This is a genomic window from Flavobacterium sp. IMCC34852 (assembly GCF_030643905.1).
GTDB classification, from domain to species: domain Bacteria; phylum Bacteroidota; class Bacteroidia; order Flavobacteriales; family Flavobacteriaceae; genus Flavobacterium; species Flavobacterium rivulicola.
The window spans coordinates 1,326,442-1,384,112 of sequence record NZ_CP121446.1 but is presented as its reverse complement, the minus strand read 5'-3'; the positions used below and the strand labels follow the sequence as shown (position 1 = coordinate 1,384,112).

General features: G+C 36.9%; 40 protein-coding genes (1 of these 40 running past the window's edge). 1 reads left to right on the top strand and 39 read right to left on the bottom strand.

The genetic code is table 11. From position 1 onward, the window contains the following. The 8 genes in view from P7V56_RS05895 to P7V56_RS05860 are tightly spaced (at most 30 nt apart) and all read right to left on the bottom strand, a layout consistent with a single transcriptional unit that may run on beyond the window. Positions 1–461, bottom strand: partial view of an acylneuraminate cytidylyltransferase family protein gene (locus tag P7V56_RS05895; RefSeq protein ID WP_171222746.1) — the 5' portion only. The gene continues 238 nt to the left of window position 1, outside the view; 461 of the gene's 699 nt are visible here — the first part of the coding sequence; the start codon lies at positions 459–461; its stop codon lies beyond the left edge, outside the window. After that, positions 461–1,621: a UDP-N-acetylglucosamine 2-epimerase gene (neuC, locus tag P7V56_RS05890; protein ID WP_171222745.1), complete on the bottom strand. Its 1,161-nt coding sequence runs from the start codon at positions 1,619–1,621 to the stop codon at positions 461–463. The genes P7V56_RS05895 and neuC overlap by 1 nt, the downstream gene beginning before the upstream one ends. After that, positions 1,618–2,625, bottom strand: a complete 1,008-nt coding sequence (locus P7V56_RS05885) for an N-acetylneuraminate synthase family protein (RefSeq protein ID WP_171222744.1) — start codon at positions 2,623–2,625, stop codon at positions 1,618–1,620. Before P7V56_RS05885 ends, neuC begins: the two co-directional genes overlap by 4 nt. A gap of 30 nt (positions 2,626–2,655) precedes the next feature. Further along, positions 2,656–3,564, bottom strand: a complete 909-nt coding sequence (locus P7V56_RS05880; protein WP_171222743.1) for a glycosyltransferase family 2 protein — start codon at positions 3,562–3,564, stop codon at positions 2,656–2,658. 7 nt (positions 3,565–3,571) lie between these two features. Continuing rightward, positions 3,572–4,588 (bottom strand): glycosyltransferase family 2 protein, encoded by a 1,017-nt coding sequence (locus tag P7V56_RS05875; protein ID WP_171222742.1) that lies wholly within the window; start codon positions 4,586–4,588, stop codon positions 3,572–3,574. Positions 4,589–4,597: 9 nt separating this feature from the next. After that, positions 4,598–5,437, bottom strand: a complete 840-nt coding sequence (locus P7V56_RS05870) for an FkbM family methyltransferase (protein ID WP_171222741.1) — start codon at positions 5,435–5,437, stop codon at positions 4,598–4,600. A gap of 12 nt (positions 5,438–5,449) precedes the next feature. Beyond that, positions 5,450–6,715: an ABC transporter ATP-binding protein gene (locus P7V56_RS05865; RefSeq protein WP_171222740.1), complete on the bottom strand. Its 1,266-nt coding sequence runs from the start codon at positions 6,713–6,715 to the stop codon at positions 5,450–5,452. Continuing rightward, the gene (locus tag P7V56_RS05860) at positions 6,715–7,584 is read right to left on the bottom strand and encodes an ABC transporter permease (RefSeq protein ID WP_171222739.1); all 870 of its coding nucleotides are present in this window, start codon (positions 7,582–7,584) and stop codon (positions 6,715–6,717) included. Before P7V56_RS05860 ends, P7V56_RS05865 begins: the two co-directional genes overlap by 1 nt. A gap of 163 nt (positions 7,585–7,747) precedes the next feature. Here P7V56_RS05860 and P7V56_RS05855 point away from each other — a divergent pair, with 163 nt between their 5' ends. After that, on the top strand, positions 7,748–8,488 hold the full coding sequence (locus P7V56_RS05855) for a tyrosine-protein phosphatase (protein WP_171222738.1): 741 nt from the start codon (positions 7,748–7,750) through the stop codon (positions 8,486–8,488). A 5-nt stretch (positions 8,489–8,493) separates the two neighbouring features. Here the strand turns inward: P7V56_RS05855 and P7V56_RS05850 are convergent, their stop codons facing one another. The 31 genes from P7V56_RS05850 to P7V56_RS05700 form a co-directional block, all read right to left on the bottom strand. Continuing rightward, complete coding sequence (locus tag P7V56_RS05850) at positions 8,494–10,896, bottom strand: GumC family protein (RefSeq protein WP_171222737.1); 2,403 nt, start codon at positions 10,894–10,896, stop codon at positions 8,494–8,496. 4 nt (positions 10,897–10,900) lie between these two features. Then, positions 10,901–11,638, bottom strand: a complete 738-nt coding sequence (locus tag P7V56_RS05845; RefSeq protein ID WP_240976660.1) for a polysaccharide biosynthesis/export family protein — start codon at positions 11,636–11,638, stop codon at positions 10,901–10,903. A gap of 138 nt (positions 11,639–11,776) precedes the next feature. Beyond that, on the bottom strand, positions 11,777–13,648 hold the full coding sequence (locus P7V56_RS05840) for a polysaccharide biosynthesis protein (protein ID WP_171222853.1): 1,872 nt from the start codon (positions 13,646–13,648) through the stop codon (positions 11,777–11,779). Positions 13,649–13,809: 161 nt separating this feature from the next. Next, positions 13,810–14,952 (bottom strand): aminotransferase class I/II-fold pyridoxal phosphate-dependent enzyme, encoded by a 1,143-nt coding sequence (locus P7V56_RS05835; protein ID WP_171222735.1) that lies wholly within the window; start codon positions 14,950–14,952, stop codon positions 13,810–13,812. Then, positions 14,945–15,565 carry an acetyltransferase gene (locus tag P7V56_RS05830; RefSeq protein ID WP_171222734.1) on the bottom strand — a complete coding sequence of 207 codons (621 nt, stop codon included), beginning with the start codon at positions 15,563–15,565 and terminating at the stop codon, positions 14,945–14,947. Before P7V56_RS05830 ends, P7V56_RS05835 begins: the two co-directional genes overlap by 8 nt. After that, complete coding sequence (locus tag P7V56_RS05825) at positions 15,555–16,157, bottom strand: sugar transferase (protein ID WP_171222733.1); 603 nt, start codon at positions 16,155–16,157, stop codon at positions 15,555–15,557. Before P7V56_RS05825 ends, P7V56_RS05830 begins: the two co-directional genes overlap by 11 nt. Before the next feature lie 60 nt (positions 16,158–16,217). Continuing rightward, a complete protein-coding gene (locus P7V56_RS05820; RefSeq protein WP_171222732.1) occupies positions 16,218–17,369 on the bottom strand; it encodes a glycosyltransferase family 4 protein in 1,152 nt (383 codons plus the stop codon). Then, positions 17,356–18,468, bottom strand: coding sequence for a hypothetical protein (locus P7V56_RS05815; RefSeq protein WP_171222731.1), 1,113 nt, complete (start codon positions 18,466–18,468; stop codon positions 17,356–17,358). Before P7V56_RS05815 ends, P7V56_RS05820 begins: the two co-directional genes overlap by 14 nt. 8 nt (positions 18,469–18,476) lie before the next feature. Further along, positions 18,477–19,433 carry a polysaccharide deacetylase family protein gene (locus tag P7V56_RS05810; protein ID WP_171222730.1) on the bottom strand — a complete coding sequence of 319 codons (957 nt, stop codon included), beginning with the start codon at positions 19,431–19,433 and terminating at the stop codon, positions 18,477–18,479. A 2-nt stretch (positions 19,434–19,435) separates the two neighbouring features. Continuing rightward, positions 19,436–20,638 (bottom strand): hypothetical protein, encoded by a 1,203-nt coding sequence (locus tag P7V56_RS05805; RefSeq protein WP_304986255.1) that lies wholly within the window; start codon positions 20,636–20,638, stop codon positions 19,436–19,438. Between the two features lie 27 nt (positions 20,639–20,665). Beyond that, complete coding sequence (gene asnB, locus P7V56_RS05800; RefSeq protein ID WP_171222728.1) at positions 20,666–22,486, bottom strand: asparagine synthase (glutamine-hydrolyzing); 1,821 nt, start codon at positions 22,484–22,486, stop codon at positions 20,666–20,668. Between the two features lie 2 nt (positions 22,487–22,488). Beyond that, positions 22,489–23,403 (bottom strand): GNAT family N-acetyltransferase, encoded by a 915-nt coding sequence (locus tag P7V56_RS05795; RefSeq protein ID WP_171222727.1) that lies wholly within the window; start codon positions 23,401–23,403, stop codon positions 22,489–22,491. Beyond that, positions 23,396–24,508 (bottom strand): glycosyltransferase, encoded by a 1,113-nt coding sequence (locus P7V56_RS05790; RefSeq protein ID WP_205959385.1) that lies wholly within the window; start codon positions 24,506–24,508, stop codon positions 23,396–23,398. The genes P7V56_RS05795 and P7V56_RS05790 overlap by 8 nt, the downstream gene beginning before the upstream one ends. A gap of 11 nt (positions 24,509–24,519) precedes the next feature. After that, positions 24,520–25,605, bottom strand: coding sequence for a glycosyltransferase (locus P7V56_RS05785; RefSeq protein ID WP_171222726.1), 1,086 nt, complete (start codon positions 25,603–25,605; stop codon positions 24,520–24,522). A 19-nt stretch (positions 25,606–25,624) separates the two neighbouring features. Then, positions 25,625–26,158 (bottom strand): serine O-acetyltransferase, encoded by a 534-nt coding sequence (locus P7V56_RS05780; RefSeq protein ID WP_171222725.1) that lies wholly within the window; start codon positions 26,156–26,158, stop codon positions 25,625–25,627. 11 nt (positions 26,159–26,169) lie between these two features. Beyond that, positions 26,170–27,327: a glycosyltransferase family 4 protein gene (locus tag P7V56_RS05775; protein WP_171222724.1), complete on the bottom strand. Its 1,158-nt coding sequence runs from the start codon at positions 27,325–27,327 to the stop codon at positions 26,170–26,172. Next, positions 27,327–28,193, bottom strand: a complete 867-nt coding sequence (locus P7V56_RS05770) for a sulfotransferase family protein (RefSeq protein WP_171222723.1) — start codon at positions 28,191–28,193, stop codon at positions 27,327–27,329. The genes P7V56_RS05775 and P7V56_RS05770 overlap by 1 nt, the downstream gene beginning before the upstream one ends. Next, positions 28,190–28,966 (bottom strand): polysaccharide deacetylase family protein, encoded by a 777-nt coding sequence (locus tag P7V56_RS05765; RefSeq protein ID WP_171222722.1) that lies wholly within the window; start codon positions 28,964–28,966, stop codon positions 28,190–28,192. The genes P7V56_RS05770 and P7V56_RS05765 overlap by 4 nt, the downstream gene beginning before the upstream one ends. A 3-nt stretch (positions 28,967–28,969) precedes the next feature. Next, on the bottom strand, positions 28,970–29,839 hold the full coding sequence (locus P7V56_RS05760; protein ID WP_171222721.1) for a sulfotransferase domain-containing protein: 870 nt from the start codon (positions 29,837–29,839) through the stop codon (positions 28,970–28,972). Between the two features lie 2 nt (positions 29,840–29,841). Then, positions 29,842–30,657 carry a sulfotransferase domain-containing protein gene (locus P7V56_RS05755; RefSeq protein ID WP_171222720.1) on the bottom strand — a complete coding sequence of 272 codons (816 nt, stop codon included), beginning with the start codon at positions 30,655–30,657 and terminating at the stop codon, positions 29,842–29,844. Further along, on the bottom strand, positions 30,657–31,175 hold the full coding sequence (locus P7V56_RS05750; RefSeq protein ID WP_171222719.1) for an acyltransferase: 519 nt from the start codon (positions 31,173–31,175) through the stop codon (positions 30,657–30,659). The genes P7V56_RS05755 and P7V56_RS05750 overlap by 1 nt, the downstream gene beginning before the upstream one ends. A gap of 13 nt (positions 31,176–31,188) precedes the next feature. Then, complete coding sequence (locus P7V56_RS05745; RefSeq protein WP_171222718.1) at positions 31,189–32,598, bottom strand: oligosaccharide flippase family protein; 1,410 nt, start codon at positions 32,596–32,598, stop codon at positions 31,189–31,191. Between the two features lie 39 nt (positions 32,599–32,637). Further along, positions 32,638–33,894 (bottom strand): sulfate adenylyltransferase subunit 1, encoded by a 1,257-nt coding sequence (locus tag P7V56_RS05740; RefSeq protein ID WP_171222717.1) that lies wholly within the window; start codon positions 33,892–33,894, stop codon positions 32,638–32,640. A 42-nt stretch (positions 33,895–33,936) separates the two neighbouring features. After that, positions 33,937–34,842 carry a sulfate adenylyltransferase subunit CysD gene (gene cysD, locus P7V56_RS05735; protein ID WP_171222716.1) on the bottom strand — a complete coding sequence of 302 codons (906 nt, stop codon included), beginning with the start codon at positions 34,840–34,842 and terminating at the stop codon, positions 33,937–33,939. Then, positions 34,835–35,440, bottom strand: a complete 606-nt coding sequence (gene cysC, locus P7V56_RS05730) for an adenylyl-sulfate kinase (RefSeq protein ID WP_171222715.1) — start codon at positions 35,438–35,440, stop codon at positions 34,835–34,837. Before cysC ends, cysD begins: the two co-directional genes overlap by 8 nt. Beyond that, positions 35,430–35,891 carry a DUF2061 domain-containing protein gene (locus P7V56_RS05725; protein WP_171222714.1) on the bottom strand — a complete coding sequence of 154 codons (462 nt, stop codon included), beginning with the start codon at positions 35,889–35,891 and terminating at the stop codon, positions 35,430–35,432. The genes cysC and P7V56_RS05725 overlap by 11 nt, the downstream gene beginning before the upstream one ends. Then, entirely contained in the window at positions 35,884–36,708 is an 825-nt protein-coding gene (gene cysQ / locus P7V56_RS05720) for a 3'(2'),5'-bisphosphate nucleotidase CysQ (protein WP_240976659.1), read from the bottom strand. The genes P7V56_RS05725 and cysQ overlap by 8 nt, the downstream gene beginning before the upstream one ends. 159 nt (positions 36,709–36,867) lie before the next feature. After that, a complete protein-coding gene (locus tag P7V56_RS05715; RefSeq protein ID WP_304986254.1) occupies positions 36,868–41,757 on the bottom strand; it encodes a lamin tail domain-containing protein in 4,890 nt (1,629 codons plus the stop codon). A gap of 276 nt (positions 41,758–42,033) precedes the next feature. Continuing rightward, the gene (locus P7V56_RS05710) at positions 42,034–47,442 is read right to left on the bottom strand and encodes an InlB B-repeat-containing protein (RefSeq protein WP_304986253.1); all 5,409 of its coding nucleotides are present in this window, start codon (positions 47,440–47,442) and stop codon (positions 42,034–42,036) included. Positions 47,443–47,870: 428 nt separating this feature from the next. Continuing rightward, positions 47,871–53,282: an InlB B-repeat-containing protein gene (locus P7V56_RS05705; protein ID WP_304986252.1), complete on the bottom strand. Its 5,412-nt coding sequence runs from the start codon at positions 53,280–53,282 to the stop codon at positions 47,871–47,873. A 428-nt stretch (positions 53,283–53,710) separates the two neighbouring features. Beyond that, the gene (locus P7V56_RS05700; protein WP_304986251.1) at positions 53,711–57,349 is read right to left on the bottom strand and encodes a T9SS type A sorting domain-containing protein; all 3,639 of its coding nucleotides are present in this window, start codon (positions 57,347–57,349) and stop codon (positions 53,711–53,713) included. Between the last annotated feature and the right edge of the window lie 322 nt (positions 57,350–57,671).

Here is a 57,671-nt window from a genome sequence, read left to right as displayed (position 1 = left end):
GGAACCAACGCATTGTTGGAACCTAAATTATACATTCGCGCTGGATGCATATCGTCCATCGGAACGACACTGATTACGCCATCGGTATTTGTATCGTTTTCAAATATTGCAATGATGTTGTCTAAATCTTCCGCAGTTCTCAACGGCGAAGTCGGTTGCAGCAAGACTATAATCTCAAAATCTTCGTTTACTTCTTGGTAAACATGTTCAACGGCAGTCACCACATTACTGGTATCGGTGGCCAAATCGCTCGGCCTGAAAATCACTTCGGAACCAAATTGTTTTGACACTTCGGCGATTTCCTCTGAATCAGTAGAGACGATAAATCTTGTGGTTTTTTTGGAGGCTTTGGCACAATCAATGGCGTGTGCAATCAACGGTTTGTCACCAAGCATTTTGATGTTTTTCTTGGGAACGCCTTTCGAACCGCCACGCGCCGGTATGATGACCAAAACTTTCATTAATAAGTGATGGTTTTGTGAAACTGAAGTGGTAATTCTTTAAGCAATTGGGCAATTTTAGTTCCGGCATCACCACCGCCGTAGACATTCGATTTTGGTCTTTCTTGTTTTTTTAGTATAGCATCAACTGCCGCTATAATTTCCTTTTCGTCATAAGTTACATCCACAACATTTTGTCCACGGTCACGACGATTTTGACGCGAACCGATGTTGATTGTAGGCACACCAAGATAAGCACATTCCCGAATTCCAACACTGGAATTGCCAATCAGGCAAAGCGAGGAATGCAATAAGTTGAGGAAATCATCGCCTTCCATGTTTTTGAAGAAATGCACGTTTTCCATTTTATATTTCTCACGAAACGAACGAATTCCGGTGGAAGTGCCATCGGCTCCGGCATCGACATTAGGCCAAAACCAAAGTGTGGGTTTGTTGATTTTTTGAATCGCTCTCAAAGTCGCTTCTATATGTTTTCGGGAATCTTGGTATTCATTGGTTACCGGATGTTGCATCACGACGATATAACCATTGCTCAAATCGGGTTGCGAACCTACGCCACCGTATTTTTCGTATGGATTGAAAGTCAATGCATCATTTTTAGCCACTTCCTGCGCAATATCAATAGAAGGACAACCGGTATTGAAAACCATGTTGGCATTTTCACCGAGCTGAATCACTCTTTGCTTGGCATTTTCTGAGGCAACAAAATGGTAATCGGCCAATTTGGTAATGGCGTGTCTGACTTTTTCATCAATGTTGCCGGTCACTTCGCCACCTTGAATGTGTGCCAAAGGAATATTCATATACGAAGCTGAAATAGCAGTGGCCATCGTTTCAAATCTATCGGCAACCGTAACCACAATATCCGGTCGAAGATTGTCAAAAACTGTGGACAATTCGAGTATTCCGATGCCGGTTGTTTTGGCTGCAGCCGTTAAATTCTCCCCTTCCAACACATTAAAAACTTTAGCAGCTATTTCGAAACCGTCTTTTTCTATGTAATTCACCGCACTACCGTATCGGTCAAGCAAAGCCGAAGCCGCTACGATGAGTTGCAACTCCAATTCGGGATGCTTTTTGATGGCGGTTAAAACGGTTTTAACTCGGCTATAGGAAGGTCGGGCTGTGATAACGACAGCTATTTTTCGGGTGTGGCTCATGCTAAATCTGCTTCATTCAAGAAATCCCATTGGGACTTATTTGTGTTCAATTGTCTTCCGATTACTTTTTCAAAATCGGCTGCGGATATGCCGTAACCTTTGGGTTTTTTGCTTTCCAAATCGGCAAACGTCAGGACATGTCCTTGCGGTAAATTTTTATTAATGGCCAATGATTTTTCAAAGATGCTTTTCAGTTCAGTGAAATTATCATTGCTGTTTTTATTGATAGGGTTATTTTGTGCCAAATGTATTTCGCTAACCGATTCCACCAATTGCTTGGTTTCATCTAAAGTCAACGACGCTATAGCATCCGGTCCAAACATCGAACGGTCAAAAACCACGTGAAACTCTAAGATTTCAGCACCGAGTGCTACTGCGGCAATTCCGGTAGCGATTTTGGCCGAATGGTCTGAAAAACCAATGGACACATCGTATCTTGCTTTCAATTCTGATATCACATTCAAACCGTATTGCTCAGGTTTTGTCGGATAAGCAGTCGTGCATTGCAAGATGGAAAAATGGGCTTTTTTGCTTTTCAGAAAAGCTACTGTTTTGTCTAATTCGGCAAAACTGCTCATGCCTGAGGAAATGATGATTGGTTTTCCGGTTTGGGTAATTTTTTCCAACAAAAGAAAATTATTGACTTCACCTGAACCTATTTTGTAGGTGTGAACGCCTACATCTTCCAAACAATCTACCGCCAAATTACTAAACGGCGAACAGATGAAATCCAATCCGACTTCGTCGCAGTGTTGTTTGATGCCTTTCCATTGTTCAAGCGTGAATTCCATGCGCTTCCAATAGTCGTAACGCGTGGCATCTTCTTTGGAAAATTTCACCCGAAAAGGTTCGTGAATACTGCTTTCAGCTTCGGCTATGTGCATTTGGAATTTAATCGCCTGCACACCGGTTTTAGCCACGGCATCGATATAGGAATGCAAAATTCCCAAACTGCCTTCGTGCGCTTGAGCAATTTCGGCTATTAGATAAGGTTTTTGGTTCATCAATTTGGATTGTAACGGAAGTAAAAATAACTATTTTTCCGGTTTCCAAAATATTTTTGCCTCGTTTAATTTGGCATAAGCCTCATATTCTTGAGAAGTCAGCGCATTTCTGTGTTGAATCAATTTGGGCACCGCCAAAAACAAATCGCAAATCGCCAAAAACAAAGGTGTAATTACTTTAAACTGTCCTTTTAAAATTTTGCCTTTCCCTTGCATCCAAAGCGAATACGCCATCTTTCTCGGGATTTTTGACCAAGGCAAGAATAGAAAATAAGTGTACCAATCAGCGCGAATGGCTCTGCGATAACGGAAGGCAAAAGCTTTGGTGTCTTTGGCTCTTTCTTTTAAATCGACACGGTGTTGCACCAATATTTCGGGCACGTAATGTACTTCCCATTGGGTTTTGAATAATTGGAACGAGGCAAAATTCTCTTCGCCGTAAAAGTCAAACCATTCGGGATAATTGGGAATTTCGCGCCACGCTTTCATATTCCATACATGTCCACAGCCTACAAAACTTTTTACTTTTTGAGATATTTCCTCTGTTTGCAAAGTTTCCGGAGTGGTTTTGCCCCAAAATATTCTGGTTGCTATAAGTCCGCAACTTGGGTTATTGTCAAAATAATTTTGGATGGAATCAATGGGGTTATCACTCAGAAAATGGGCATCATCATCCAAAGAAATAGCGTAATCGGCATCGGTTTCGTTGAGCATTTTGTTCCGACAATAGATGTAGCCTTTGGAGACTTCATTTCGATGCAACTGTACTTGAGGGAATTGTGTTTTGACTTTTTCAAACGTGTCATCTGTAGAACCATCGTCAAAAACTACGCATGTCAGCTGCTCATCAATTAAATATCTGATTTTTTCCAAGGTGAAAAGCAAGTCAGCACAACGATTCTTGGTGGAAATTAATATGGTTGTTTTGACTACTGACATAGCTCGACTAATATTTTTGAATCATGGTTTTGGGCAAACCAATAAATTTATAAAAAAGGCGGCGGTATTTTCTTTTGTTGAAAAACTTGATAAACAGCTTGTTCTTGAGATAGTAGCTAAAAGCACTCACTTTTTTAAAAGAGGCTAATGCATGCAATTCAGGAATGGAGTTCTCTTTGTTTTGGAAAGATTGAATCTCTTGGGTCATCCATTCTTCATACACATTCCCGAGGTGATAAGCATAATTGTCATTGGTGGTCAAACGCCACAAACCGTAGGGTAAAGTCGCTTCATCCAAATACCTTTCTGAAGTGCCGCCTAATTTGAACCCTAAATACGTCGGGATTTCGGTAAACAATTCTTTGCGGTAGGTTGCCACAAAATGTCCCGAACCCACAACCGCACTGTGATTCCCGTTCTCGATGGTCAAAATCTGTTTCAGATAATCGGGATTGTAATCATCGCCCCAGCCTATGCTGTAGTAGAATTTTTTGAGGGCTTCAACGTTTTGGACCGGTTTGAATTTTAATTTTTTGGTCAACAAATTGTCAAAAATCATATTGCCGCAACAATGTCCGAAAGTGCGGAACTGTGGTACGATTCCAACCACACCGGCTTTGGGAAACTGATTAAAAACGGCTACGGTTTCTTGTTGCCAATTCTCTAAAAACAATACATCGGCATCGGAAATGGTAACCAATTCAATGTTGTTTCCGGCCAAACCTTTGAGAATAGCATTAAGTTTACCAATGTTCTCAGAATGAATTAGCTCGTTGATTTTTTGGGTCTCGAACAAGTCGTTTAAATATGCTTTGACTTCGGTACAACTGCCGTTATTGACAATGGTGATGAATGTTTTGTTGTGACAAGTTAGGAACAAGGATTCGAGACACAACTGAAAATTTTTGAAACTGTCTTTAAAATAGCCTTCCTGATTAGGGATATACACCGGAATAACCACCTGATGTTTGAACTCGGTTGGGTCTTGTGGTACATCTTTATGGGGGTTGAATCCTAGGCGCATTTTTAAAAATTAGAATAAGAGTTTAGTCGCTTCCGTTCCTTTTAGAAAAACATAATCGGCACTGCCTTCATAAGCATGAACGGTGGCCAATTGGTTTTCAGCATTGATTTTATAAATTTGGTCGAAACTGTATTCTTTGAGCAAATTCACTATCTGATTACAAGTTTCCAGGCTGTTGATTTCGGTTACCAATTCGATAATAATCACCGCATTTTCAACTTGACTTACCACCGCTTTGGCGCCTTCTAGGACTTCTTTTTCGAAACCTTCGACATCAATTTTAAGCAACAACTGATTTCCGGTGACATATTCCTTGAAACTGTCTAATTGGTTTACGGGAATCGTGATTTTTTTATCGTTTTCCTGAAAGTTCACTTTTAAAGAGTGTTTTCCTTTGTTCCAACCTTCATTGATATTCATAAAGGTATTGCCTTTGAAATTGCCCAATCCCATTTTGAACGGACGGATATTGTCAAATTGGTTTAACCCAATATTTTGGATAAAGTTGGTGAAATTATTGGATTCGGGCTCGAAAGAAAAAATCTCAATATTGGAATTGGCCTTAGCGGCAGTGAGGGAATGGATTCCGATATTGGTTCCGATGTCTATAAAATGATAGCCTTTGGAAGCCAATTTTGAAATTAATTCTAAGACTTTTATTTCGTTATAACTGTTAAAAACAACATTAGATTCGATGGCCGAAGTCACGCCGGCATACATTTTAAACCCATTAAAATCAAGGACAATTTTACCCGAACCGATTAATTGTTTAATCCATTTTCGCAACAAATGACTGCGCTTGACCTTGTGGTAAAGAAAAAGTAAAAAAGTTATAATTGTATTTTTCATTTTTAAAAAATCTTAGGTAAAACGCATTCCGAAATCCATTAAAATCTTACTTTGACGATTGGGTACTTGCATTCCATTGCCGAAAAAGTCGCCTTCTTCAACAATGATTTGGAAAGCATTGTCAATCCAATCGGCTACTTCGTTATCGACGGTCATGTAAATCGTGGCAAAATAAACTCCGTTATTGAACGTATTTCTTGGGAAAGTGATGTTGATGTTTTGGGGAACGATTTGTGGGTCGATGTCAACCAAACTCGAGCTGACCCAACACAAACGCTGACCGAAATCATCTTCGATGCGCACATCCAATCGGATTCTGTCGCTAGAGATTTTCTCTCGGTTTTGGAGTTTTAAATTGAGGTGCAAATCTTTCCCCGAAATGATACTTTCTGAAGCATTTTCACCGTAGATATCTATGCGTTCAAACTTGACTTTACCGTTGCCTTTTCGGCCTCTGACATTTAATAAATCGTTCGAAAACGCGTTGCCTTGCAAATAAGTCGTAATGGTTTCGTTGATATTCCCTTGGAACATCATTTGCCCGTTTTCTATCAACAAGCCTTTGCTACATAAATTTTGAACCGCAGCCATATTGTGTGATACGAAAAGTACTGTTCGCCCTTGACCTTTGCTGATGTCACCCATTTTGCCCAAACATTTCTTTTGGAATTCGGCATCACCTACGGCCAATACTTCGTCAACGATTAGGATTTCACTTTCGAGATGCGCGGCTACGGCAAACGCCAAACGCACGTACATTCCGGAAGAATACCTTTTTACGGGAGTATCGATGTATCGTTCTACACCTGAAAAGTCGATGATTTCTTCTAGTTTTCGGGTGATTTCTTTTTTGCGCATTCCGAGAATGGCACCGTTAAGGTAAATGTTTTCTTTACCGGATAATTCGGGATGAAAACCGGTTCCCACTTCCAGTAAACTGGCAATTCTGCCTTTTATTTTGATTTCGCCGGTGGTTGGTCCGGTTACTCTGGACAATAATTTTAATAAGGTACTTTTTCCGGCGCCGTTTTTACCTATAATGCCAACCGCTTCCCCTTGATTGATTTCGAAATTGACATCTTTTAAAGACCATACGATATCGCTGTCGCCTTTGGTACTTCGGTCGTTGGTTTGTCCGATTTTTAGAAACGGATCTTCTTTACCGCGCACTTTGGTTAGCCAAAAACGCTCAATATCTCTTGAAATCGTTCCGGTTCCAATTTGCCCAATTTGATAGGCTTTTGAAAGGTTTTCTACTTTTATGATTGGACTACTCATTAGATGGTATCAACGAAGTTTTTTTCGGTTTTATTAAAAATGATAATGCCTAGAAAAAGAATCACTAAAGTTACTGCGGTAGAATAGCCTATACTCCACAAGGTAAATTCGCCTTTGCCTAAAAAAGCATAGCGGAAAGCTTCAATAATACCGGTCATGGGATTCAATTCGACAATATGTCCATAACCTTTTTCGCGGGCGTAACTCAACGGGTAGATTACCGTTGTAGCATACATTAACAATTGTACTCCAAAAGTAACCAAGAAAGTTAAGTCCTTATATTTTGTAGTTACTGCGGTAATAATCAGTCCTAATCCTAATCCTAAAAAAGCCATCAGCAAGACTAAAAAAGGGAAGAGAAATATGCCATTGCTGACTTGAAAACTTGTTCCTTCAATAGGATTAAGGTAAAAATAAAGCATCAACAAGAATAGTAAAATCAACTGTACTCCGAAGCGCACTAAATTACTCACTACTATACTCAACGGCATAATTAATCTGGGGAAATAGACTTTCCCGAAAATATTGGCGTTGTCTTTAAAAACGGTACTGGTTTTGGTTAAGCAATCGGAGAAGTAATTCCAAGCGGTGATTCCGGCCAAATAAAATAATTGGTTCGGCAATCCGTCTGTACTGATTCCGGCTAAGTTTCCGAAGACAAAAGTAAAGACTAAAGTGGTGAATATCGGCTGGATAAAAAACCAAAGCGGTCCTAAAATGGTTTGCTTGTAAAAACTAACAAAATCGCGTTTTACAAACATCAACAACAAATCTCTGTAATTCCAAAGATCCTTGAATTTAAGGTCAAAAAGCGAGGTATGCCCTTTGATGATTAAATCCCAATCTTGAGACTGACTATTGTTTTCCATTTAGGTTTTTTGGGTTAAAGAAACGTTCAAAGTTAACTATTAATTGCAAATATATAAATTAGGAAACCCTATAGAAAGAATTGACTTGTTTTATTTACTAATTCATTTAAATTGGTAAAACCGATAATAAATTGTTTAATTTTGTGCCGATAAAAACCTCATTTTGATTCATTTTTTTAAACCAAAGCCTTATTTGTGTGATTTAATTCCAAGCAATCACATCGACATACATTCTCATTTACTTCCGGGTATTGATGACGGTGCCGCTACCTTAGAAGACACTACTGTTTTGATAGAGGGTTTGCAAAAATTAGGTTTCACAAAATTCATCACCACACCGCATGTTATGGGTGAAGTTTGGAATAACAAAAGAGACCAAATTGAGGAAAAATTACAAACCACTACGACAGCATTAAAACTTCCAAACCTTGAAAACAATTTCAAAGCAGCCGCGGAATATATGATTGACGCAGAGTTTGTTGATCTTTTCAAGACTGAAAAACTCTTAACCTTAAAAGAGAATCATGTTTTGGTGGAGATTTCCTATTTGAATCCGCCGATTCAACTTTACGACATATTGTTTGAATTGCAAATTGCCGGCTACCAACCGGTTTTGGCGCATCCTGAAAGGTATAATTTTTACCATCATCCTTCCTTAGTTGATTACAAAAAACTTAAGAAAGCCGGATGTCTTTTTCAGTTAAACATGCTCTCCACTGTTGGATATTATGGCGAGAGAGTAGCAAAGATTAGTGATGCTTTACTCAAAGCCGGTTTAATCGATTTTATTGGTTCGGATGTACACCACACCAGGCATTTGGAGTTTATACAAAAGAAAATTGTTTTGAAAAACCATGGTAGTTTACCGCTAGTCTTCCAAAACAATGCTTTCTTTAATTTCTAATGGGTTTATCTTTTAAAAACCGATAGAATCTTTCTCATAATTGAGTTGTCTTTTCGATCTTCATCGTCATAGCCGTAGCCGTAGCCGTAGGCATAACTGTATTTGTAGTTATAGCTGTATCCTTTGTAATTAGATCCTACATTGTTAATGACATACGCCATATTTTTCAATTTACCTCTGTTGCTTAAATCCAAGGAGAATTCTAAAATATTTTTAGGGGTAAAATCAGCTCTAACCACATACAGTGTAGTATCTACCAAATGAGAGATAACCAGTGTATCGGTTACTAATAAGGTTGGCGGCGTATCTACTATAATAAAGTCATACTCTTCTTTAGCTTCTTTTATAAGGGTTTCCAATCTTCCGTTTGAAAGTAATTCGGCAGGATTTGGCGGAATAGCACCCGAAAGGATAACGTCTAAATTTTCCACCCCGTTAACATTTTTCTTTAGGGTAGAATGCCAGTCGACGCTTAAATCATGCAAGTAATTTTGCAATCCTTTTTCTGATTTTTTAACATTTAAATAATTATGCAACTGCGGATTACGCATGTCCGCTCCTATCAACAATACCTTCTTATTCATGATAGAAAAAGAAATAGATAAATTGAGGGCGGTAAATGTTTTTCCTTCTCCTTTAATGGTTGAAGTTACCATTAGCGTTTGTCCTTTTTTCTCGGTTTGAAGTGGAAAAATATAGGTAAGGTTTGTTCTTAAGATTCTGAATGATTCACCCAGTAAAGTTCGGTCATTTATACTGGTTAATTTAGTTTCCGAATTAATATGCGGCACTTCGGATAAGATGATTTTACTTTTGGTCAGTTTCAGTATATCTTCTTTCGTATGCAATTTATCATCTAATAAGAATCCGACATAGATAATTAAGAATGGAATTAGTAAACCTATGACAATGGCTACTAAGTAAAAAGTACCTCTCTTAGGCGCAATGGGTTTGGTATTGGTAATCGCATAATCAACCACTTTTATGGAAGAAGAAGTTATAGCTAAATTTACAGCGGCTTCTTCTCTTTTTTGCAGCAACAAAATGTATAAAGACTCTTTAATGCTTTTATTACGCTCTATACTTCCTAAGATTTTTTCATCATAAGGAATATCACTCACTTTGTCTGAGTAGGTTTTCTTAACGTAGTTATTCTTGGAGAGCGAAACTTCTAATTCTTGTTGGTAATCTTTTATAGTTTGCAGGATATTCACTTGTAAATCAGCGAGCTTACCATTTAGATATTTTATCTTAGGATTGTTTTCAAGACCACTCATGGCAATTCTGTCTCGCTCCAAAACAACCGTATTAAAATTGTTAATCGACTGATTAATATCAGTATTGACCACACCAATATTGGTTGGTAACAATTCTAGTTTTTTATCGGCTCTTACGGATTGCTCTAAAAGTTTGGATAAGGCAATTTGTGTTTCTGTTTGAAAAACATCGTTTTTGGCTGAAACTTTACTGGCAGAAGTGGATGCAGCATCCGCTTCTAAAAAAGTCAATTCTTTATTGCTTTTATAATTGGCTTTGCGGGTTTCAATAGAATCTAACTCTCTTTCCAAGGATTTAAAACGATCGTTAACAAATTCAATCGTTTTTTGAGAAACAATTCTTCTGTCATTCAATCCATCAACATCAAACTGCTTGATGATTTCATTGACTATGGCTTCCGATTTGTCTTTGTTAGTTCCCGAAATTGAAATATTAAGGATATCTGAGTTTTCATTAGAATTCGCAATTTTTAAGTTATTTGCCAAATTCATAACCGTAGTTTTGGTAGGAAGATGTTTTATCAGAAATCTTTTATCTTGTAGTTTCTTTAAATCTGTCCCAACCTGCAACGATAATTTATAAGGTATGCCTTTGATATTTTGAACAGAGTTAAACGAAAAAACTTTCTCATTTTCTTCCTCTCCGTTAATACTTACTACTTTATATCCGTTACCAACAATTTCAATCTCAAAACCGATATTTTTTTCTTCCATATTAACCGGCGACTCAAGCCATTCAATACTAAAAGGTCTTTTTTTCCAAATCTCAATATTATTGAAATAACCCATTGAATAATATTGGGTATCCAAATTGAGTTCTTTTGAAACTTGCTCTAAAATTCGGTAAGATTTGATAATTTCTATTTGATTATCTAAATTAACTTTAGTTCTTCCTAAAGAAGTGAGACCCGCTACAGGCAACACAAAATTATTCTTAGAATCATCTATAATTTTGATATTGGCTTTGGTTTCATATACCGAAAGCGTGTGATTTAAATAGTAATTGACTATTAAAAAAGACAATACCGCCGACAATAAAAACCAATACCAAAAACGTAAATATTTAAATAATTCGTTAATAATATTTAAGGGATTCTCGTTTTCCTGAGATTCAAAATGACTATGCTCCATTACATTAATTTTTTAACAATAAATAAATGGTCAACCCAAAAGAAATTATTCCTAAAGTAGTTCCAATACTATTCAAATATCCGGAAGACATAACCTTTGGACCATTAGGATTTACAATAATAATATCATTTTGTTTCACATAATAGTATGGACTGTTAAACCAGTTGGAAGAAGTTAGGTCAAGATGAATGTAAGTTCTGACACCATTCACCTCTCTAATCAGCAATACATCTTTTCTGACACCATTAATGGTTAAATCTCCGGCAAAACCAATAGCTTGATTTAAGGAAATATTTTGCTCATCGAATGAATATGTACCCGGTGCTCTCACTTCCCCTAAAACAGTTACCTTGCTGTTGATGATTCGTACACTAACGGTTGGGTCTTTGATATAGCCATAATCGGTAAGCATTTTTGCCAAAAGTTCTTGAACTTCTTCAGTGCTTTTACCTACTACATTAATTTTTCCCAATAAGGGAAACATAATATTCCCTTCTTGTGAGACCAAATATCCTTGAATTTTATAGGTTTCAATATTCACATTACCCATGCTGGTGATTTGAATATTAAATGGATCTGCAGATTCCTGAACGACCGCCGAAACTTTAATGTACAAAATATCATTAATTTGTACATTACTAGATAAATAGCTTATTGGAGATTGACTGTTATTTTGAATATCTTGATAGTATAAAATATCTTTTTTACTGGCACAAGACACTGCAAAAAAGGATACGATCATAAAGAGCAATAACTTTTTAATCATCATCGGTTGGTTTGTGAGTTATTATTATAAGATTGCAAATCTACGATTTGATTTTCTAAAACAGAATGTATCTTTGTTATTAATTGGAGAAATTTGTAAAGAAATATTTTAAACTCAGTGCTTAACCTCTATATTGTCTAAAGCAGTATAAACAGAATTTAAACTCTTGTATTCAGGAACAATTTTCTTCATCTTGGTAACGATAACCGAGTTGGGCTTTACTTTAGCAATTTCAACCAACAAATCAATAGAGCGATTGAGCTCTTGGTGGTGGTGAAACTCGTCTTGCGAAATCATAATTTTGGAATGGTGGGTCGGCAATGTTTTAGAGGTGTCGTTCAACAATTCTTCATAAAGTTTTTCTCCCGGTCTGAGACCAATAATTTTAATTTTAATTTCATTATCCGGCGTGAAACCTGCTAAACGAATCATTTTTTTAGCCAAATCAATAATCTTCACGGGTTTACCCATATCAAAAATATAAATTTCACCGCCTTTTCCCATAGCACCCGCTTCTAAAACCAATTGACAAGCTTCAGGTATCGTCATAAAATAACGAATAATCTCCGGATGGGTTATGGTAATAGGACCACCTTCTTGAATTTGTTTGGTAAACAACGGAACTACTGAACCATTGGAACCCAAAACATTACCAAATCTGGTGGTAATAAACTTGGTGCTACTTTTACTGTTTTCGGTTTTGAGCTTATAGTCTAAAGATTGAACGTACTTTTCGGCTATACGCTTGCTGGCGCCCATTACATTACTGGGGTTAACCGCTTTATCTGTTGAAACCATTACAAAACTGTCTACGTGATATTTGGCGGACAAATCTGCTAAATTTCTCGTACCCATTACATTATTCAATATGGCTTGAGCAGGATTCTCTTCCATCAAAGGCACATGCTTGTAAGCTGCGGCGTGATAAACTACTTCGGGCTTGTGTTTTATAAATACTTGTTCAATCTCATCCACATTTTTGATATCTGAGATTACATTAATGGTTTCCACTTCGGGATCCAAACTAGAAATCTCCAGACTCAAATTGTGCAAAGGCGTTTCGGCTTGGTCTAAAACGATAATTTTTTTAGGTTTAAACAAAATCACTTGACGAACAATTTCGCTACCAATAGAACCTGCAGCTCCGGTAACCAATATGGTTTTTTGGTGCAACTGTTTAGAAATAGAATTATTGTCCAAAACAATGGGTTCTCGTTCCAATAAATCAAGAATTTGAAAACTCTTGATTTTTTTAGAGATTTCTTTTTGATCATCAACATCACTTAAAAGCGGTATGGTGTAAACTTTAAAGTTGTACTCCAAACAGTCTTCTATAATTTGAGAACGTTCCTCTTTTGATATAGATTTATCGGCAAAAATCAAAACCTCAGCATCTACCGTTCTGAGCACTGTGATTACGTTACCGTTAAAAATGGGTAAATTATTAATTCGCTTTGTGGTGTTTTGATCAGACTTATCCATGAAACCAACCACCTTGAATCGCTTTGGAGATTCAGCCTGAAGTGAATTGGCTAAAGCAATGGCATTGGCATCAGAACCGTAAATTAAAGCATTGATCAGATTTGCTGCGTTTTTGTTATTAAAATACCTTTCAAAAGTATGTTTAACCACCACGCGGTAAAAGAATAAAAAACTAAAAGAGATTACCCCATTGATAACCAATCCGGTGGTTAGAAAAAATTTGCTGTTCCAATAAATCAAACTCGAATAATTAACTAAGATTAGAAAACCTGTAGAAAAAAACTGAGCAAAAAACAATTTCAATGCATCAACTTGGGAAGAGTGTCGAATAACACCCGAGTAGGTTCTGAAAATCCAAAAGAAAAAAATATTAACTACAAAATAAAACGGTGCTGCAATTAAAACAGAGTCGTTTTTAATGTAATCGAGCTTTATTCCCTGAAAAATAAAATAAGTAATAAATCCACCTAAGAAAATCATGGTAATGTCCAAAAGCAAAACCATCCACCTAGGCAGATAACTCAAATTCTCTAATTTAAAACCAAACTGAAGTTCTGAAAAATAACTTCTTAAATCTGATAAATAATTTTTTTTAGTATTGTTACGCAATTTTTTATGCTGGTATTTGATATAAAAAGTAAAAGTATTAAAAAAATTAACAAATCCTATACCCTAAAAACGCTCTGTATGGCATTAGAGATACTATTCCTGTCATTTTCCGACAAATTTGAACCTGAAGGCAAGCAAAGCCCATTGGTAAATAAGTTTTCAGCTACAGTGTGGCCAAAATATAAACAGTCACTAAAAACCGGTTGTAAATGCATAGGTTTCCAAAGCGGTCGGCATTCAATATTAACTTTTTCTAAAGCCAACCTCATCATTTCGCTGGTTACACCATTAGCTTTGGTTGTATCAATTACGACACAAGATAGCCAGTGGTTAGAAAAATAATCGCTGTTAGGTTCAGAGAATACAGTAACTCCCGGAATATTTTTAAATAAATCTACGTAGAACCTGTGCATCGCTCTTCTCAAGGCAATGTGTTGGTCCAAAACTTCCATTTGTCCTCTACCAATACCGGCACAAATATTACTCATTCGGTAGTTATACCCTATTTCACTGTGCTGGTAATGTGGTGCATTGTCTCTGGCTTGGGTAGAAAGAAAAACAGCTTTGTTTTTTTGTTCTAAAGTCTTGGTGACTATAGCACCGCCGCCGGAAGTAGTGATGATTTTATTACCGTTAAAAGACAAAATTGAAAGATTGCCAAAAGTGCCGCATTTTCTGCCTTTATAAGTACTTCCCAAAGCTTCGGCGCTGTCTTCAACCAGTGGAATTTCGTATTTATCAGCTATTGCAGTAATTTCGTCCACTTTAAATGCCATCCCGTATAAATGAACACCTATGATAGCTTTGGGCTTTTTGCCTTTGGCAATGCGGTCTTGGATGGCTTGTTCCAGAGCAACCGGACACATATTCCAAGTTTCAGGCTCGCTATCAATAAAAATAGGTGTTGCCCCTAAATATACTATCGGATTGGCAGAAGCCGAAAAAGTCATACTTTGACAAATTACCTCATCCCCATTTTTGACTCCCAATAAAATCAAAGCCAAATGAAGTGCTGCAGTGCCCGAACTCAGCGCACCAACGTGTACTGCTTCGCCTAAATAATTTTCTAAATCTTGTTCAAATCCGGAAACATTGGGACCTAAAGGCGCTACCCAGTTGGTATCAAAAGCTTCTTGCACGTATTTTTGCTCATTGCCACCCATATGTGGTGATGACAGCCATATTTTTGAATTACTCATTGTCTTTGTTGAATTTTATAATTTTTCCGGGGTTGCCAACAACAACGGCATAATCCGGGACATCCTTTATGATTACTGCGCCGGCACCTATCGTAACCCATTTACCTATGGTAATTCCCTGTATCACTTTGGCACCAATACCAATATGAGTTCCTTGACCCACTGTAACATTTCCGGCTAAAGAAACACTGGGAGAAACATGAACAAAATTGGCTATATGACAATCGTGTTCTACCACGGCTCCGGTATTAATGATGCAATGATTTCCGATAATGGCATCGGGATTGATGATAGCGCCTGCCATAATTACATTTCCTTTCCCGAGGGTTACGGCGTTTGAAATTATGGCCGAAGGATGAATGGCATTAACATAATTGACTTTGACTTGGGTTGAAATTCTTTCCCTTACTTTATTGTTGCCAATTGAAATAATCATCTGGTCCACTTTGGAAAAATCAACATCAGTATTTTTTATTACGGGCAAACCCAAAATTGTATCAGTTTTAGGATGGTCATCTATAACAGAAGCTATAGTAGCCGAATTACAATTCAAAATATCAATAATAACTTTGCTGTGACCGCTAGCGCCGTAAAGTGTAATATTAGTTTCCATTAAAAGGTTCAATTGTGGCTGCATCGGCAGCGTTAATACCATCACTTTGTATCACTTTTAATACCGTTTTAAAAAGTATTTTCAAGTCTAAAATAAAGGATATATGATCAACATACCATACATCTAATTCAAATTTTTTATCCCAAGAGATGGCGTTTCGTCCGTTGACTTGTGCCCAACCGGTGATTCCGGGCTTCACTTCGTGACGGCGATTTTGAAAATCGGAATACAAATGCAAGTAATGTGTTAACAAAGGCCTTGGTCCTACTATACTCATATCGCCTTTAATTACATTAAGCAATTGCGGGATTTCATCTAAGGAAGTTTTGCGAACGAATTGTCCAACTTGGGTTAACCGCATGGCATCCGGAAGCAACCTTCCTGTTGCATCCTTTTTATCATTCATGGTTTTAAACTTGATAATCTTGAATATTTTACCATTTTTCCCGGGACGTTGTTGGGTAAAAAAGGGTTTTCCATTGTTGGCTACCAATAACAAAATCGTGACCAGTAAGAATATTGGGGAAAGCAAAACCAATCCTATTACAGCGGCAAGAAAATCCAACAGAGGTTTAAATAAAGACTGGTACATTCAAATGTTTTTGTAAAAATACTTATTTTTTTAAGACCCGAAAAGTAAAAATAAAACGCCCTACTCTAAACGCTTGTATTCTTCCAAGATAGCCTTCCAAACCAATTGCTGTTCGTAACGATTGACGATCATTGGTCTGGCTTTTTCTTTTAGGATATTGGTAACTTCCCTTTGTTCGGTTATCTTTTTCATTGCCTTTAAAAGAGCATTCAAATTTTTAACGGGAATGATTAATCCGTTTTCACCTTCTTTTATAATTTCATTACAACCATTGATATCAGAAACTATTGCCGGTAAACCCATAGCGCCGGCTTGCATTACCACATTAGGAAAACCTTCACGGTAACTGGGAAAAGTCAAGGCATCTGAAATAGCCAAATAAGGTCTGACATCACTTTGAAAACCAACAGTAATAATGCTTTTATTGCTTTGAATAATGGCCAAAGTTTCGGGAGTTAAAGGATCTAATTCGGCTTCATAATCACCTACCAACAGTAGTTTGACTCCGGCATTCTCTTCAGACAATTGATTGAATGCCAATACCAATTCATTTATTCCTTTATCAGCTACCAATCGACCTACAAAAACAAAAACAAAATCGTCTTCTGCTATGGTCAATTGATTTCTCAAAGTAGCTTTTTGCGTATCGCTGTAAAATTCCGGATTAAAATAATCGGTATCAATCCCGTTAGAACTGCCGTTGGCCAATACTTTCAACTTTTCGATGCTGCAATAATTATTTTTTAAGATAATCTCCGCTAACCCGTGAGAATTGGGATAAACCTTGGTGGCACAACTGTAAGTCAATTTTTCCACAAAGTCTAAAACCTTGCGCTTGAACCCGGTTGCTTCCAACAATGGCATTCCGGCTACCGTGTGAAAACGATGGGGAACTCCGGCCAATGCGGAAGCCAACATACCGATGATACCGGCTTTAGGGGTATGAGTGTGAACGATAAACGGTTTTTCTTTTCTGAGAAAAAGGAATAATTTAATAACAGCTGTCAAATCCTGAAATGGGGTAATTTTTCGGGTCATGTTAAGCGTAAAAGTTCGCACACCTTCCTTAATGCCAACTTTTTCCAAGTAGGCTTTTTCTGCCGACACGGCCACCACTTCATAAAACGAGTTCATAAAATGAAGCTGACCACCTAAAAGTTTGTCTAAGGATAAAGGAACTGTGGTTATGCGTATTAGTTTAGGTTTTCTCATTAATTTTAGCTTTCATTACACTTATCCCCTGATGAATCACAATCAGTAGCGAAACTATTAAAAAAGGATGAAACATGATTTTGGTTCTCATAAAAATACCCAAATTGGCATAGCGTTCTATATACAATGCACTTGCAATAAATGTAAATAAAAATACCGTTTTCATTTCGAGTGTATACTGTATTTTACGGTAAAATTTAAGCGCCAAAAACAAGGCTGCTATGAAAATTAATAACGTCAAAAGATTTTCAAGACTTGCCACATATTTAATCCCTGTATCGGCGTCAAAAAAAAGCGGACGAAAATGAAACGAAAACCACCGGTAACCATAATTATAGTCCAGCATTGGAACATAAGACCCGGAATGACGGAAAGACAAAATAGAATATTCATTGAAATAATTGATTCTTTTCCAGTCCCAATAATTAATATTAGTGATTTGCAAAACAAAATACAGCAGTACCAATACCCCGATAAAAGAAATGCCGGCAATAGTTATTCTCTTTTTAAGGGAAATCTTTTTTTCAAACAATAAACCTAGGCTTATTGCTGCCAATAACATCAAGGCTACATGAGGCCGAATGATTAAAACAACTAAACTTCCGACTATAAAACCAACCGACTTATATCTTTGAGTGGTGAGTCCGAATACCACCGAAGCGATACCCCAAAAAACCAGCGCTTCTTTGCCGATACTTGACGTCCAAACATGAAGATTGGGCATAAAAAAAAGCAAATACATCAAGTCAAATCCTTTGTAAACAAAGCGGTCTTTCAAAACCAAATCAGTCCATTGCATCCATTTAAGAATCCCAAAAAAACCTATGATACCATACAATAAGAAACCACTCCAAAAAGGAAAACCTAATTGAACCAACGGATAATTGATAAAGACCATGAATTTAGCGCCATAGTTGGCAAAATCAAACCACGAGTATTGATTAAAGTCAAGTGTTTTTCCCCAATACAAATGGGCATCAGAAACCGTTCTTGAAACCCTGAGTTGGTAGGCAAGAACTATAAATAGCAGGTGGTAGAAAAATAATATTGCATAACCTTTATATGGTTTCGAAAACAATAAAGCAGCTATATTTTTCATGCTTGAGTTTATATACTATTATCGCTTATTTGTTTCATGGTAAGACTTTCCATTCCGTAAACCTGATTACAATGCTGATAGAGCAAGGCAATTTCCTGAAGTGCTTTGAGTGCATTGTCAGTATCAAAACCAAAATTATGCGGATGCCACCACAGATGATAAATTTCTCCGTTTTGGGCAGCCCCTACAATCTCACTTTTTATACGTGACAATCTCAGTGAATTGAGAACCGAAATTTGATGTTGCGGTCTTAAAAAACGACTGGCTTTTTGACAAACTACAGTTGCCTTATGAACACTTTCTGCAGTATATGATTTTTTCCCAAAAGGCAAATAAGCATCACCGGTTCGGGCCAATTTGGAGAACAGCGCATCTGTTTTGGTAGTATCCCAATACCAATCGTCGGGATTGGTGCGTACTGTTTCTATTTGATTTTCGGAACAAACTTTCAAATAATTTTTATTGAATTGATTTCGAGGGAAAACTAATGAAGTCAACTTAAGATTAAATTGGTTAGCCATTAGGTTGGCTTGTTGCAAATCGGCTTCAAATTGCGCTACGGTTTGTCCTTTTTCCAAACAATAATAATGCGAGTAGGTATGTGTTCCTATTTCCTGCCCTTTGACCGATTGAATGGTTTTAATAAGCTCGGGCGCAAAAAAGAACCGATCATAACCGCTTTTTTGATGGGCATTTCCGTAAGTGTACGGATTCAAAATCGCATTGTCGTAAGTAGGTAACAAAGTCGGGATATTATTCTGCCATTCCTCCCAATTCTTATTAAAAAGCATCCCAACGGTAGCCCAAGTAACGCGCATATCATGTCGCTCAAAAATTTCCAACATTTTGGGAATAGCGTTAAGTGTGTTATCAAAATAAGCTACTTTATCCTTCAAATCTATATGGTCAAAAATGCCCCATACTAACTCGAAATCCAACGATATGACTAATGCGCCTTTTTTCATAATTATGCCACTACTGTTGTTTCTTGTTTATCGAAAGGCAAAGGTTCTTTTATATGATCTTGTTGTTTTTGCTTGAGATATCTTTTACGCGCCTTTTCATAGGCTAAAAAATAATAAATAACAAAGAAAGCAAAGTACATCACTTGGGCTTTTTGTCTCATAATAATCCCGAGATTAGACATGATAAAGGTCATGGCAAAGGAAGTTAATACAAAAATCATAGCACTCATTTTAACTACTGATGGTGCCTTCTTGATAAACCTGACGAATGATTTATTACAAATTTTTAAAAACAAGAGTAAATATAAAAGATTCTCAAGCGAACTAAAAATTCCCATTGAACTTGGTACATCAATGAATAATGGTCTAAACCAAAAAGTAAAAAGCTTTACCGGTAAAGAATATTTTGACATATCCAAACCCGATCCTGCTTTTTCGGAAAGACCTTCAGAGCGTGCATAAGCAAATTCATTAAAATCATTAACCAAATCATCTGATTGTTCTAAATTAGCCACTGACAAAATAGAACTCCAAGCCAAATAAATAAAGAGCATTCCTGAAAAAATCAAAAATACCTTAGTTCCTTTTGTCAGTTTTTTATCACTCCCGAAAAAGATGCCAAACAAGACTCCTATGATGATAAAAAACATCACATGCGATCGAATAGAGAAAATAAAAAATGATCCTAATGCCAAGGCTATCAATCTCTTTTTGGGAAATTGAACGGCATATATAAACATCATAATTCCCATAAATATCATTGAGCCTTTCCCAATTGAAGCTGACCAAAAATGCATATTGGGGAGGAACAATAATAATTTTAATAAATCATATTTGCCAAATACAATTATCTTCTCTTTGATGTTTTCGGCAAAAAATAAATACGCGTAAACGAAGCCTACAAATCCAAACCAAGAAAACAATAACATCAGCATCTCGTAATTAAAGTCAAGATACTTCAAAAACGGATACTCCACAAAAAATACACCCCAGTTGGTCATGGGAATAGTTTCAACCCAATTGATATCTGACTGACTCAATGTACTGTAATAATGCTTAGAATCTGATGGATTATAAACAGCATAGACATAGTAAACTATAGCAAATAAAAGGTGATAGAGGAAAATTTTCCTAATTAATCTAATCGAAACAAAAGGATGCCTGATCGCTATTCTTTTATAAAAGATTTCATTTATAAAAAACAATAAAACCAATAAAACAACTAGACCCATTTATCTTTTTATTAAATTTTTATGCCAAATTTCAAGATTCAACAGTACCAACAATCCTTTATATCGCTTAACATCATTGATTTTTCCCTCTTGCAGATAAAAATCCTTAATGTATTTTTGGTCTATAAAGTTAGCATAATATGGATTATTGCTGTGTAAATAATCCGAATACATTTCTTTTAACTGATTGTTCAATAAATCTTTTACTGAAACTTCGAATCCTTTTTTAGGCAATTTATACACACTACCGTCTATATATTTTTTATTCAGTTCTCTCAACAAGTACTTAGACGTAAATCCTTTTACTTTTAAATTTTGGTCTAAAGAAGCGCTCCATTCCATCAAATTTGTATCTAAAAAAGGAGATCTTCCTTCAATACTGCTTTGCATGGTGGCAATGTCCATTTTTTTGAATAATATTTTAGGTAAGATACCATAAAAATCCGTCAACATAGTTTTTTCAAGCAATGAAAAAGATGTTCCAAACATTGACTTGTGCGAAAAATAGTGACCATCTTCAAGTTTGTTAAAACCAGGCGCGTCAAAAAACAAGTCTGTTGAAGCGCTGAAATATTGTTCATCACCTTCATACTTAAAAAAATCAGACAATCGATTTAATTTAGACAAGGTACCGTTTTTGTCATCTGTTGCGGGTAATAGCCTAAGTATATTCCTTCCTAAACCGCTAAAAAGTTTTATTTTTTCATAATTTTTATAGAGGACATAACGTCGGTAACCTCCAAAAATTTCATCGCCTCCATCGCCATTTAAAATAACCCTGACGTGTTCAGAGGCGGCTTTGGCAACATAATAAGACGGAATTATACTTTCATCTATTATAGGTTCTCCATAAGAAGTCACTATCTTTTCATAATCATTTGCGAGAGAATCGTAATCAATGGTTAGCTCATGGTGACTGGTTTTTAACTGCTTGGCAATCAAAGACGCTACTTCCGATTCATCAAAACCACCTTTCATTTTTACGGTAAAAGTCTTCAAATTAGGGTTGGTTTTAACCGCAAAAGCACAAACCAAGCTACTATCAATTCCGCCACTCAAAAAGGCGCCAACTTCAAAATCACTCGACAATATTCTTTTTTCTACTGCTTTGGCAAACAAGTCATCCAATTGCTCGAGCGCAACGTTCTTATCTTTTATTTTTTGGGATAAAAAATAGTCCTCAAATTTCCAATACTGAGAACGGCTTATTTTATGGGTTTCGACATTGTAGGTATAATAATGTGCCGGTAAAACTTCGAAAATATCATTATATATGGTGTTTTCTCCACTTACAAATCCTTTTTGAAGATACCATTTCAGGTGTTGATGGTTGATGTCGGATGCCGATTTATAAACCAACAAAGCATTGATTTCACTGGCAAATGAAAATCCGTTATTAGGGGAAAAATAAAGTGGTTTTTTACCCGAACGATCTCTGACCAAATAAATATTTTTTTCTTGCTTGTCATACAAGGCAAAAGCAAACATACCATCCAACTGCTCAAAAGCAGCGGTGCCCATTTTGGCATACAAGGCAATAATTACTTCTGTATCAGACGCGGTATTTAAGGAAAGTTGGTGTTGTTTAGCCAGTGCTTTATAATTATAAATTTCTCCGTTAAATACCAATATTACATTTTCAGTTTCAAAAGGTTGGTTTCCTCCAGCCACATCAATGATGCTTAATCTTGCATGAAAAAAAGTGAGGGAGTTAAACTCTTTAAAATACTGACCATCCGGTCCACGATGTTTAAGTGAAGAGCTTATCCTGTTTTTCTTTTCGGCATCTAAAGTACCTATACAACCAAATATTCCACACATAATTAAAAAAGTTCTAGTTCCCCAATGTTCCAATCAATGGCATTAAAAGATATAGCGGCATCGGTTTCTTTGACTTTTCTGTAAGTAACCATTGGTGCTTTGCTTTTTAGCTTTAAGCTAAGCAGAAACTTGTTCTGACTGATAAAGGTAATAAATCCGGGCGGGAACAAAAAAAGCAGTCGAATCAAAACAAAAACAGGCATCGTTTCACAACTACTGTTTTTATATATGATATCACATATTCTGAATTCCTTCAAAAACTTGACTTTTTTTTGTCGGTAAATAATCAAATAATTGTCAATTTCTACCAGTCCATATTGTTGTAAAGCAATATCTTGGTAACGCCATTTGTAATAATCGGCATCTTTACAAACCGATAGTTTTTCGTCTTTATTAACCAAGATATTAGAAAAATCATGTTGTAATAATTGGGTCTGATGTTTTTTAAAATTGCCTCCCCAAAAAGCAAATGTCGGCATAACTTGTATCAAAGGTTTTCCCCATACCTTCCAACCCATTTTTAAATAGCCCGGTTTAGATTGTGTATTGGGCGTATTGAAGATAAAGGCTTTTTCCTCTATTTGTTGCAAATCTTCAATTAAAGTCAGCGTCAATTTTTTAAAAATTCCTTTGCCCTGATAATCCGGATGAGTGGCAGTATCAACAGGTCTGTAGGCTTTATAAATTCCATCTTTACTGTGAAATTTAAAACACATAAAAGCCCTGATTCCAATAAGTTTATCCTTATCCCAAGCCAAAATCACAGGGGATATTCCTCCCGGATTTTGATTATGCTTCCAATTCCAAAAACCTACAGTTGGCGCACCACCTTCAGTGCCCAAACAAAGCTCAAAGAGGGCAACAATTTGGTCAACATCTTCCGGTTTAGCCCATTGGTAAACAAAGTTATTATCCATGATTCAGCACTTCTGTATAAATCGATTCTAATTGGTTTACCATTCTTTGTATGCTGTAATGATTTTCAACAGTAGCTCTGGCATTCTTTTTCATCGTTTCAAAGTTAGCACTTTCATTAATGCTCTTTTGCACTAATGCAAACAAAATATCCTCTGGTTCCTGAGAGGTTAACAAAACGCCATTTTGAGTGTTTTTTACAACATTTGGTATTCCTCCTACTTCGGTACAAAAAGGAACAATTTCCATACTCATAGCTTCTAATAAGGCTACCGGAAGTCCTTCAAAGTCACTGGTAATCAGAAAAATATCCATATAACACATGAAATCAACCGGACTTTCCTGAAGACCGGCTAAAAGTACATTTTGCAACTGATATTGTGCTGTCAAACCTTTAATCATTTCCATCTCGGGACCATCACCTACCATCAAAAATTTAAACGGCAGTTTCTTTTGTTGGGCCAAATGAGCGACTTCAATAAAAATATCGAGTCTTTTTTGCTTTCTGAAAACAGCCACAGTACCAATTACCTTGTCATTTGCCACAAATTGTTCTACATGTTCTAACTTTTCAAACTTCTTTTTCTTTGAAAAAAAGGAAGTATTAACCCCATTAGGCACATATACAATATCATGAAAAAGGTTGTGCTTTTCTAAAGCCACTTTAGCATCCTCAGATACTGCTAAAACTTTGGTTTGCCACTGGTAAGTGAGCTTGCTCAACAAACGGGTTAAAAAGTGATACTTGTCAAAATTATTATGCTCTGTATACAACACTTTAATCCCTGATATCCTGCCTACAATCCTAGCCAACACACCTGCCCAAGGTAAATGAGCATGTATAATCTGTATTTTATGCTCTTTACAATACGCATTAACTTTAGCAAATTGGAACAACAATGAAAGGTTGTTTTTAGCTGAAAAACAAGTTACTTTTCCACCACTTTTTTCGATGGCATCAACCATTTGATTTTTCCAAGGCAAAAAATAGATGTAATGAAATTCAAACTTTGAGACATCATGAACTTTCAAAGTCTCAGGCAAAAGCATTTCAGCGCCGCCGCGACCCAATGATTTGATGATATGTAGTATTTTAATTTTTTCCAAAATAATGACTTTTAGTGCAGCTGTTTTAAATTAAAATAAACCGATTCAAACTGCTTAGCAATGGTAACATTACTGTATTTGTCATTCACTAAATCGAAAGCGTTTTTTAAAAGAACTTCCTTATTTTCGGTTAGTGCTTGATGCATTGCGGTTACAAATATAGCTTCCTCGTTTTTAGGAACTAAAAATCCTGTTATTAAATTTTGAACAACTTCTGAAATGCCGCCTACATTATAAGCCACAACGGGAACTTTACAGTGCATGGCTTCCAAAATTACGCCCGGTAATCCTTCAATAATGCTGGGCAAAACCAACAAATCAGCCTTAGCAATATAATCCATAGGATTGGCTACCCAACCGTAAAATGTGACTTTGTCTAGCAAATTCATGTCGGTTGCTAATTGTACTATCTCGTTTTTCTTTGGACCTTCGCCCAATAAATGAAGATGAGCATCCGGATATTTAGTCAAAAACTGTTTAAAAATAGACAACAATCCCTCATGATTTTTCTCAAAGCTAAAACCACCAACGTGAATGATATGATGTTTGGCATGATTTCCTCCTTTCCAATTGGTTTCATGCACCGTATTGATTTCGATACCCACCGGAAGAACTATAGTTTTGGAAGTCGTTTCCGGGAAAAGTGAATTGAGGTCTTTCTTAGAATTTTCCGAAACAGAGACAACCATCGCGGCATTTTGGTACAACTTTTTATTAATCCATTTGGTCAACGGATTTTTGATATAAAGACTCACCATACTGGCATTTCGTGCAATAATGGGTTGTTCCCAACGGAATATTTTTTGAGACAAAACCGCAAACTTCAACGTATCACCGGCATTACACTGTATGATATCGGGCTGGTGTTTTTGTATTAATTGGTTTAGTGCATTCCAACCTTGATAATCCGTCCACCGCTTAGCAATAGGACGATTCAAACTGATTTGCTCTCCCGAAAAAGGCAATTCACTTTGCCCTGGAAATAAAGAAATTAAATACACTTTATGCCCTAATTGCTCTAAATGCGTAGACAATTGCGCGGCAAACATTTCGGCGCCACGAAGTTGGGATTTTTGTATGAGTTGGAAGATGACCAAAGGGATTTATATTTATCTGTTAAATGAGATTTTTGAGATAACCGGCACTAGTATTATAATTAATAATTACTGCTGGATTTCCTGCAACAACAGCATTATCGGGTATATCAAAATTAACATAACTAAGCGGAGCGATTAAAACATCATTCCCGATTTTTATATTTCCGACAACTACGGCATTGGCACCAATCCAAACTCTGTCACCTATTGTTGGAGTTCCTTTAAGCTTTCCTCTACTAACGTTACCGAGGGTCACACCTTGGGAAACATTACAATTTTCACCCACAACTACATGCTGATTAATAACTATACCTCCATAATGATTAAGTAAAAACCCTTTACCTATTTTGGTGTAAATAGGAATTTGAAGATTATACTTTTGTTTCAAATTCTTGAACCAAACTCTAAAAAAATACAACAAAGGATTGAATCTGGATAGTTTTTGATTGAGTCGAAACAGTACACTAAATCGCAAAATCGGATTGGTAAAAAACAATAAAAAAAAGTTTTTATTTCCATGACGTTTGCAATCTGCTTGTATAATTTTCCACATATATATTAGAATTAGTTAGTTGATACAATCATTTTCTCGTAAGTGGCCAACATTTGACAATTTACATTTTCCAACTGAAATTTTTCTTTAAAATGTGCCAAACTTGCTTTACCCATAGTTGCTCTTAAAGCTTCATTTTGTATAAGGGTTAGTAATTTTTGGGCCAAATCTGCTGCGTCACCAAGCTCATACAACAAAGCATTACTGTCAGCATCAACAACTTCCTCAAACACTTTGATATTGCTGCAAACTATGGGCAATCCTGCAGCCTGCGCTTCAATGAGTGAACCACCCAAACCTTCATATTTGGAAGGGAAAACAAATATATCCGAAGCGGCCAAAATTTGGTTCACATCATGACGATGTCCTAAAAAAACTATGTTTGTTTTTAATTGTTCTTGGGCTAAAAAAGTTTCAATTTCTTTGGTATTATTTCCATCTCGACCACAAAAAACAAATCTACAATGCAATGCCTGCAGTTGATTGTCAACGCTTTTGATGGCTTGCAGCAATTCCAAATGTCCTTTTTGAAATTCTTGACGACCCACATGCGTTATGATAATATCGGTTGGAGAAAATTTAAGTTCCTCAAGCAAAGCTTTTCTAACTTCGGCTTTGCTGTTTAAAAAAACATTCTCTTTTCGGCCTCTATAAATCACACCAATCTTAGCAAGAGGAATACCCAACTGTTGGTGGTAATGTTCACGTACTTCATTAGTAATGGCGATAAATTTGTCTGTACCTTTGATTTGGGTGATGCGGTCTAAGAACTTATAAAAATGCAATCCCCATTTATTGACTTTAGGATCAGAAAACCGAACCGCATCATAGGTACAATTTACTAAGCTTTCTATATGAAAAAAGGATGTTTTTAGTTTGGCCAATCTGGTTCTCAAAGAAGCCCTGAATAAAACAGAATGGACAATATCGGGTTGGTATTCTTTTATAATTCGGTTGATACTGTTGACTTGTTGCCAAAAATTTTGTTTATCAATAAAACTCACGTCAAAACCCGCTTCTATGATTTCTTTTTCTATCCCTTTTTGGCGGTGTTCTAAAACGACAATCTTAACCGTTACGTTTTGGTCTCGCAAATAATACCAAAGTTCCGAGTTGGATTTTTCGGCACCACCGGTTCCCAGACTGTCTTGTATGAATAAAACTTTCATTACACGGATGGAGTTTCAGAATAATATGAATAGTGTTTTAGTCCATTTTCAGCAAAGTTATTGATGGTTTTCCATTCTTCTTCACTTAATCGGGCAAAACTCTTGTGGTTTTGGTTAGTGACCTTCATCTTGTTGCCATGCACTTCAAATTCGCCTTGCAATAATGAGTTGTCAAAAGGTTTTATCCCTAAAAAGGTACTGATTTTAGCTCCGGTTCCTTGCAAATCGGCAGTTAAATCTTCATAATTGATTTCGAGAAAATTTTTGATTTGTGGTTTTTGAACGTCAACAACTTCCAAACTCCTTTGCCATTGTTTGGCAGGAAAGTCAATGGGATAATGGGTACCCAACTCGGCTTGTCTTTCTTCCATGACCACTGCTTTACGAGCAATCCCTTCGGCTACGGCGTAACCGTTTCTAACGATGTAAATAAAATAACTGTTGGGGAAATGCTCCTGAAAAAAGGCCATTCGCGTAGCATTGGCAATCGATTTTTCGACCACTATTTTGGGGTTACGCTTTACAAAATGTGACCAATGTTTTTTGATGATACGGCTGGCCTTTGTTGCCTTACTTGGGTCAATGTGCATTTGGGTTTCACATTCGCACCACATCCGTCGCCAACCAAAATCTTCAGGTCTTGGCAATTGGTTGGTGAGCATTACACCTTCATCAGGCAATACAGCCAATTGCGGATGCTTTTCGAATATTTCCGCCAACAATGTTGTCCCCGAATTATAACAGCCTACGATAAAAACCCATTTCTCAGGTTGTAATTCTTTGCCGAAAAAAGAAAACAAGCCACTGACTACAGCTGATTTTTTAAATCTGGAAAAAACCTTTTGTTTGAAAGTCAAATAATTCATTTTCTTAGTAAGTGATGAAGGGTTTTGGTCAACGGCACTATTTTAGAATGCCAACCGGATAAAATTAACTTAAATTTCCAAATAGGCGTATCATGATTGACACTTAATCGGGAAATGCGCAACGGATTAATCTTTCCTTTATTGATTTTATGGTCGAATAAAAAGGCTTGTGTAATGCCTTCTTCTTGTAGCACTTTTTCGGTCAACTCGTTATAATTCCCATTAGGATAAGCAAAAAGCGAATAACCATCGAGTTGATTTTGCTCAAAAAAAACTTTGGTTCGGCGTAATTCCTCTCTAATTTCATCTTCACTGCATTGGTCAAACATCGGATGGGTAAAACTGTGATTGGCTATGATAATGCCATTGTTTTGCATTTCCTGTAATTGGGCAACAGTGAGTTGGGTTTGCCTTAAAAGTGGTTTATCACCGGATGTTCTGAGCGATTCTAAATAGGCAACTCTTTCGGAATTAGGAATAGATTTAAGGGTTTTGATTTTTTGACTTCCGGCAGTTTTGCCTAAATAATAATACACTTCATTCCACCAAAAAGGATCGTTTGTGCCAATTAAAGAAGGAATAATAAATAATATCGTTTGAATTTTATATTTCAAAATCAACGGATAAGCTGTAGTATAAAAACTCAAATCACCATCATCTGTGGTCAATAGCACCTTCTTTTGCCGACTTAACAATTGTAATTGCTTCTCGAAATTGGATACGTTTCCAAACTCGTGATAAGTAACAATGGTATGAGGTATAGCCAATTTCATCTTTTATAGATTTGGAAAATGGAGTTGGTCATATTTTTTTATAAAATGGTCTAGCTCATTTTGTTGTTCTAGAGTTAGCTTATTTTCGTTATTAACAACAAACTTTGATTTTTCAATTCTTTGCAAGACTTTCTTTATCAATTTTGTCTTTTTGAAATTAAAATATTGAACTTTCAAATAGTTTTTCAAGTGACTTTCCGGAAAAGATTCTAACAAACCCGACAACAAAATCCTATTCAATGCCAAATGGGTTTTTACTTGGGTGCCTTTTTTAGAACTGGTGTTTTCTTTTACGTCATTTGACACTTCAAACAAAGGAATTGCTAACGCTTTACAAATAAAAGCGACATATTGATTGTTGTCTTGAATTTCCTCATATTTGATAGCACTTGTTTTTGAAAAACGGTCGCTGACAGCTTTTAACAAAAAGTCGTAATCAAATTTTTCGAGAAAATACTGTTTATTTTGTGCGTAATAATCACTCATCGATTTGGTACAAAACCCTCTGCTAACCACTCTGAAATTGTACAAAGAATTAAAATATCCTTTAGGACTGCGCAATACAATGATGATTTTAGCCTGAGGAAAAAGCTGTTTCAGATTATCTAAAATACAAATCAATTGTTGCTTGCTGAATTTTTCAATAGCACCCGAAAAAAACTCATTACTAATGATTAAATCCTTTTGCCCATCCCAACCTTGTAAAATTTCCGACTTGTATTTTTCTAATTCTTGAACGGATAAATTAGCCTGGGTTAAAATCCTCCATGGTGGTAATTGAACATAATGGAAGTCTTTTAGACTTGGGAAAATGTTGTACTGCAAATAGGTGGTTCCTGTTTTGTGCAATCCGATATGTAGGTGTACGTTCATCTTTATTGCTGATTTTTGACAACACTCCAAAATTTCCATGCCTTTTCATTGACGCCAAACTTTTGGATAAAAGTGGCTGTGTCCTTTTCTAATTCCTGAAAAATAAAACGAAGTTCTTCTTGAGAAAGTTCCGGTTTACTGACTTTTATATTCACAAGACGCCAAAATAAAAAGTAAATTTTAGAAATAATTCCATTTCCGAAACGCGAATGCACTGCGTCAAAATACTTGATCAAGTACCTGTTTTCGGAGACATTTTGCGCTGCAACATTGTCGACACTAAAATCAATTCCAAGAAAATTGGCTATTTTAGTATTGAATGCCGGCAAGTTTGTTTTTAAATCTTCAAACTGCAAAACCAAAACATTTTTCTCTCCAAAAAGTTCAATGTAAGGTGCTATTTGGAGTCCGTAATTACTTGTTTTAATGTAATTATCATCGTTTTGTAAAGTCGATTTAATTTGTTTAGTGGTTAGTCTTCCCCTGAGTAAATCGTGATAAATATTGGAAACAATCCGTTCTAAAGGATCGCGAACAAGGTAGATTATTTTGGCATTGGCATCATAATCGTAAATTTTTTGGGCACAGTCGGGAAACAAATGTGTTTTAGAATAGCTTGGAGAAACATCCATTAAAAACTTGGTGGTCTCGAGAGGCTCAAATTGATTTTTGTACCAATCTATCCCTTTGGCTATTCTTTTGGTAAAAAAGCTGGTCTCTTTAAATTTTGAAAGGCAAACTTCAGGATTATTTTTAAACATTTGGTACAAAGAGGAAGTACCACATTTCATTCCACCTATGACAAAGACTTTTTCCATTACAGTTTTGGGTTATTTTTTTTAAGGGGTTTTCCGCCACTGCCTCCATATTGTTGTTTTGCTTCTAAATCATCATAGTGTTCTTTATTGCGATATTTGAGTATTGTGGCCGGATTACCGCCAACAATAGCCAAATCGGGTACATTTTTGGTCACAGTTGCTCCCATGCCAATGATAACACCATCTCCAATAGTTACACCGGGAACGATATTAACGTTCATGCCAATCCAGACGTTTTTACCTATTATCACTTTCTTTTTTAATGTAGTATTGTCATAAGGTAAAACTGACCCTTCTGAATTGTGATTTACGGAATATATGGTAACATTTCTACTCATGTGGCAATTGTCTCCAATATGTATTTCCCCTTCAGTTTTAAAATAAGCATTATCTCCAAGATGTACATTATTTCCCAAAAATAATTTTGCTTTGTTGGAGATAAATATTTTTCCTTTTATATCACATCCTTGCCCACTCGATCCCAACTTTCTCAAAATAAAAATTGCATTGTAAGCCATCCGACCTCTCTTTTTAAGGCTTTTTATTTTTTGATTTAAGAATTGAAATAATTTCATAATAAATTGGTTTGGTAAAAAATAAAAACACAAATCCTATTTTTACTGCAACGGCCAGATAAAAGTTAAAAGCATTACACAAATAATGATTAAATGCCATTAAAAAAGCTAATATAAATACAAATTTCAAAAGCAGAAATTTATTCGCTTTTAAAAATTCAAGTAATGTATAACCCGGAATAACTTTACTGACTTTGTGGTGCAACTGAAGGTATTGAAATACCAATCCCAAGGAGTAACCTAAAGTAATTCCGATTAAGCCAAAACTTGAGAGAGCCAACATTAATAGCACTGTGACTATCAGATAAAAAGAAGAAAAATAAAACGTATTTTTTATGTAGCCTTGAGCTCTGAGATATTGTAAAGTAATTTTATAATTCAACCGAAACAACAATCCCAGAGTTAAAATTTGAAGGAGAATTTCCGTAGCTTTCCATTGATCACCCAGCAATATCAATACTATTTCAGAAGAACAACTCAGCACAATTAGCAAGGATGGAAAAATAAACAAATTGAGTAAGTATTCTACCCTAATTATTTTTTTGAGGTGAAGGCTTTTGTCATCCTCCATTCGGGCAAAATCAGCAAAAATGATATTGTCTAAATATTGAGAATATAAATTTTGCAGTGTGCTCATGATGCTGTAGGAACGATTGTATACCCCTAATGCACTTGCTCCCAATACTTTCCCGATGATTATTCCATCGGCTTGATTTCCCATCATGCCAACTATTCGGCTGGCGGTATTCCATTTGCCAAAATGAATTAAATCATTCCAGGCAGTTTTATCAAACTTAAAGAAATACTTTTCTTTTTTGACTGCATAAAAAAGTAATGATTCTACAAAAACTTGGGCTACCATGGGATAAATCAACGCATAATAATTGGGTTGAAAATAATACACTATAAAAACGCCCGGAACATAAACACAACTAAAACTGAACAGTTCTATCAAACTGATTTTTTTAACCTTCAAATCGCGTAAGAGTATATTTCTGGAAATAGCGGAAAGCGCAATAAAAATGGGTAACCAAAAGATGTTTTTGAGAATATCACTGAGTTGATTGATATTGAAAAAACCAGCTATGGCATCACTGCCTAAATACAAGACGCCGGCAAAAAACAAAGCAAAAATGACATAGGAAAAAAAAACAGTATTGAAATGATTTTGATTGACCTCCTTTTGCTTAATCAAACTGGCACCTAAACCGGTGTTAGGAATTTCCATAAACAAAACAATTAGGATATTAAAGGCATGAAAGATTCCAAAATCCTCAGGCAATAAATGCCTTGAAGTCCACATCAAAAGGAATATCCTGCAAAATATTATTGCTATTTTGGAGGAAGAATACCAAATTCCGTTCATTGTTTTTAGAAATGTGTTGGCTAGTATAGCCTATTATCATTAAACCAGCATTCCGGCCGCTACGGTTTCATTGGTGGCATCATCAATTAAAATAATACTTCCGGTAATTCTGTTTTCTCGGTAAGAATCGGTCATTAATCGCTGGTTACAACGGATGGTAACACGAGCAATATCATTCATTTTTAATTCTTTGTCGGTTTCAATGCGATGATAGGAATTGATGTCAATTTTATAAACCACATTTTTGATGATGGCTTTTTGCTCATTGGATGTATGCATAATGGTGTACTTGGCATTTGGACGGGCCGAACCATTGTTGAACCAACAAATCATAGCGTCAAATTCTTGAAGCATTTCGGGCTGGTTATTGGTTTTTACAATCATGTCACCTCTACTCACATCAATATCATCTTCTAAAGTCATAGAGACAGACATTGGTGCAAAAGCTTCTTCAACCTCTTTTTCACCGGCATTAATCGATTTAATTTTGGAAACAAATCCAGAAGGTAAAACAGTGACCGAATCTCCTATTCTGTAGATGCCACCGGCAATTCTTCCGGCATAGCCTCGGTAATCTATAAATCCTTCGCGCTGTGGCCTTAAAACGGTTTGTACCGGAAAACGAGCGTCAATTTTATTGATATCACTACTAATGTGAAGGGTTTCTAACAAATGTAATAAAGGGGAATCTTGGTACCAATCCATATGAGCAGAACGGTTAACCACATTGTCACCATCTAGCGCACTGATAGGAATAAAACGAATGTCTTTGATATTTAGTTTAGACGAGAACTCTTCAAACTGATTGACAATAGTATTAAAAACGGTTTCGGAATACTCTACCAAGTCCATTTTGTTTACACACACTATAATGTGCGGAATTTGCAATAAGGAAGCAATAAAAGCATGTCTTTTGGTTTGCTCAATAACTCCGTGACGGGCATCAATTAAAACAATAGCCGCGTTAGCTGTAGAAGCTCCGGTTACCATGTTACGAGTGTATTGAATATGTCCCGGTGTATCGGCTATAATGAACTTTCGTTTAGGCGTTGTAAAATAACGATAAGCCACATCAATGGTAATCCCTTGTTCTCTCTCGTCTCGGAGGCCATCGGTAAATAAAGCCAAATCTACTCCGGCATGGCCTTTTCGCTTACTGGTAGTTTCAATGGCTTCCAGTTGGTCTTCAAAAATAGATTTTGAATCGTACAATAGTCTTCCTATTAAGGTGCTTTTTCCATCGTCAACACTACCGGCTGTAGTAAAGCGCAATAATTGGTTGTTATCTATAATCATGGTGTTCTGAAAATTAATGGGTACTGAATTGAAATTGAAATATTAGAAGTAACCTTCTCTTTTTCGGTCTTCCATAGAAGATTCCGAACGCTTGTCATCGGCTCTGTTACCTCTTTCGGTATGACGCAAAGAAGCCACTTCGGCCACGATTTTTTCCAAAGTATCGGCATCGGATTCTATGCCTCCGGTGATGGTAATATCGCCTAAAGTACGGAAGCGAATTTTTTTGGTGATTACTTCTTCTGTACCGTCCAAAATAAGGTATTCAGACTTTGGTATCCAAGAGTTATTACGCCAAAGCACTTCTCTTTCGTGGGCAAAATACAGCGATGGAATGGCAATTTGTTCTCTTTTGATATAATTCCAAACGTCCATTTCCGTCCAATTACTGATAGGAAAAGCGCGGAAGTGTTCGCCTTCAAAATATTTTCCGTTGAGTAAATTCCACAATTCCGGTCTCTGGTTTTTGGGATCCCATTGTCCAAAATCATCCCGATGAGAAAAGAAACGCTCTTTGGCTCTGGCCTTTTCTTCATCACGACGTCCGCCACCAATGGCACAGTCAATCTTGTGCGCTGCAATGGCGTCCAAAAGTGTAGTGGTTTGTAGCGCATTTCTATTGGCATTCTTTCCTCTTTCTTCCAGAACCCTTCCATTATCAATGGATTCTTGTACAGAACCAACCAATAAAGTAGCGCCTAATTCAGCAATTAAATCATCTCTGAACTGAATCGTTTCCGGAAAATTGTGCCCGGTATCAATATGCATTAGGGCAAAAGGTATTTTGGAAGGATAAAAGGCTTTTTTGGCCAAATGTGCTACCACAATTGAATCTTTTCCGCCTGAAAACAAGATAACAGGATTTTGAAATTGTGCCCATACTTCACGCAAGATGAAGATGGCTTCCGACTCTAATTCATCTAAATAATTTAAATAAAATTTACTCATGGTTATAAGATTCTATTTTTTGCTTTACAAAAGTAATCACTTTTGCAACAGCTGATGTTATGCTTTCGTTTTCTGTTTTAATCCAAATATCGGGATTTGCCGGACTTTCAAATGGAGCGTCTATTCCGGTAAAATTTGGGATTAGTCCTTTTCGGGCTTTTTGGTATAATCCTTTCACGTCTCTTTTTTCGCATTCTTCCAAACTAGTATCGATAAAAATCTCTACAAAGTTATTTTTACCAATAATTTCTTTCACCATTTTTCTGTCTTTTTCTAATGGAGAGACAAAAGCGGCAAGGGTTATAATTCCGGCATCAACAAAAAGTTTAGCGATTTCAGCGGTTCTTCGTAGATTTTCATGTCGGTCTTCTTCTGAGAATCCCAATCCAAAATTAATGCCACCTCTTAAATTATCACCGTCTAAGGTGTAAGTTCTACACTGCATTTCATAGAGTTGGGTTTCAACAGCTTCCGCAATAGTAGATTTTCCGGAACCTGATAAACCGGTAAACCACAAAACTAAGGATGGATGTTGATTTAGTTTGTTTCTGGATTCCTTGCTAACCGAATACTGTTGCCGGGTAATATTACTGCTCATTGCTCACCGGGATAGTTTGTGTGATGGTTTCTTCTTTTTTGGGCAAGCCAAATTTACTGCGATACCAAACACGTTCGTGTAAATAGTACAATATCATTTTAGTAGAAATCTCGGCTAATCCAACTTTCAATCCAATAAATGGATTTCCGGAAATAATCCAAGCTACCAACATGGTGTCTATGGTTCCAACCATACGCCAAGTAACTGTTTTAGCAATATGTCGTTTTCTGCTTTCTCTTAATATGCCGTCTTTGGAAAGGTTTATTTTGAACCAAACTCTTTCGTGCAAGTAATAAAGAAACATTTTAGTAGCCAATTCCGAGAGCCCAATTTTAAGGCCTATCATAGGATTACCAGAGATTAACCAAGCCAATAACATGGTATCAATGGTGCCTACAAGACGCCAAGTGATTGCTTTAGCAACATGTCGTTTATGTGATTGATCAATCATTGGTTACTGAAAAATAAGGATTTAAAAGATTCTCTTTATTGTATTGTAGTTCCCCATCGGAATTTTGTTGTCTGACTTTTAAACCAACAGCATTACATATAGCATGTCCGGCAGCGATGTCCCATTCCATTGTTGGCGCAAATCTCGGATAAGCATCAGCCGAACCTTCGGCTACCAAACATAACTTTAATGAACTTCCTTTGGATATAATATCAATTTTTTGGTTGGTCTTTTCTTTTAATTGATCAACAAAAAGTAAGGTGTCGTCATTCATATGAGATCTACTACCAACAACTCTGTAAACTTCTTGATCTTTTTTAGGAGCAATTGGAACGCTGTTATTACGCACCGTTTCCAGAGAATCACCGGAGTTGACTTTGGCCTTATAACCCTTTGAATCAAATACATTACCATAATACAACTCATTCAGTGCCGGTGCAAAAATAACGCCCATCAAAGGTTTACCATCCTCCACCAAGGCAATATTTACTGTAAACTCATCATTTTTTTTAATGAATTCCTTAGTGCCGTCTAAAGGATCTACAATCCAACAACACTGCCAATCCTTCCGCGCCTCATAAGGTAATTGACGCGATTCTTCACTTATGATAGGAATCAATGTCTTCTTTAAAATTTGCTCAATTTTTACATTAGCCTCTTGATCGGCTATAGTCAAAGGAGACTCGTCTTCTTTGAAAGCTACTTTAAAATCTTTATTGTAAATTTCAATTATAACTGAACCTGCCGCTAAAACAGCTTCAATTGCAATATCCTGAAGTTTTAAAATTTCCTTTTTTGAAAACATTAATTGTGACATTTTTTCACTTGCGTACAAATGTAATTTTATTTAACGCTCTTTCAAATTAAAACTTTAAAAAATAACAAACATTTCATTTTAGTAATAAAAAATCCCCATCTCATTCACGAGACAGGGATTTTTTTAAACAGTTCGTACTCTACATTCAGTACTTCAAATTTATCTTTTCACCACACGAAGTGTTTTTACCACTTCATCTTGGGTGATGATTACGTTGTAAACACCACTCGGGTATTGGTCGCCTAAGATACCTTTCTTCATTTCTGATACCGAAACCGTTCTTTGGTCAACCAATCTTCCAACCATATCAAATACTTTGATTCCAAAATCAGTTTGACTTGAAGTCTCAACAGCTAAAGTGAAGTTTGTAGTAAACGGATTCGGATAAATCGTTGCCTCAAATCCTAAATCCATTGCCGGTGTTGCTTTAGCAGCAAATGCCGGAGTAGTTACCGCACAATCTTTTCCGTAAGGACCAAACTCTCCAAACAACTCAACTGAAACTGTAACAACATAAGTAGTCGACGGCAATAAACCGGTAAACTGATTTAAGGTTACATAATTATTCGGGCTATCAACTGATTGACTATAAACAGGCACTTCAGGGGTTGGCGACATTTCATCAAATAATTCCAAACGGAAACGGTATTGAGTAGCTCCCGTTACTATACCTGAATAAATATATTGTGACATCGATGGTGTAAAATCAACAAGATTACACTGGGCATCAACCATTCCTGTAGTTGGAAATTCCGGAGTAAACACTGAACAAGCTATCGGACTCCAATCTGAAAACTGGGTTCCGGGAACTGTACCAGGAGTATTGACACGGTAACGAACCGATACCGAATATTCTTTACCTAATCCGATATATAAATTTTCCAACATAGTCAATCTAAAGTAAGGAACAACTCTTTGAATGGTCTCCTCAGTAACAGCAGGAGTGGTTTCTCCGGGTGCTACGATACGGGTTACTCTAAATTCATAAAGATTGGCGCTTCCTAAACCAACTGTTGAATAAACAAATGCATTGATAGAAGCCATTGTTTGATCACATTGCGTACCTACCACTTGAACTGTAGGCAAACTTGGAGTAGTAATAGTACATTGTGTACTGTAACTTGATCTGATTTCACTACCAAAACTATTATAACCATAACGAGATCTTACTTTATATGTAGTACCATAAGTTACCGGTATTGACAATGAGGTCAATCGGAAATAAGGCGCGGTAGTCGTATAAACTTGTGTATGCGTTGGTAAACCTTCTACTTCGCGAATCACTTCAAAATCATACAACTGAACTACTGCAGGACCATTACTGGCATAGATATAAGAATTAATCGCGCTCAAAGTTTGATTACACTGGTTATTTGAAATTTGTGAAACAGTAGTAATAACCGGTGCTGCCGGGGTAGTAAACGTAGCGGTATTACCATTATAAGGTTGCTCTTCACCGTTGACAATAGCAGTGGCTTGCACTTCATAAGTAGCTGAATAAGCCGCAATAGCTAAAGATGAAATAGCAAAAGTACGCGTAACACTTTCAAACTCAACCGGAGCAGCTGGTGGTGAAGTTCTGGTTACTCTGAATTTGTGTACAACAGAAGCCCCTGAATATGGAGTCGTATTAGTAGCTACTGAACACTCAATTGGACTGGTCATCGAAGCCAAAGCACCACTTGGAGTAGTTACATCTGAAACAACAGGAGCATGACCGTTAAATATAGAACCGTCACAATCGTCATCTTCACCATTGAAGTTAACTTCAGTAGCACCAGGATTAATAGTATCATCAGTATCATCACAATCTTCATCATTAGTAGCAAAACCGGTTGGCGCTACTAAAGCACTTGAAGAACATTCCATACTACTTGTAGTACTTCCGTAACCATCGCCATCTGAATCAACATAGAATAAATATCTCGATTGAACAGCGATTGAAGCTGTATTATTGGCGGTAACTGTCAAAATCGGACTGGTAATATCAGTTCTTTCAACTTGGGTAACTGTAAGGATTTGTCCGTTTAAGGAAGCCGGTAATGTTACTGCAAAGGTCGCAAAACCTGAAATATTAGCTACAACATTGGTAACCATTTGAGGAGCACCACCATTAATGTTATAAGTAATCGTAGAAGTGCTGTTTGGCAATAAACCGGTAACATTAAATGTTCCTTCACTGCCATCACAAACCTCTTCTGCACCACTTTGAGCAACACTGCCAAAAGTTGGTGGCGTGGCATCTGTCGTAACAGTTACTACATCTGAATTGGCTGATGTACTGTTGGTACTCGTAGCTCTAACTCTATAGTAATAATTGGTACTACCTTCTAAACCAGTAACCGGATAAGAAGTTCCTGCAACCGATTGGTTTTCAATAATAAATGATGGGTTTACGTTGTTAACGGCATGCAAACCTAAATCAGTTGTTTGATTGGTAGCATTATAAGTAAAACTTGAAACTGTCCATTCTGAGTCGGTCGTATTAGTACCGGCAGAAGCTGTCCAATTGGTATTACCAACAAGTACAGTTGGTTTTCTGATTAAGATTTTATCAACGGTAGCATTGGCTGTTCCGGCTACTGACCAACCAGTTCCCGGATCAACGCCACTAGTTCCAACCGCATCAATCAAAGTAAATGTTGTTCCTGAACCGCCATTCCAAGCTAATCCGGTAGCATCATCACCATTGAAAGTTAAGAAGGTGTTGTATAAATTAGCCCCAATGACATCAGTTGCATTATTAGCAATCACATAAGTTGCCCCATTAGCTAAAGTTCCTGTTAAAGACAAAGGAATTGATGGAGTTACATTATCGGTTTGAAAATTCCAATTACTTCCGTTTGCATTTTTCCATATTTGGTAATTAGCCAAATCTACTGTTTGTCCAGTACCATTATAAATTTCAATATATTTTTTATTTCCACCGCTTCCTTCTCCATATTCAGTAATCAATAAATTAGAAAGTGGATTTGTAATACTGAACGTTGGTGAAGTACTCACATCCAATCTGTATTCGTCAGCTCCGTCAACTGATTCCCAATTAGCTGTAAAGCTATCATAAGAAACAGGGGCACCCGGCAAATCATTTGGTGCCGCTAATTGAGCAGTAGTAAAACTTAACTCATCTCCAAAGGCCACATCAACATCATCAATAGCAAAAGCTCTATAGTAATAAGTTGTATTAGGTTCCAAACCTGATAAAGTGTAGGGAAGTGCATCAGTTATGGTTTGACTAACGGTGAAAGTAGCACTGGTACTATACTCAATTCCATATGTAACCGGAGAACATCCAATTACAAAGGTTCCCGCATTGAAAGTAGCAGAAAGAGCAGTAATATCAGTAGCTGCTGCAGTTGTTACTCCCGAAACTACTGTATTTACAGCCGTACCGGTAACTGAAAACTCAAATGGCAAGTCTAGTCCGCCACCTGTAATAGAGAAAACATCACCCGCAAGCGTTAATTCTTCAATTGGGGCAAATTTTACCCAAACAATTTGATTGGATAATGAAGTACCACTATTTGGAATGGTTAATGAAGCAGAATAAGTACCGTTTTCAGTTAAGGAATATGTAATAACAGTATCAGCTCTTGAAGAGGAAACAGTCAAATCTGTACTGTTAAGGTTGAACCCGTTAAAAGTAAAACTGGCTTTAGCTTCAGTATTAATACAAATACTTCCAAAAGCAGGTGTACCTGATGTTAAAACTAAATTCGCTGCCGTAACCGTATCGGTAGTTCCTGTGCCTGCTGTACCAAAAGCGGTTTCAACATTAGCGCCGTTTCTGGCTTTTACAGCAAAAGAGTACAATGTGCTTGATAATAAACCGGTAACGGTTTTAGTTCCCCATGCAGCAGCCGTTTGCCATACAGCACCTGCAGCTAAGCTTCCGTCGGCTTGAACATAATTCCCGCCGTTAGCTTGAATAGCATATTCAGTTGTAGATGGATTACCATCACTTCCTCCAATAGTAACATTCAAAGAGGTTGTAGTTGGAGTATCAACCGTAGGGGTTGTTGGCACATTGGCTAAAGTATAAAAACTAGAAGCTGTTCCATAACCTGTTCCTTGTGAATTGATAGCATAAGCATTATAATAATAAAGTGTATTTACACTCAAAACACTACCGGTAGATTTTGAAAAGGCACCAGTACCAGTACTTGGTGTATCTGTAGCCAACTGAGTAGCGCCTTCATCAATAGTTGGCGTAGCATCGGTAGTAGAATAAACCGAACCGTTCCCTGTAATGTCAGCACCATTGGTCGCAGTAACGTTTCCGGCCAAAGTAGCCGAAGTAGTACTGTTAACAACCGCAGCCGTAGTAGTCACTGTTGGTGCAGACAGTGCAGCAACAGCTGTTAAGCTAAAATTATCAACTGCATTACCCGCATCAGATCCAGAATTATCAGAATCTACCCAACGTAAGTAAAAAGTTGCACCAGGAGCTATCGGTGTGCTTGGAGTATAAGTTCCTCCAATACCGGCTACTCTATTAGCACCGGCATTTCCATCAAGAGGTCCAGCGGTTCCAACAGTAACTGGTGGAACAAAATTATAAGAAGAGCCCATTGCTGTGTAAGTAGTACCATTAGCACTATATTGTAATACTAAACCAGTATCAACACTTGCTGTTTGACCAAGTCGCCACTGTTCACCATCATATGAAATGATTATTGAAGCAATAGTACTACCTGAATTATTGGTAAATCTAACTTCTGTATTCCTAAGTGTACTACTTGAGCAAAGAGACCCAAGTGCTCTTTCACCAGAACCGGAAGATCCAAAATTATAATTTCCTCCACCATTTGCACTCCCTGTTCCTGCAACAACAGTTGTTCCGTTTGCAGTTGTTCCTGTACCTACAAACCAGTTTGTTGGAGTTGTAGTTCCTGTTGCACCCATACCATCAAAATTTTGTGTAAGTGGAGTACCAGTAGTAGTAATACTAACCTGCCCATATCCTTTTCCGGACAAAAGCAGCAATAACATTGTAAAACTCAAGAAAAAAAATTGCTGAATTTTTCTAAAATGTAAAGTGTTTTTCATATTTATTTAATAAGAATTGAACAACAAAAATAAATAGAATTAGAGGGAAAAAAAGAAAAAGATATTAACTAATTGTTAACCAGTCAAAAACATTCCGTTGGTCGATTTTTTTGCACAGTTGGTCGGTCAAAATAAGACTCCTTAAAAAATTAAAAGTAAGAATTTTATCTATTAAAAAACTTAACCCAATACCCAAAAAAAAATCCCCGCCATAAAGCGAGGATTCCTTTTTCAATAATTTAAAATTTACATTCTCATTCCCATTCTGGAGGGAAATTATCTTTTCACCACACGAAGTGTTTTTACCACTTCATCTTGGGTGATGATTACGTTGTAAACACCACTCGGGTATTGGTCGCCTAAGATACCTTTCTTCATTTCTGATACCGAAACCGTTCTTTGGTCAACCAATCTTCCAACCATATCAAATACTTTGATTCCAAAATCAGTTTGACTTGAAGTCTCAACAGCTAAAGTGAAGTTTGTAGTAAACGGATTCGGATAAATCGTTGCCTCAAATCCTAAATCCATTGCCGGTGTTGCTTTAGCAGCAAATGCCGGAGTAGTTACCGCACAATCTTTTCCGTAAGGACCAAACTCTCCAAACAACTCAACTGAAACTGTAACAACATAAGTAGTCGACGGCAATAAACCGGTAAACTGATTTAAGGTTACATAATTATTCGGGCTATCAACTGATTGACTATAAACAGGCACTTCAGGGGTTGGCGACATTTCATCAAATAATTCCAAACGGAAACGGTATTGAGTAGCTCCCGTTACTATACCTGAATAAATATATTGTGACATCGATGGTGTAAAATCAACAAGATTACACTGGGCATCAACCATTCCTGTAGTTGGAAATTCCGGAGTAAACACTGAACAAGCTATCGGACTCCAATCTGAAAACTGGGTTCCGGGAACTGTACCAGGAGTATTGACACGGTAACGAACCGATACCGAATATTCTTTACCTAATCCGATATATAAATTTTCCAACATAGTCAATCTAAAGTAAGGAACAATTCTTTGAATGGTCTCCTCAGTAACAGCAGGAGTGGTTTCTCCGGGTGCTACGATACGGGTTACTCTAAATTCATAAAGATTGGCGCTTCCTAAACCAACTGTTGAATAAACAAATGCATTGATAGAAGCCATTGTTTGATCACATTGCGTACCTACCACTTGAACTGTAGGCAAACTTGGAGTAGTAATAGTACATTGTGTACTGTAACTTGATCTGATTTCACTACCAAAACTATTATAACCATAACGAGATCTTACTTTATATGTAGTACCATAAGTTACCGGTATTGACAATGAGGTCAATCGGAAATAAGGCGCGGTAGTCGTATAAACTTGTGTATGCGTTGGTAAACCTTCTACTTCGCGAATCACTTCAAAATCATACAACTGAACTACTGCAGGACCATTACTGGCATAGATATAAGAATTAATCGCGCTCAAAGTTTGATTACACTGGTTATTTGAAATTTGTGAAACAGTAGTAATAACCGGTGCTGCCGGGGTAGTAAACGTAGCGGTATTACCATTATAAGGTTGCTCTTCACCGTTGACAATAGCAGTGGCTTGCACTTCATAAGTAGCTGAATAAGCCGCAATAGCTAAAGATGAAATAGCAAAAGTACGCGTAGCACTTTCAAACTCAACCGGAGCAGCCGGTGGTGAAGTTCTGGTTACTCTGAATTTGTGTACAACAGAAGCCCCTGAATATGGAGTCGTATTAGTAGCTACTGAACACTCAATTGGACTGGTCATCGAAGCCAAAGCACCACTTGGAGTAGTTACATCTGAAACAACCGGTGCATGACCGTTAAATATAGAACCGTCACAATCGTCATCTTCACCGTTGAAGTTAACTTCTGTAGCATCAGGATTAATAGTATCATCAGTATCATCGCAATCTTCAGTACTCGCTGTCAACTCTGAAAGCAATTTACCATTAATTGGACGATCACATTGTGTCACAGTCGCAACACTAGATGGATAACCATCATTATCCGCATCGGTATACCAAGTAGGTTGAGCGGTTACAGTAATTGTTAGAATACCACTCAACATTCTATAGCATCCACTTGTTGGATTGGTTGCTTTAACTGTAAAATTTGTAGTTTCATTCAAGTCACCCGTACTAAAAATCAAAGGGTTGCTAGCTCCAACTTGGGAATCCCCAAAGGGTTGATTTTCTTTGAAAAGTTGGTAACTAATGCCTATTTCAGGATTTGTAATCCTAATATTAGTTGATGTATTTTCACAAACTGAATCCATTTCAGAGTCAATAAATAAATTATATACACTATTAATTTCTTCTGGTGTCCTTTTTTTATTTGACACGTGAAATTCATCCAAATAAAACTCATTTGTAGTTCCCCAATACGGAACATAAATGCTGTAGTTCCCGTTTGCAGAAGGACTAAATGCACTTGTGTTTATTACATCTGCAACACCATTGATATAAATAATATTATTATTGTTTCCCCAGGTAATTGTTATACGCGTCCACGTATTTAATGGTATGGAGGCATTACTGGAAAATGAACCTGTAGGCCATGCGCCAACATCAATTTTTCCGGCAGCATTAATTCGTGAATGAAATACATGTCCGGCTCCTGGATAGGAAGTAGCTCCCGTATTCCAATTAATATTAGCAAGTGGAATATTGTACGCTTTGGCATAAATCCAAAAATCAATAGTACCTGAACTGCTTAGGTTTGCATTATAGTTATAACGAATCCAATTATTGTTTTTGAATTCGGCTGCAGCACCCATTCCATTCATGCTCGGTACATAATTAATAGACCCATATAGTTGACCCGTAGTAGCAGCATTAAAATGGTCTAAAATAATAGTGTTGGCATCTGCAGTTATTTCACTCAGTTGATTTTCATTAGTATCTATTGGCAGTGAATTTACAGTGACAACTAACTCCGAACTTGCACTACTGGAACCACAAATACTGTTGGCTTTTACAGATAAGGTTCCCGTATCACCCGCTGTTACAGTAATGCTATTTGTTGTACTATTACCACTCCAACCAGACGGTAAAGTCCAGGTATAACTTGAAGCATTTGGATCATTAATAACCGAATACGTTGCTGTAGCACCTGGACAAACTATAGCATTACCAGATATGGAAGAAGGTGTATTTGGAGTTACACATACAAATGTTGCAGTTACAGATTTTGCTGAATTCATGGTTAAAACACAAGGCTCAATACCCGTACAAGGCCCTGACCATCCGTTAAACTGATATCCGAGATTTGGAGCAGCAGTTAAAGTAACTTGTGTTCCAATTGTATATTCAGCTGTACATATTGAAGGACAGTTAATACCAGTTGGACTAGTTGTAATAGTTCCTCCGCTATGCCATGTGCCTTCACTAAAATGAGAACCAATATAAAGGACATTTAATGTATATTTAATTACATTGAATTGAGCATTTATTGATTTTGCAGCATCCATTGTAACATTTATTGTAGCCGAACTTGAAGATACAGCTCCGGACCAACCTACAAATGTTGACGTTGCATCCGAAATAGCTGTTAAAGTTACCATTTGATTGGCATCATAATTTGCTGTACATGTTGATCCACAAGAAATTCCTGTAGGAGAACTTGTTACGGTTCCTCCACCAGTTCCTGATCTAGTAATCGTAAGCGGATATGTAAAACGGGCATTTACTGTTTTTGCAGCATCAATAGTTACAGTACACGGACCTGTTCCTGAGCAAGCTCCAGTCCATCCTGCAAATATTGCCCCCGAACTAGGTATTGCATTAAGCTGTACATTCATACCAAATTCATAATTTGCGGTACAATTTAATCCACAATTAATACCTGCAGGAGTACTTGATACAGTTCCTCCTCCAGAGTTTGAAATCGTTAAAGGAAATTGTGCTCTGCCAAAGTTTGCAGTTATAGATTTCGCAGCATCCATTGTTACACTTATTGTTGCATCATTTCCAGAAGTTCCACCTCCTGACCATCCAGTAAATACAGAGCCGTAACTTGGTACAGCTGTCAATGTCACCACTGTATCAATTGCAAATGCTGAAGAACATGTACTTCCGCAATTAATTCCAGCTGGAGAACTTGAAATTGTTCCAACACCAGCTCCAGCTTTTGTTACTGTTAATAAAAATTCATTTACTTGAATTCCGTCAAATGTAGCAGTTACTGATTTTGCACTATCCATTGTAACGGTGCATGTCAACTCCGTACCTGTGCACGATCCACCCCATCCTAAAAAAGTTGCTCCGGAATTTGGAATTGCAGTAAGAGTTACAGTAGCTCCAATATCAAAATTTGCTATACAGCTACTACCACAACTAATTCCGGCTGGTGTACTTATTATATTTCCATTTCCAATATTTGAAATGGTTAAAGGAAATTGAGCTTCGCCAAAGTTAGCTGTAATTGATTTAGCAACATCCATAGTAACATTTATAGATGCATCAGTTCCTACATAGGCACCTGTCCAACCTAAAAATACCGAACCTAAACTTGGCACAGCTGTCAATGTTACTTGTGTATTTATAGAGAAATCAAAAGTACATGTACTTCCACAGTCAATTCCTGCTGGACTTGAAACAACTGAACCTGCGCCGGCTCCAGCTTTTGTTACCGTTAATTGAACTGTAGTAGCACAAGTAGTGGAATAAATCGCAGCAGCATCTTTTGTCCATGCTTCATTTGAATTAGCCGCAGATACATCAGCTACTTTTATACAAGTTAAACCTGAATTGCCTATGCAATTCAATTGATATAGTGAGCTTAATCCACTAACATCTAGAGAAGTTAAATTATTGTTTAAACAGAATAAATATACTAAAGTTGTTAAACCATTCAAATTTAAAGATGTTAAGGAATTTGAACGACAATTAAGCAAATTTAATGAAGGCAAACCACTTAAGTTTAAACTAGTTAATGCGTTCTCATAACAAAGCAAATAGTTCAATGCTGTGTCGTTTGTAAAGGTTAACGAGGCTAATTGCGGATTGTATGCAGCTTCAAAATTTGTTAAATTGGGCAAGTTGGACACCGTAAAAGAAGTTAAAATTGCATTGCTAACAAGAGTAATTTCTATTAAGCCAATACATCCAGTTATTTGAACTGAATTTAATAAGTTGTTTCCACCCAAATACAAACGCTGTAATGCACTACAGTTCGTTAAATTCAAATTGGTTAATGTAGCAATATAAATATTGTGAGCATTAGAAAATCCGGAATAACCATTTATAGTCGACAGCAGTGTACAATCCGAGGCATTAAAAACAGCTATAGGATTACCTGTAAAACTTAAATTAGTTAATGCAGTACAAGATGAAACATCTAAATTGGTTATTGCATTATTGCTACAAGATAATGATTGTAAACTACTCAACCCTGTTAGATTTAAACTCGTTAATGAGTTCCCCGAACAATCTAAAATCTGCAGATTTGTAAAGCTGCTGATTCCAGTCATGTTGGTAATCCCGTAGGATTGAACATTTAAACTAGTAACCTCCAATGCCTCGCTGGTTTGTATCAGAGTATCGGAATTAGTATCCACTCCATTAGCAATCAAAGCTGCATGAAAATTAACGTCAGTGATGGTTACTGTTTGAGCTTTTACTGCCGCCATCGTAAAGATGAATAAACAGAATAAAATAATTTTCCTCATAATTAAATAATTAAATAAACACCTACTCTCTTTCAAGATTTTCGGTTTCCTCTTTAGCAAACCAATCTTTGCCTACCTAAAGTTACTTCACTAATAGTAACTAAACCTATGACATTTATCATCTGTCATATTAGATACTTTATTCTAATTAATTTAGATTTATTCTTGAGTAGCGTTAAATAGAAATAGCAGAAAACAGAATAATTAACCCATTAGGCTTTATACTTTTTCAATAGATAATTGTTAGGAATTTATAACCCTTAGCTGAGTTTAACCTGAGTAAAAGAATTGAAGGAATCATCCTCAATCATTCTCGCGTTGATGGGAACTCAACTTAAATAAAAAAATCCCCGCCATAAAGCGAGGATTCTTTTTCAATAAGTTAAAATTTATATTGTCATTCCCGTTAAGGCGGAAACCATATTTATTTATCGTTTAACCACGCGAAGTGTCTTAACAACACCATCTTGGGTAACAACCACATTGTAAACACCACTTGGGTATTTATCACCAATAGAAATATTTTTCAATTCAGCAACATTCAATGAGTTTTGGTCAACCAAACGACCTACCATATCAAATACTTTAATCCCAATTGATGACTGACTTGAAGTTTTAACACCTAAGGTAAAGTTATTGGCAAATGGATTCGGATAAGCGGTGGCTTCAAAACTTGAACTTACAAAGGTTGTGGCAGTCTTAGCAGCAAATGCCGGAGTAGTTACCGCACAATCTTTTCCGTAAGGACCAAACTCTCCAAACAACTCAACTGAAACTGTAACAACATAAGTAGTCGACGGCAATAAACCGGTAAACTGATTTAAGGTTACGTAATTATTCGGGCTATCAACTGACTGACTATAAACAGGCACTTCAGGGGTTGGCGACATTTCATCAAATAATTCCAAACGGAAACGGTATTGAGTAGCTCCCGTTACTATACCTGAATAAATATATTGTGACATCGATGGTGTAAAATCAACAAGATTACACTGGGCATCAACCATTCCTGTAGTTGGAAATTCCGGAGTAAACACTGAACAAGCTATCGGACTCCAATCTGAAAACTGGGTTCCGGGAACTGTACCAGGAGTATTGACACGGTAACGAACCGATACCGAATATTCTTTACCTAATCCGATATATAAATTTTCCAACATAGTCAATCTAAAGTAAGGAACAATTCTTTGAATGGTCTCCTCAGTAACAGCAGGAGTGGTTTCTCCGGGTGCTACGATACGGGTTACTCTAAATTCATAAAGATTGGCGCTTCCTAAACCAACTGTTGAATAAACAAATGCATTGATAGAAGCCATTGTTTGATCACATTGCGTACCTACCACTTGAACTGTAGGCAAACTTGGAGTAGTAATAGTACATTGTGTACTGTAACTTGATCTGATTTCACTACCAAAACTATTATAACCATAACGAGATCTTACTTTATATGTAGTACCATAAGTTACCGGTATTGACAATGAGGTCAATCGGAAATAAGGCGCGGTAGTCGTATAAACTTGTGTATGCGTTGGTAAACCTTCTACTTCGCGAATCACTTCAAAATCATACAACTGAACTACTGCAGGACCATTACTGGCATAGATATAAGAATTAATCGCGCTCAAAGTTTGATTACACTGGTTATTTGAAATTTGTGAAACAGTAGTAATAACCGGTGCTGCCGGGGTAGTAAACGTAGCGGTATTACCATTATAAGGTTGCTCTTCACCGTTGACAATAGCAGTGGCTTGCACTTCATAAGTAGCTGAATAAGCCGCAATAGCTAAAGATGAAATAGCAAAAGTACGCGTAGCACTTTCAAACTCAACCGGAGCAGCCGGTGGTGAAGTTCTGGTTACTCTGAATTTGTGTACAACAGAAGCCCCTGAATATGGAGTCGTATTAGTAGCTACTGAACACTCAATTGGACTGGTCATCGAAGCCAAAGCACCACTTGGAGTAGTTACATCTGAAACAACCGGTGCATGACCGTTAAATATAGAACCGTCACAATCGTCATCTTCACCGTTGAAGTTAACTTCTGTAGCATCAGGATTAATAGTATCATCAGTATCATCGCAATCTTCAGTACTCGCTGTCAACTCTGAAAGCAATTTACCATTAATTGGACGATCACATTGTGTCACAGTCGCAACACTAGATGGATAACCATCATTATCCGCATCGGTATACCAAGTAGGTTGAGCGGTTACAGTAATTGTTAGAATACCACTCAACATTCTATAGCATCCACTTGTTGGATTGGTTGCTTTAACTGTAAAATTTGTAGTTTCATTCAAGTCACCCGTACTAAAAATCAAAGGGTTGCTAGCTCCAACTTGGGAATCCCCAAAGGGTTGATTTTCTTTGAAAAGTTGGTAACTAATGCCTATTTCAGGATTTGTAATCCTAATATTAGTTGATGTATTTTCACAAACTGAATCCATTTCAGAGTCAATAAATAAATTATATACACTATTAATTTCTTCTGGTGTCCTTTTTTTATTTGACACGTGAAATTCATCCAAATAAAACTCATTTGTAGTTCCCCAATACGGAACATAAATGCTGTAGTTCCCGTTTGCAGAAGGACTAAATGCACTTGTGTTTATTACATCTGCAACACCATTGATATAAATAATATTATTATTGTTTCCCCAGGTAATTGTTATACGCGTCCACGTATTTAATGGTATGGAGGCATTACTGGAAAATGAACCTGTAGGCCATGCGCCAACATCAATTTTTCCGGCAGCATTAATTCGTGAATGAAATACATGTCCGGCTCCTGGATAGGAAGTAGCTCCCGTATTCCAATTAATATTAGCAAGTGGAATATTGTACGCTTTGGCATAAATCCAAAAATCAATAGTACCTGAACTGCTTAGGTTTGCATTATAGTTATAACGAATCCAATTATTGTTTTTGAATTCGGCTGCAGCACCCATTCCATTCATGCTCGGTACATAATTAATAGACCCATATAGTTGACCCGTAGTAGCAGCATTAAAATGGTCTAAAATAATAGTGTTGGCATCTGCAGTTATTTCACTCAGTTGATTTTCATTAGTATCTATTGGCAGTGAATTTACAGTGACAACTAACTCCGAACTTGCACTACTGGAACCACAAATACTGTTGGCTTTTACAGATAAGGTTCCCGTATCACCCGCTGTTACAGTAATGCTATTTGTTGTACTATTACCACTCCAACCAGACGGTAAAGTCCAGGTATAACTTGAAGCATTTGGATCATTAATAACCGAATACGTTGCTGTAGCACCTGGACAAACTATAGCATTACCAGATATGGAAGAAGGTGTATTTGGAGTTACACATACAAATGTTGCAGTTACAGATTTTGCTGAATTCATGGTTAAAACACAAGGCTCAATACCCGTACAAGGCCCTGACCATCCGTTAAACTGATATCCGAGATTTGGAGCAGCAGTTAAAGTAACTTGTGTTCCAATTGTATATTCAGCTGTACATATTGAAGGACAGTTAATACCAGTTGGACTAGTTGTAATAGTTCCTCCGCTATGCCATGTGCCTTCACTAAAATGAGAACCAATATAAAGGACATTTAATGTATATTTAATTACATTGAATTGAGCATTTATTGATTTTGCAGCATCCATTGTAACATTTATTGTAGCCGAACTTGAAGATACAGCTCCGGACCAACCTACAAATGTTGACGTTGCATCCGAAATAGCTGTTAAAGTTACCATTTGATTGGCATCATAATTTGCTGTACATGTTGATCCACAAGAAATTCCTGTAGGAGAACTTGTTACGGTTCCTCCACCAGTTCCTGATCTAGTAATCGTAAGCGGATATGTAAAACGGGCATTTACTGTTTTTGCAGCATCAATAGTTACAGTACACGGACCTGTTCCTGAGCAAGCTCCAGTCCATCCTGCAAATATTGCCCCCGAACTAGGTATTGCATTAAGCTGTACATTCATACCAAATTCATAATTTGCGGTACAATTTAATCCACAATTAATACCTGCAGGAGTACTTGATACAGTTCCTCCTCCAGAGTTTGAAATCGTTAAAGGAAATTGTGCTCTGCCAAAGTTTGCAGTTATAGATTTCGCAGCATCCATTGTTACACTTATTGTTGCATCATTTCCAGAAGTTCCACCTCCTGACCATCCAGTAAATACAGAGCCGTAACTTGGTACAGCTGTCAATGTCACCACTGTATCAATTGCAAATGCTGAAGAACATGTACTTCCGCAATTAATTCCAGCTGGAGAACTTGAAATTGTTCCAACACCAGCTCCAGCTTTTGTTACTGTTAATAAAAATTCATTTACTTGAATTCCGTCAAATGTAGCAGTTACTGATTTTGCACTATCCATTGTAACGGTGCATGTCAACTCCGTACCTGTGCACGATCCACCCCATCCTAAAAAAGTTGCTCCGGAATTTGGAATTGCAGTAAGAGTTACAGTAGCTCCAATATCAAAATTTGCTATACAGCTACTACCACAACTAATTCCGGCTGGTGTACTTATTATATTTCCATTTCCAATATTTGAAATGGTTAAAGGAAATTGAGCTTCGCCAAAGTTAGCTGTAATTGATTTAGCAACATCCATAGTAACATTTATAGATGCATCAGTTCCTACATAGGCACCTGTCCAACCTAAAAATACCGAACCTAAACTTGGCACAGCTGTCAATGTTACTTGTGTATTTATAGAGAAATCAAAAGTACATGTACTTCCACAGTCAATTCCTGCTGGACTTGAAACAACTGAACCTGCGCCGGCTCCAGCTTTTGTTACCGTTAATTGAACTGTAGTAGCACAAGTAGTGGAATAAATCGCAGCAGCATCTTTTGTCCATGCTTCATTTGAATTAGCCGCAGATACATCAGCTACTTTTATACAAGTTAAACCTGAATTGCCTATGCAATTCAATTGATATAGTGAGCTTAATCCACTAACATCTAGAGAAGTTAAATTATTGTTTAAACAGAATAAATATACTAAAGTTGTTAAACCATTCAAATTTAAAGATGTTAAGGAATTTGAACGACAATTAAGCAAATTTAATGAAGGCAAACCACTTAAGTTTAAACTAGTTAATGCGTTCTCATAACAAAGCAAATAGTTCAATGCTGTGTCGTTTGTAAAGGTTAACGAGGCTAATTGCGGATTGTATGCAGCTTCAAAATTTGTTAAATTGGGCAAGTTGGACACCGTAAAAGAAGTTAAAATTGCATTGCTAACAAGAGTAATTTCTATTAAGCCAATACATCCAGTTATTTGAACTGAATTTAATAAGTTGTTTCCACCCAAATACAAACGCTGTAATGCACTACAGTTCGTTAAATTCAAATTGGTTAATGTAGCAATATAAATATTGTGAGCATTAGAAAATCCGGAATAACCATTTATAGTCGACAGCAGTGTACAATCCGAGGCATTAAAAACAGCTATAGGATTACCTGTAAAACTTAAATTAGTTAATGCAGTACAAGATGAAACATCTAAATTGGTTATTGCATTATTGCTACAAGATAATGATTGTAAACTACTCAACCCTGTTAGATTTAAACTCGTTAATGAGTTCCCCGAACAATCTAAAATCTGCAGATTTGTAAAGCTGCTGATTCCAGTCATGTTGGTAATCCCGTAGGATTGAACATTTAAACTAGTAACCTCCAATGCCTCGCTGGTTTGTATCAGAGTATCGGAATTAGTATCCACTCCATTAGCAATCAAAGCTGCATGAAAATTAACGTCAGTGATGGTTACTGTTTGAGCTTTTACTGCCGCCATCGTAAAGATGAATAAACAGAATAAAATAATTTTCCTCATAATTAAATAATTAAATAAACACCTACTCTCTTTCAAGATTTTCGGTTTCCTCTTTAGCAAACCAATCTTTGCCTACCTAAAGTTACTTCACTAATAGTAACTAAACCTATGACATTTATCATCTGTCATATTAGATACTTTATTCTAATTAATTTAGATTTATTCTTGAGTAGCGTTAAATAGAAATAGCAGAAAACAGAATAATTAACCCATTAGGCTTTATACTTTTTCAATAGATAATTGTTAGGAATTTATAACCCTTAGCTGAGTTTAACCTGAGTAAAAGAATTGAAGGAATCATCCTCAATCATTCTCGCGTTGATGGGAACTCAACTTAAATAAAAAAATCCCCGCCATAAAGCGAGGATTCTTTTTCAATAAGTTAAAATTTATATTGTCATTCCCGTTAAGGCGGAAACCATATTTATTTATCGTTTAACCACGCGAAGTGTCTTAACAACACCATCTTGGGTAACAACCACATTGTAAACACCACTTGGGTATTTATCACCAATAGAAATATTTTTCAATTCAGCAACATTCAATGAGTTTTGGTCAACCAAACGACCTACCATATCAAATACTTTAATCCCAATTGATGACTGACTTGAAGTTTTAACACCTAAGGTAAAGTTATTGGCAAATGGATTCGGATAAGCGGTGGCTTCAAAACTTGAACTTACAAAGGTTGTGGCAGTCTTAGCAGCAAATGCCGGAGTAGTTACCGCACAATCTTTTCCGTAAGGACCAAACTCTCCAAACAACTCAACTGAAACTGTTATCACATAAGTAGTCGACGGCAATAAACCGGTAAACTGATTTAAGGTTACGTAATTATTCGGGCTATCAACTGACTGACTATAAACAGGCACTTCAGGGGTTGGCGACATTTCATCAAATAATTCCAAACGGAAACGGTATTGAGTAGCTCCCGTTACTATACCTGAATAAATATATTGTGACATCGATGGTGTAAAATCAACAAGATTACACTGGGCATCAACCATTCCTGTAGTTGGAAATTCCGGAGTAAACACTGAACAAGCTATCGGACTCCAATCTGAAAACTGGGTTCCGGGAACTGTACCAGGAGTATTGACACGGTAACGAACCGATACCGAATATTCTTTACCTAATCCGATATATAAATTTTCCAACATAGTCAATCTAAAGTAAGGAACAACTCTTTGAATGGTCTCCTCAGTAACAGCAGGAGTGGTTTCTCCGGGTGCTACGATACGGGTTACTCTAAATTCATAAAGATTGGCGCTTCCTAAACCAACTGTTGAATAAACAAATGCATTGATAGAAGCCATTGTTTGATCACATTGCGTACCTACCACTTGAACTGTAGGCAAACTTGGAGTAGTAATAGTACATTGTGTACTGTAACTTGATCTGATTTCACTACCAAAACTATTATAACCATAACGAGATCTTACTTTATATGTAGTACCATAAGTTACCGGTATTGACAATGAGGTCAATCGGAAATAAGGCGCGGTAGTCGTATAAACTTGTGTATGCGTTGGTAAACCTTCTACTTCGCGAATCACTTCAAAATCATACAACTGAACTACTGCAGGACCATTACTGGCATAGATATAAGAATTAATCGCGCTCAAAGTTTGATTACACTGGTTATTTGAAATTTGTGAAACAGTAGTAATAACCGGTGCTGCCGGGGTAGTAAACGTAGCGGTATTACCATTATAAGGTTGCTCTTCACCGTTGACAATAGCAGTGGCTTGCACTTCATAAGTAGCTGAATAAGCCGCAATAGCTAAAGATGAAATAGCAAAAGTACGCGTAACACTTTCAAACTCAACCGGAGCAGCTGGTGGTGAAGTTCTGGTTACTCTGAATTTGTGTACAACAGAAGCCCCTGAATATGGAGTCGTATTAGTAGCTACTGAACACTCAATTGGACTGGTCATCGAAGCCAAAGCACCACTTGGAGTAGTTACATCTGAAACAACAGGAGCATGACCGTTAAATATAGAACCGTCACAATCGTCATCTTCACCATTGAAGTTAACTTCAGTAGCACCAGGATTAATAGTATCATCAGTATCATCACAATCTTCATCATTAGTAGCAAAACCGGTTGGTGCTACTAAAGCACTTGAAGAACATTCCATACTACTTGTAATACTTCCGTAACCATCGCCATCTGAATCAACATAGAATAAATATCTCGATTGAACCGTAACTACTCTATTGGCCGTTAAAGGGCCACCACATCCGGCGGCACTGGCAGTTATAGTAGCGTCTCCACTAAATCCGGCCTCCCAATTCATTACACCTGTTGAAGACCCAATCGTTCCGGCTTCAGGAGGCGAAACAGAATAAGTGATTTCTGTAGCATTAGAAGCTGTAGCAATATAAGTTTCATCTGACGCATCTTGACAAACTATAGTAGCACCAGCTGTAAAACTTGGTGTTCCCACTAAGCCAATTACGGTAATATTTCTTTGTGCCATTTGAGAACTGTCACAACCGTTAACCGTTAAAGTAAGAGTAGCTGTACCGCTGGCAAAAGAGGCAAAAGTAGCCGTTGAAGAAAACGTAGTTGATCCCGGAGCTATAGAACCACTAGAAGGGCTCATAACAACACCACTAGTGGTACTCCAAGAATAACTGGTAGCGTTAGAAACGCTTACAGAAATTGAAGAAAGACTGGAAGCCGCACATACTGTAGCAGGTAATGTAAAACTAGGAACACTAACGGCTGGCGTAACGGCGACTACTCTATTTGCCGTCACAGGTCCACCACATCCTTCTGCACTGGCAGTTATAGTAGCATTTCCACTAAAAGTTGCACTCCAATTCATAACACCAGTATTAGTATCTATAGTGCCTGCTTCTACTGGAGAAACACTATAAGTAATACCCGATGCGTTTGCGGCGGTAGCAGTATACGTTTCATCAACAGCATCCTGACAAAGTGTAGTAGCCCCCGTAGTAAAACTTGGCGTACCCACTAAGCCAATTACGGTAATATTTCTTTGTGCCATTTGAGAACCGTTACAACCGTTAACCGTTAAAGTAAGAGTAGCTGTACCGCTGGCAAAAGAGGCAAAAGTAGCCGTTGAAGAAAAAGTAGTTGATCCCGGAGCTATAGAACCACTAGAAGGGCTCATAACAACACCACTAGTGGTGCTCCAAGAATAACTGGTAGCGTTAGAAACGCTTACAGAAATTGAAGAAAGACTGGAAGCCGCACATACTGTAGCAGGTAATGTAAAATCAGGTACCCCAACATTATCACAAATAGTAACGTCACCGGTAGTATAATTAAAAGTAACAGTTTTACCTGCAACCAAATTACTGGTTAAGGTTCTTGAAGTACTCCCGGCAAGTTGGCCCGGTAAAAAATCATAAACGCCTGCCGCTTGATTGGTTGAAGCAAACGTAAAAGCTATGGCTCCGGAAGTAATACTGGCAGAATGACCTCCTTTTTGTACCACTAAAGTTCCTGCATCTACAGAAGTAGAACCTGAATAGGTATTGTTCGCATTAGATATAGTAACCGTACTATTTTCTTTTACACTCAAACCACCACTTCCGGAGATTGCTCCTGTAAAAAAGACACTTTTGCCATTTACGCCGTAAATATCAACCCATGAACCCATGTTATTTACAGTACCGTTAAATGTTAAATTCCCGTTGTTTGCTCTAATTTCTAAGGGGTCGGCAACATTTCCATCACCCTCAATATTATTGTTGATATTTTGATTGGCAGAAGAATTATTAATAATGGAAGGATTTTGGCCTCCGAAATCAAAAAATCTAATTTTATTCCCCGTAAAAGTATGGGTTGAAGAAGCCCCTGACTTAAATAGGAATCGCCAAGTGCTTACATCAGCTGTCGACTGCTGCGAAAGTTGATGGTTGTTTTCCCATTCCTGTTGGCCAAAAACTATTGGGCTTCCATTGGGAAAATTCCACCAGTTATTATTGGTTTGCCAAATGTTATCAGTGGCCTCAGACCTCCAGGTTTGGTAAGTTTGCCCAAAAAATGGAGTACTGACTAAAATCAGCAATAAAAGTAAAATTCTTTTCATAAAATAATTTTTAAATTAGTTAATGCATAAACAACAATAACATAGCGCTGACTCGGAAACAGTCAACTACGATTAAATTTAAAAACAGCAGAATTTGGGTCAATAAAACTATCAAATTAAACCATCCAAATTACAAAAGAAAAAATCACTACACAAACGAAAACGTTTTCGTGTTAATAAATTGTTGATTTTTAGTTAATATACTATGTATTCGCAAAAAAACAATCGGAAAAATTAGCAACTAACTAATTATCCCGTTAATGACTAAATGCAAAATAATATCCATTGTGACCTCAGCGAAGACGGAAACCCAAAAAAAGGC

What these genes read in the sequence shown, in the direction of transcription:
- neuC (WP_171222745.1), bottom strand. Translation starts at nt 1,621, where the DNA reads ATGAGCCACACCCGAAAAATAGCTGTCGTTATCACAGCCCGACCTTCC.
- P7V56_RS05885 (WP_171222744.1), bottom strand. Translation starts at nt 2,625, where the DNA reads ATGAACCAAAAACCTTATCTAATAGCCGAAATTGCTCAAGCGCACGAA.
- P7V56_RS05880 (WP_171222743.1), bottom strand. Translation starts at nt 3,564, where the DNA reads ATGTCAGTAGTCAAAACAACCATATTAATTTCCACCAAGAATCGTTGT.
- P7V56_RS05875 (WP_171222742.1), bottom strand. Translation starts at nt 4,588, where the DNA reads ATGCGCCTAGGATTCAACCCCCATAAAGATGTACCACAAGACCCAACC.
- P7V56_RS05870 (WP_171222741.1), bottom strand. Translation starts at nt 5,437, where the DNA reads ATGAAAAATACAATTATAACTTTTTTACTTTTTCTTTACCACAAGGTC.
- P7V56_RS05865 (WP_171222740.1), bottom strand. Translation starts at nt 6,715, where the DNA reads ATGAGTAGTCCAATCATAAAAGTAGAAAACCTTTCAAAAGCCTATCAA.
- P7V56_RS05860 (WP_171222739.1), bottom strand. Translation starts at nt 7,584, where the DNA reads ATGGAAAACAATAGTCAGTCTCAAGATTGGGATTTAATCATCAAAGGG.
- P7V56_RS05850 (WP_171222737.1), bottom strand. Translation starts at nt 10,896, where the DNA reads ATGGAGCATAGTCATTTTGAATCTCAGGAAAACGAGAATCCCTTAAAT.
- P7V56_RS05845 (WP_240976660.1), bottom strand. Translation starts at nt 11,638, where the DNA reads ATGATCGTATCCTTTTTTGCAGTGTCTTGTGCCAGTAAAAAAGATATT.
- P7V56_RS05840 (WP_171222853.1), bottom strand. Translation starts at nt 13,648, where the DNA reads ATGGTTTTGCTTTTGGACATTACCATGATTTTCTTAGGTGGATTTATT.
- P7V56_RS05835 (WP_171222735.1), bottom strand. Translation starts at nt 14,952, where the DNA reads ATGAGTAATTCAAAAATATGGCTGTCATCACCACATATGGGTGGCAAT.
- P7V56_RS05830 (WP_171222734.1), bottom strand. Translation starts at nt 15,565, where the DNA reads ATGGAAACTAATATTACACTTTACGGCGCTAGCGGTCACAGCAAAGTT.
- P7V56_RS05825 (WP_171222733.1), bottom strand. Translation starts at nt 16,157, where the DNA reads ATGTACCAGTCTTTATTTAAACCTCTGTTGGATTTTCTTGCCGCTGTA.
- P7V56_RS05820 (WP_171222732.1), bottom strand. Translation starts at nt 17,369, where the DNA reads ATGAGAAAACCTAAACTAATACGCATAACCACAGTTCCTTTATCCTTA.
- P7V56_RS05815 (WP_171222731.1), bottom strand. Translation starts at nt 18,468, where the DNA reads ATGAAAAATATAGCTGCTTTATTGTTTTCGAAACCATATAAAGGTTAT.
- P7V56_RS05810 (WP_171222730.1), bottom strand. Translation starts at nt 19,433, where the DNA reads ATGAAAAAAGGCGCATTAGTCATATCGTTGGATTTCGAGTTAGTATGG.
- asnB (WP_171222728.1), bottom strand. Translation starts at nt 22,486, where the DNA reads ATGTGTGGAATATTTGGTTGTATAGGTACTTTAGATGCCGAAAAGAAA.
- P7V56_RS05795 (WP_171222727.1), bottom strand. Translation starts at nt 23,403, where the DNA reads ATGGATAATAACTTTGTTTACCAATGGGCTAAACCGGAAGATGTTGAC.
- P7V56_RS05780 (WP_171222725.1), bottom strand. Translation starts at nt 26,158, where the DNA reads ATGTGGAAAATTATACAAGCAGATTGCAAACGTCATGGAAATAAAAAC.
- P7V56_RS05775 (WP_171222724.1), bottom strand. Translation starts at nt 27,327, where the DNA reads ATGAAAGTTTTATTCATACAAGACAGTCTGGGAACCGGTGGTGCCGAA.
- P7V56_RS05770 (WP_171222723.1), bottom strand. Translation starts at nt 28,193, where the DNA reads ATGAATTATTTGACTTTCAAACAAAAGGTTTTTTCCAGATTTAAAAAA.
- P7V56_RS05765 (WP_171222722.1), bottom strand. Translation starts at nt 28,966, where the DNA reads ATGAAATTGGCTATACCTCATACCATTGTTACTTATCACGAGTTTGGA.
- P7V56_RS05760 (WP_171222721.1), bottom strand. Translation starts at nt 29,839, where the DNA reads ATGAACGTACACCTACATATCGGATTGCACAAAACAGGAACCACCTAT.
- P7V56_RS05755 (WP_171222720.1), bottom strand. Translation starts at nt 30,657, where the DNA reads ATGGAAAAAGTCTTTGTCATAGGTGGAATGAAATGTGGTACTTCCTCT.
- P7V56_RS05750 (WP_171222719.1), bottom strand. Translation starts at nt 31,175, where the DNA reads ATGGCTTACAATGCAATTTTTATTTTGAGAAAGTTGGGATCGAGTGGG.
- P7V56_RS05745 (WP_171222718.1), bottom strand. Translation starts at nt 32,598, where the DNA reads ATGAACGGAATTTGGTATTCTTCCTCCAAAATAGCAATAATATTTTGC.
- P7V56_RS05740 (WP_171222717.1), bottom strand. Translation starts at nt 33,894, where the DNA reads ATGATTATAGATAACAACCAATTATTGCGCTTTACTACAGCCGGTAGT.
- cysD (WP_171222716.1), bottom strand. Translation starts at nt 34,842, where the DNA reads ATGAGTAAATTTTATTTAAATTATTTAGATGAATTAGAGTCGGAAGCC.
- cysC (WP_171222715.1), bottom strand. Translation starts at nt 35,440, where the DNA reads ATGAGCAGTAATATTACCCGGCAACAGTATTCGGTTAGCAAGGAATCC.
- P7V56_RS05725 (WP_171222714.1), bottom strand. Translation starts at nt 35,891, where the DNA reads ATGATTGATCAATCACATAAACGACATGTTGCTAAAGCAATCACTTGG.
- cysQ (WP_240976659.1), bottom strand. Translation starts at nt 36,708, where the DNA reads ATGTCACAATTAATGTTTTCAAAAAAGGAAATTTTAAAACTTCAGGAT.
- P7V56_RS05715 (WP_304986254.1), bottom strand. Translation starts at nt 41,757, where the DNA reads ATGAAAAACACTTTACATTTTAGAAAAATTCAGCAATTTTTTTTCTTG.
- P7V56_RS05710 (WP_304986253.1), bottom strand. Translation starts at nt 47,442, where the DNA reads ATGAGGAAAATTATTTTATTCTGTTTATTCATCTTTACGATGGCGGCA.
- P7V56_RS05705 (WP_304986252.1), bottom strand. Translation starts at nt 53,282, where the DNA reads ATGAGGAAAATTATTTTATTCTGTTTATTCATCTTTACGATGGCGGCA.
- P7V56_RS05700 (WP_304986251.1), bottom strand. Translation starts at nt 57,349, where the DNA reads ATGAAAAGAATTTTACTTTTATTGCTGATTTTAGTCAGTACTCCATTT.